Consider the following 46,253-nt stretch of genomic DNA (forward strand, 5'->3'; position numbering starts at 1 on the left):
CATGAATGATATCGCATCGTTCATCGAGCCCTGAAATCTGTCATTCATCAAGTTTTTCATAAACTTTTGACTCTACCTTATTTACATTAAACAACGTCAAGAATATAATAAGAATAGAAATACATAACGAATATATGGAAAAAACTAACTTAGGGGATCATATGAAAGAATATAAAGAACGTATTCACAGCAAAACCTATAAAGCCAATACGGATTTGTCTTTATACAGTGCTGGAATAGAACAATGTAAAAGTGAATATACCTATGGACCTATTGTAAGATCTTATTATGTGATGCATTTTGTCTTCTCTGGAAAAGGACAACTGACTATTAATGAACATTCCGTTGATGTCAAGGCAGGAGATATTTTCCTCATTCCTGCCAATAAGGTGGCTACCTATCAAGCGGATAAAAACCATCCATGGAAATATGGATGGGTTAATTTCTTAGGTATTAATGCGGAACAATATTTTTACTCCCTTACAAAAGATACACATGATCAATATATTATTCATAATGTTGATGTGAATCAATATTATAAACAGATTGAACGTCTATTAGATTTATCCTTTAATACAGATGCTGAATATTTTGAGTCAAATAGTATACTTCTTCATATTTTCGCAATGTTGTATGAAGAGTTAAATATCCATTTCAATAATAATGTGAAGTATTCACTTGCCGAAGAAATTCGTCTTTATTTGGATTTGAATTATCAATATAACCTTAAAATGAGTGAGATTGCGGATAAGTTTGGTATTCATGCAAATTATATGACACGATTATTTCATCAGAAATTTGATATTTCACCTAAACAATATCTGCTTTCAATTAAATTAAAAAAGGCTGCAGGCTTGTTACAGAGTACAAATCTCCCTGTATCTACAATTGCAGCCAGTGTGGGCTTTATTGATGCTCTGGCCTTTTCTAAAAAGTTTAGTAAGACTTATCATTGTTCACCCACACAATATCGTAAACAAACAAATGAAAAGAAGAATTGAGTTATTTCAATTCTTCTTTTTTATTATTTCATTTGAATAAGTTCGTATTCTCTTGTACCTAAACCAATTTTTTCCGCATGTTCTAATGTTTCTTTCCATCTGACATTAGGATTTGAATCTAGGAAGTTATCATGATGGTGATGCCAATGTGGATCAGCTAAATTATCAGATAACTGGCTATTAGGCATAGGTGTTGCATGTAAGCATGCATCTACACATGCCTGATCTAAAGCAACGGGATCAAATGACGCAAAGATACCAACATCTGGTAAGATAGGTGCATCGTTTTCACCATGACAGTCACAGTTAGGTGAAATATCTCTCACTAAACTAATATGGAATGTTGGTCTTCCATCACATACTGCCTGCGAATATTCAGCCATTTTTCTACCAAGTATTTCATTCGCATTCCAGTTTTGGTTTTCAATGGCATCAAATACACAAGCTCCAATACATCTGCCACATCCTTTACAGATATCCTGATTGATGACTGCTTTACCATTTTCATAAGTGATTGCATCACTACCACATTCTTTAGCACAGCGACGACATCCTCTACATAAGTCATCATGCACAATTGGTTTGCCTGAATTATGTTGCTGCATCTTACCAGCACGGCTTCCACAGCCCATACCAATATTCTTAATCGCACCACCAAAGCCTGTAGACTCATGGCCTTTAAAATGAGTTAAGCTGATAAAGATATCCGCATCCATGACTGCACGACCAATATAAGCTTCTTTACAATATTCACCATTTCTTACAGGTACTGTAATATCATCAGTTCCTCTTAAACCATCACCAATAATAATCTGACAACCTGTAGTGATTGTATTAAACCCATTAATATTAGCACAATCTAGATGTTCTAGGGCGTTCTTTCTAGAACCTGGATATAAAGTATTACAATCTGTTAAGAATGGTTTTCCTCCACATTCCTTAACGACATCTGCAACTGCTTTCGCATAATTAGGACGTAAATAAGATAGGTTACCTAATTCACCAAAATGCATCTTGATAGCTACAAACTTACCATCCATATCAATATCAGTGATTCCTGCTTTCTTAATTATACGCTGTAACTTTTCAGTTAAACTTACACCAACACGTGTACGAAAGTCTGTAAAATATACTTTTGATTTCTCCATGAACATATCCTCCATAATACTATTTTAAACCCAAAGCAAGGTTCATAGTCAACTAAAAAAGAGCAGCCACGCTACTCTTCTGTTAAACAATCTGAATCAATAATCTGGAAGTTTGCACGATGAATATAAAGTGCTTTACCATCAATCATGAGTTTAGTCATCTTAGGAAGGTTTTCAGGAATTTCCCAATATACATCATCACCCTGATATGCCTTAATAGGCTGACCTAATTGAGACTTAACGACTACAACTCTTCTTTTACCAAACAAGTTCTTATACTTATTTAAGTAATTTGCGATAGCTGTATTGGCTGTGATTCCGTCTGCAGTACTATTGATATGCTTCTTAGTAAAGTCTACTTCTGCATCTAATCCCTTCTGTTCAAAGATACATGTATCTCCACAGCTTTCTATTTCATTCCCATCAATTGTGATAGTAACAACTGAAGAAAGACTATATGTTTCTTTTACACTGCCATCAGAATTATATGATGATTCTTTTACTTTATTACCAGTGATTTTGATCTTCTGACCTTTTGTTTCAAATACTTTATTCCCATAATTATCATATGTATCAATTGTATAACCATTCCCAATCAAACTACCTTTAATGTCATTGAGCTTAGATTTGAAATAAGAACATCCACATAATGATAAACATACTAAAGTAACTGTAAAAATCTTCATTATTCTTTTCATTTTATTCACCTACACTCTTAATCACATTTACATCATTCATTTCAATATAACGAATATGAATTGTTTCACCTGCTTTTAAGAAAGCCAGTGTGTTTTCATTTTCTGATGTAATGACTGCTTTGTATTTCTTACCTTCTGTATCCACGATAAATAGCTTAGATTTGCCATCTACATTAAGAATTTGTACATTTGCGATTGTGATATCCTTCTTCTTAGTTTCTGCATCAGACTCTTCTGTAATTGTTTGAGAAGAAAGGAAACTCTTCTTAAGGAGTTCTAGATTCTTAACTGAATCTGCAGAATAAACAGAGACCTTCTGATAGTCTTTCGCATCTACCATCGCATACTGTTTAATAAGTCCTCCACTATCTTTAAGTGAAATCAAATAAACAGGGTGACCACCTACATTGACTAACAATGGGAATGTGGCATCATAACCATAGTTCTTGACTTCACCTTCTGCAGATTTCATTGCAGCTTTTTCATTCGCCCCAGAACAAGAGAAACGTAAAGTTTGATGAGTACGTAAGTTAGATAATACAAAGCCTAAGTTAGATGAATCTTTATTTGCAGAAGTAATACCACTATAGATCCAGATATCGCCATCTTTTTCTAAATAGTTATAACCTTTAGATGTGACAGTGACATTCTTCTGTCCTAAGACAGAGTTAAAGAATCCATCCTGTAAGCTTCCGTTTTCATCTATTTCAGTCATAATGAGTTCTTCTGGATATACACGATCCACCCATTTCGGTACTTTGTCTTTATCATATTTCTTAGATTTACCAGTAATTGGATCAAAGAGGACAGCACCAGTGACCTTCTTCTTATTGCTTACACCAAAGTAAGTATATGTTGTACATACATACCATGGATGTCCTTTTTCATCTACTTCAAATGAAGGAGAACCAAAGATGGATGTAGGGTAAGATAATTGTAGTTTACGATTTAAATTATGATTAAGAATGGCAGAAGGTACATATTTCATACCATTTAAACCTAAATCCTTTAACTTAACGATTTCTGCCTTACCATTAGTAGAATTCACTGTAATATAAGCAGGAATACCATTCTTACTATTAGTAAGATATTTAAAGAAACTTGCATATTCAAGTGGAGTGACACGATAAACACTATTCTTATAAGAAATCTGTGTATAATCATCACTTACTTCAAACTGCGACACATATTCTGGAATCTCACCCATGACCTTGTCTCCAAGCTTTACAGTACTCTTACGGTCAATAATAGGTGTCTTAGAGAAGTCTACTTCATGTAATGTCTTATTATTAAACTTTACATTTTCTACTTCTATACGACTTGCATAACGTGATGCGTGGAAAATCTTACTTGTGAATAAATCAGTCACTAAAACACCTGCCACAATCAATGCCACTGCAGCACCTAAATAACCTACCTTTTCAGGTTTAAATTTCTTACTAAGTAATGTGCTATAAGAAGTGGAAGCACCATAAATACATAATGCGACAATAATAAATATCCAGAATTCTATCGCATGAATATTTAATGCTGGTGTATAAAAATAATAAATTAGTAATACAAGAATAATAGACACCAACATAGACTTAAATTCTATTTTTTTCATATATATTTTTCCCCCTTGGAAATATCATTCGCTTAATGTTGTGATTCTACAAGTCATCTTTTTATTAAGTGAAAGCACTGGTGTGTCTTTAAAATAAACTCTATCTGTAAAGACAAGTTCTCCACCATTTATAAATACTTCTACACTACTAGAATCAATCAATAGCTTCATAGACTGATATTCTTTAATAGTCCCTACACGTTCTGTCTGATTCATTACAGTTACTTTATGATTATTTACTGTAAGTGTATAGAGATTACTTAGATTGAGAGATAAACCATCACAAATATCTAAATCTATTTCTACTTGTCTAGAAGGAAGTAGATAGTCTGTGACTTCTACTTTTTTAGATTCATATCTTAATAATGCAAGTTCTTCTACCGGCATCATATAGAGATGATTATCATGAATAGTAAGTTCTCTAGGGAAGGTCATAGCCCCAGACCACCCTTCTTCTTTTTCAGGGAATTCACTATGCCACATATCCATCCAAGCCATTAGTATACGTCTACCATCTGGTGCAAGCATTGTAGTCGCTGCATAGAAGTCATGACCATGATCTAATTCAATAAATGTATCTTTGATCTTATAGCCTGTTTGATGGTAGTTTCTGTATTTTTCACCATCTTCTTTAATACCTTGTGGTGACATAAGTAATACATTCACTCCATTAAGTCTAAATAAATCAGGACATTCCCACATCTTCCCTTCATGATCAATGGTAGAAGCATGACCATATTCACCTAAATAATCCCAATTGATTAAATCATCTGATTGATAAATGAGTACATGTCCTCTTCCATCTTCCTTCTGACCACCAATAATCATCTTAAAATGATCATCTTCTCGCCATACTTTAGGATCACGGAAATGATATGTATTATCTACAGGTGGTTCACTAATCACTGGATTATTTTCATATTTATAAAAATGAATACCATCTTCACTCCAGGCAATATTCACATTCTGATGGAATGTAATATGTTCAGGATCATCATATATATTACCTGTATAAATCAAATATAAACGATTGTTGTATTCTACTGCACTTCCTGAAAAACAACCATGAAGATCTTCTTTATCTCCTGGAATTAAGGCAATAGGTAAGTTCTCCCAGTGAACTAAATCCTTACTTCTTACATGGCCCCAATGCATAGGTCCCCATATAGGTTCATCTGGGTAGTATTGATAGAATAAGTGATAATATCCCTGAAAATAAGAAAAACCATTTGGATCATTGATCCAGCCATGTTCAGGACATACATGGTATTTTAAACGATATGTCATATTAATCTCCTTTGTGCTGATTAAGATGTAATGTGAACGTATTAATATCTCCTCTATAACGGGCAATAGAATATTCTATTGGATTCTTTTGTGTATCATAACCAATAGAGCGGAAATAGAATAGTGAGTCTCCCTCATCTATATCTAACATATCCGCAATAGTATCATCTGCGAGAGCTATTTCTAATGTACGATCAATTGTATTAATACTATGCCCCTGTTTCTCAAAAACATCATAGAGCCTAATATGCGTAAAGTCAGTATCGAGTAAACCCGGAAATAAAGAAACAGGAATATAGGTTGTAATAAAGACATTTGGATTATAATCTGTATAACGTAAACGAACAAGCTTATAGACTAAATCTTTTTCATGAATCTGTAAAGATTTCGCAATCTCTTTAGATGCTTCTTCCATTTTAAATGTAATCACCTGTGTTTTAGATACAACACCATGTCTTTTCATCTGTGTATCAAAGCTTGATATTGATTGAGTAAAATCTTGAATTACTTTAGGTGCACATACAATCGTACCACGTTTCTTTTTCTTTTCTAAATAACCTGCATCTACTAAGATTTGCACAGCTTTTCTAATCGTTGGACGACTCACATTGTATAAATCAGAAAGTTCATGTTCTGTAGGAATAATAGTTCCTTCTGAATATTCACCCGATGTAATTTTATCTAATAAGTCTTTCTTTACATCTAAATATAAAGCGCTCATAAGAGTCCCTCCTCCCTATATATACTATTTTATCACACAAAAAACACAAGTGATATATTTACATAATGTTGACATAATAAAGTTATAATGTTAGCATATATGTAAAGGAGAGATGATTATGAAAGAATATACTATTGATGATTTAGCACAGATGATTGATCATACTAATCTTCATACTGATGCTTCTAGTAAAGATATGGAAAAACTATGTAATGAGGCTAAGGATTATCATTTTAAAATGGTTGCCATCAATCAGGTACAGTCTCATTTATGTGCAGAACTACTAAAGGGTACTGATATTCATGTAGGAGCTGCCATCTCATTTCCTTTAGGACAAACTACTATTGCCTCAAAGGTATTTGATACAAATAATGCGATTGAAGAAGGCGCAACTGAGATTGATTATGTGATTAATCAAACAGAAGTTAAGAATAAGAACTGGGATTATATTAAAGATGAAATGACACAGATTGTAGCTGCATGTCATGCTCACAATATTCCTTGTAAAGTAATCTTTGAAAACTGTTATCTTACTGATGAAGAAAAAATTATGCTATGTGAAATTGCGAAAGAAGTTAAACCTAATTTTATTAAAACTTCTACTGGTTTTGGAACAGGTGGTGCAACATTTGAAGATGTCGCATTAATGAAGAAATATGTGGGTGATGAAGTAGAAGTAAAAGCTGCAGGTGGTATTAGAGATGCAAATACTTTTATTAAAATGATTCAAAATGGAGCAACACGTATTGGTACGAGTGCAGGAGTCTCTATTATTGAAGAATTAAAGAAAAAAGCTGTAGATGGTATTATTAAGATTTAAAAAGGTCATAAGACCTTTTTTCGTATATAATAGTGTCAAGGAGGTTTTTTTATGGGATTCCAAATTTTTAATTTTGAAGATAATAGTAATGTTTCTGTAGTAAGTCGTAAAGGGATTTTTAAAGTCATTCAATATGATAAGGATTTAAGCTGTACTGCAGAGGATGCGCAAACTAAGTTCTATATGAGTCAGATGAATGTAAAGAAAAGACAACTAATGATTACTTTAAATGATGAAAGTGTCAATATACAGCCAGGGGGAATGCAATGGTATGTGGGTAATGTACATCAGACAACAGGTTTAAAGGGTATTGGAGATACAATTAAAAAGTTCTTTAATGCACAGGTCACTGGTGAATCCACTATTAAGCCACAATATGTTGGTACAGGTGTAATAGTCACAGAACCAAGTTATAAACATTATATTATTGAAGATCTAGATGATTGGAATGGAGCGATGTGTGTAGAGGATGGTTTATATTGTGCATCTGAAACCAAAGTCAGCTTAAGTTCATCTATGATTAAAAGTGTATCAGGACAAACTATTGGTGAAGAAGGATTATTTAATCTATGTCTTAAGGGTTCTGGTAAAGTAGTCTTAAAATGTGATGTACCACAAGAAGAACTTATTACAATAGATTTACATAACGATACGTTAAAGATTGACGGTTCATTCGCCATTGCCTGGAGTGAAAACCTTGACTTTACAGTAGAAAGAAGCGGTAAAACACTCATTGGTTCAGCTATGAGTGGTGAAGGTTTAGTTAATGTTTATCGTGGTACAGGAAGAGTATTAATCAAACCACAGATTTAAAAACATCCACTACTCGTGGATGTTTTCATTATGTGCATAATCTTCTATAAGATATTCTGAAAGCAACATATAGATATCTCTCATACAGTTCTTTGGTACACGCGATATATTCATCACCTTCATCTCTTTACCATATAAAATATAATTCGCATCTGTACAATAGATTTCTACTAGTCTTGCAAGAGTAGTTGAAGATGGTACACATGCATCATTTTCATACTTTCCTATAGTTGTACGATCTAAATCAATACGTCTTGCCACTTCTTCCTGTGAATATCCTATTTTATTTCTTGCTTCTCTTAATCTTTCTCCCATTGACATATCTATTTACCTCTATGCCTTAAGCATAGAAATAAATATGAGCGTATGGCGCTCATGAGCGTAAAATTCTCATTTTACTATCTTTCATGACATTATTTTTCGTTTCATGATACATGTTATGTCATATAGTGAGTTATTCATGTATTGTGTTCACGGAAGCTATAACAGTGTGTTTACACGCTCAAGGACTATTAGTAGTCCTTTTTTTATTTAATAGGTGGTGGGATCTCATGATTATTTCTATAGTACATTCAAATTCTCATATAACAGAAACAATAACCAATATACTTGATTATCATCTACATCATCCTTATACAATATCTAACACTCTTATTCCTGCAGATTTGTGTTTTACTGATACACTTGAAGATATACCAAGAATAAGAAATATAAATAAAAAGGCTTTTATTGTGATAGTTACCAATCACCCATTAGGTCCTGAAACTGTCATCTATCAGCCTTTTTACTATATATTTGAAAATAGTCTAGAAAAAGATATTCCTTTCATATTATGCACATTCTTTCATTCTCGTGATTATTATCATTTCAAGTATAATTACCAGGATATTTCTATTCCTATTAATCATATTATCTACATACATACACATGAACATCTCACTACAATATATACAAAAGAAAAGAACTATCATCTCTATAAACCTTTAAAGGTGATATTAAAAGAGATTGGTTCTAAACAGATTGTACAAATTAATAAGAATACATGTGTAAATACACGTTATATTACTAAAATTAATCAATTAGATATCTATCTTAATCTAGAGATATTTAAGCTAAGCTATAAATATAAAAATAAATTTTATGAAGCATTAAAAAAGAAGTCCGAAGACTTCTAAATAATCTGGAAGATATAGAATTTTAAGTAAGATGTTTCTTCCATAGTCCAAAGAATTGGATGATCGGCATTCTGTTGAGTCACTGATACTTGTTTTAGAGTCACTCCACATTCTTTTGCGGATTCTATTAACATCTGTTCAAAGAGTGCAGTTTCCATAAAACGTGAACAGCTGCATGTAATTAAATATCCACCCTGTCTTAAAAGCTTCATAGCTTTCATATTAATATTTTTATAGCCATTATAAGCATGGTTGACAGTTCTTCTTGATTTAGTAAATGCAGGTGGATCTAAGACAATAATATCATACTGTCCCTGATGACATTTATCTAAGTAATCAAAGACATCATCCTGTACAAAAGACATTCTTTCTTCTAAGTGGTTCATCTTTGCATTCGCAAGACCTTGATCTAAAGCTGTCTGAGAAACATCTACAGCAGTGACATATTTAGCCCCTCCAAAAGCTGCATTTAATGCGAAACCACCTGTATGACTAAAACAGTCTAATACTGTCTTACCTGCAGACATGTTTCTAAGTAATACTCTATTAGATTTCTGATCTAAGAAGTAACCAGTCTTCTGACCATTTTCTACATCTACATTAAGTTTCAAACCATTTTCATTAATAACTGTTGTAGTAGGTAATGTGCTTGGTTTCCAGAATCCTTTATAGAGTTCTAAACCTTCCTTCGCACGTACTTTAACATCATTTCTTTCATAGATGGCAGATACATTCTGACCATCTTCTTTTAATACTTCTAATAATAATTCATAAATCATATCCTTGATTAAATCTAAACCATAAGATGTAATCTGAGTCACAATGATTTCATTATAACGGTCTGCAGTTAAGCCTGGTAAGCCATCAGCTTCACCAAATACAAGACGACAATTAGTTAAGTTATCTTTTTCTACTGTCTTTCTAAAATCATAGGCAAACTGAATTTTCTTTTTAAAGAATTCTCTATCAATCACTTCATTTTGATTTTTAGTTAAGATACGTACTGTAATATGACTTTCTTTAGAAAGAAAACCTGTACCTAAATAACGTCCTTGAGTCGTCATAATATCTACTAAAGAACCATTCTCAATAGAATCATCTAGACTACCTAGATTATTCTTATACATCCACATCTGCCCTTTATCGAGCCATTTTTCTCCTTCAGGAGTAATAATAATACTTGGATAATTTCTTTTCATTTTCTACACCTCGTAAATAAAATAAAGTATATATGAAATAAAATCAACAAAAAAATCAGAGTTCATTAAGAACCCTGATTGAGGAGATTATTTTAATTTCCAGATATCTTCATTATACTGTGCAATAGTTCTATCACTAGAGAAGAAACCAGCTTTAGAGATATTAACTAACATCTTCTTAGCCCATGCTTTTCTATCTTTATAATCGTTGATAGCACGTACTTTAGTCTCAATATAGTCTCTTGCATCAAGTAAGGCCATAAACCAATCCTTGTATGACATATCATTATGTAATCTTTCAAGTGATTCCACATCACCGACTGATTTCATTTCATCACTGACAATAAAATCAACAAGTGTTCTTAATTCAGAATCATTATTTAAGATATCCTGAGGATGATAATCACCTTTCGCATAATGGTCAATAACTGTATCAGCTTTTGCGCCAAAGATATAAATATTATCGTCACCTACAAATTCATGTATTTCGACATTGGCACCATCGTCAGTACCTAATGTGACTGCACCGTTCAACATGAATTTCATATTAGATGTACCAGATGCTTCTTTTGAAGCAAGGGAAATCTGTTCAGAGAAATCAGCTGCAGGAATAATAGATTCTGCATAAGTGACATTATAGTTTTCTACCATGACTACTTTTAAGTAAGGAGATACTTCTGGGTCATTGTCAATAAGCTGCTGCAGACAAAGGAGTGTATGGACGATATCTTTTGCGAGGATATAAGCAGGAGCTGCTTTTGCGCCAAAGATACATGTAATAGTATGTGCAGGCTTATGACCGGCTTTAATCTGTAAGTACTGGTAGATGATATATAACACATTCATCTGCTGACGTTTATATTCATGTAATCTCTTAACCTGAACATCGAAGATAGAGGAAGGATCTAACTCAATACCTTCTTTTTCTTTAATTACGTTCGCAAGCTGTGTTTTCTTTTCCTGTTTGATTGTAAGTAGTTTATTAAGAACTACTTCATCATCTAAATATTTCTGTAATTTCTCTAATTCACTTGCATCTTGTTTGTAGCCTTCACCAATTAAGCTATCAATCAAATCAGTTAATTCTTCATTACATGATAATAACCATCTTCTAAATGTAATACCGTTTGTTTTGTTGTTGAAATGTGTTGGGTAAAGTTCATAGAAGTCATGTAATTCAGTATTCTTTAAAATATCTGTATGAATAGAAGCCACACCATTGATAGAAAAACCAAAGTGGATATCCATATGTGCCATATGAACTAATTTATTATTATCAATGATTGCGACTTTTTCATTTGTAGATCTTTCTTTCGCAACAGCATCTAATGCTTCAATAATAGGTACTAATTGAGGCACGATTTCTTCTAGATAAGACAATGGCCATTTTTCAAGTGCTTCTGCAAGAATAGTATGGTTTGTATAAGCACATGTTTTAGATGTAATATCAATAGCCTGCTTCATTGTAAGTCCTTCTTTCATAAGAAGACGAATCAATTCAGGAATAACCATTGATGGATGTGTATCATTGATCTGGATACATACATGCTTATCTAAATCAGTTAAGCTGATTCCTTTACTCTTGATATCTTCAAGAATCATCTGTGCCCCATTAGATACCATGAAATACTGCTGGTAAATACGTAATTTACGACCTGCTTCATCACTATCATCTGGATAGAGGAATAAAGTTAAGTTACGCACAATATTTGATTTATCAAATGAAATACCATCATGTACCATTGATTCATCAACAGATGCAATATCAAATAAGTGTAATTTATTCTTATTTCCTTTATAGCCTAATACGTCTAAATCATATAATTGAGACTTTAAAGAAAAGTCCTTAAATTCTACAGTATAATGTTTGTTTGTAGGAATGAGCCAAGAGTGATCATTAATCCAAGGGTTTGGTGTTTCGCACTGTTTGTTATATTCAAATACCTGTTTGAATAAACCTAAATGATAATTAAGACCAACACCATCACCAGGTAGGTCTAAAGTTGCGATTGAATCTAAGAAACAAGCAGCTAATCGACCTAACCCACCATTACCGAGAGAAGGTTCAGCTTCTATTTCTTCAATTTCTTCTAAACTCTTTCCGTTTTCTTTGAATAATTCCTTTACTTCCTTACGAATACCTAGGTTGATTAAGTTATTACTCATGAGTTTACCAATTAAGAATTCAGCAGAGAAATAATAAACCTTACGATCACCTTCAATTGTCTTTTTATCATCAAGCAAGTCTTTTACAACACTTAATAATGCGATATAAGCTTGTTCATTAGAACAATCTTTTAATGATAAATTAAATAACTCCTGAACTCTTGTATTAATTAACGTCTTAACATCCATTCTTAAAATCTCCTTTAAATACGGTTTGTTTTTACTGTAATGTTACGCATTCGTTCCTTTAATGAATTATTAAAGGCATTCTTATCTAAACGCCACATCCAGTTATTACCTAAAGTATTAGGTTTATTCATACGTGCTGTATTATCAAGTTTTAAGTAATCCTGCATTGGTACAATGCACTTATCACTTACACTTGCCATAATACAATCAATACTCATATCCACTAATACAGTGTCATTATCACCATCATAGTGTAGATAGTCCTTCAACATCTGTCTTTCTTCAGGCAGAATATTCTTAAGCCATCCGAACATTGTTTCATTGTCATGAGTTCCAGTATAAACAACTGAATTTTCTGTATAGTTATGAGGGAGGTAGTTGCTTGTACCAGAAGAATCACGTGAATCAAATGCGAATTCAAAGACCTTCATACCTGGATAACCACAATCAGCGACCATCTGTTTAACTGTATCAGTCAAATAACCTAAGTCTTCTGCAATTACATTGAGTTTTCCTAAAGACTCTTCAACTGTCTTAAATAAGTCATAGCCTGGACCTTTTTCCCAATGTCCATTTCTTGCAGTTGTATCACCATAAGGAATTGAGAAATATTCATCAAAACCTCTAAAATGGTCAATACGTACAACATCGTAAGCTTTCTTACAATATGCAATTCTCTGAATCCACCATGCATAACCTGTTTCTTTATGTTTCTTCCAATCATAAAGTGGATTACCCCAAAGCTGTCCATCAGCAGAGAAACCATCAGGTGGTACACCTGCAACTGCAGTTGGTTTTACTTCAGGATCTAGCTGGAATAATTCTGGCTGTCCCCATACATCAGATGAATCATATGCGACATAGATAGGAATATCACCAATGATTTCTACCCCTTTACTATTCGCATAATCCTTTAATGCATACCATTGTTTCCATACATAGTACTGTAAGAACTTATGGTAATTAATGTCATCACTTAGTTCGTTACGTTTTTCAGTAAGAAACGCATCATTTCTTAAACGTAATTCTAAAGGCCAATTTTCCCAGCTTTGATTATCATAAGATGCTTTTATTGCCATAAATAATGCATAATCTTCTAGCCACCATGCATTGTCCTTACAGTAAGCTTTAAAATCTTCATTATCAGTAATATGTGAATTCTCATAAGCTTTCTTTAATAATGCATATCTATTTTCATAAAGATAAGAATAATCAACATAATCACTGTTTATATCTGCCTCTGGTAAATCTTCTTCCTTTAAATAACCACATTTCACAAACTCATCTAAAGAAATAAAATATGGGTTACCTGCAAAAGTAGAGAATGACTGATAAGGTGAATCACCATAACCAGTAATACCTAAAGGGAGAATCTGCCAATATGTTTGTTTAGCTTCTACGAGATCATCTACAAACTTATAAGCAGCTTCATCAAAACAACCAATACCATACTTACTAGGTAAAGATGATACGGATAATAACACACCACTTTTTCTCATAAACTATCCTCCATAAATAATCCAAAATGATCAGAAACTACATCTTCATGTGTACCATCAAATACAACATGATGGCTTTTTACATGTTCTTTTTTATTACACCAGATATAATCAATACGCATACCATCTACTGCTTCATCCCATCCGTCTATTTTACCCTGAGCAGTAAAACGACCTTGGACATCATCCGCCTCGTCACGTGTATCAAACCATCCATCTTCTTTAATAGTCTCATAACTTTGGTTTGGAATAAGATCAGGTGCATTGAAATCTCCTGCTAAGTAAACAGGTACTTCTTTATTTGCCACAACATTGAGCTTATGCCATTGGTTGATGAAAGGTTCCTCATCATCCTTCCACCATCCTAAATGGGCTGTATAAACCCAAAAATGTGTGTTTTCTTTTACTATTTCTACTCCAAGAGAATTACGTTTCTTCCAGAACGTATAATCATTGGTTTGCGTCAATAAAGTATTTTCACTATTCACAATTGGGTACTTAGAGAAGATAGCTACACCTTCATCAAACTTGCCATAACCTACTTTAACTGGTATATAGTTCCAATAGTATTGATCACCAAGTAATTGGCTTAATCCAAGTGCATAATTGTCTTCTTTAATAATATCTCTACCGACATAAGATCTGTCGGTAGAAACACTTTTTGCAGTCATACTTTGATTGACTTCTTGTAAACAAATGACATCAACATCATGATTCAGAATAAAATTCGCAATTGTCTGGAGCTTATTCTTTTCATCACATTCACTGAGTGAATGTGTGTTAAGTGTCATGAGCTTCATATTTATTTACCTAAGGCATCATTGATATCTGACTTAAGAACATCGGCTTTAGGTCCATAAACTGCCTGAACACCGTTATCCTTCTTAAGGAGACCCTTTGCGCCTTCCTTCTTCCAAGCATCAACATCAGCAACTTTATTGACATCATTAACTGTAACTCTTAAACGAGTCATACATGCATCAACTAACTGAATATTATCTCTACCACCAAGTAAGTTGATGATTGCTTCAACCTGAGCACTACCTTCATGTGCTGTAGAAGCTTCATCACTTTCCATATCATCATAGTTACCAAGTCTACCTGGTGTCGCAAAGTTAAACTTCTTGATCATGAAGTTTGCAACGAAATAACCAACTACTGCGAATACTACACATGCAATAACGAAATTAATAACATCACCAAGTAATCCTGCTTGAACTGCCATAGGAACACGAGTTAAGAATTCGATATTACCAAATGAATGAACTCTTAAATGAACAATATCAGCTGCTGCGAAAGCTAAACCTTGAAGTACTGCATAAACACCATATAGTGGAACTGCTGCGAACATAAACATGAATTCTAGAGGTTCAGTAACACCTGTTAAGAAAGTTGCAATGAATGTAGAAATAAACATTGATTTATATTTAAGCTGTTTATCTTTATCGACATTCTTATACATTGCATAAGCGAAACCAGCTAATAGACCAGTTGCACCAATCATCTGACCTACTTTGAAACGAGCAGGTGTAACTGTTGTTAATAAGTGAGTGTAAGCTGTCATGTTTCCAGCTTTCTTTAAGTTAATTAAATCTGTAACCCAAGCTAACCATAATGGATCCTGACCGAATACTTTTGTACCCTTCTGTAAACCAGTCATGATAGTATATGTACCACCAAATGAAGTGTAGTTAACTGGAATAGTTAACATATGATGTAAACCAAATGGTAATAATAGACGTTCTAACATACCATATAAGAATGGGGCAATGATTGGCGCTGTTTTACTAGAGTTTGCAAGCCAAACACCAAAGCTATTGATACCACCCTGAACAAATGGCCATACAATTGACATTACAACTGCGATAACAACTGAATGAACAATAACCATTAATGGAACGAAACGTTTACCATTGAAGAATGATAAGCAATCAGGTAATTTACGGAAGTTATAGTATTTGTTGTAAACAATACCACCAACGAAACCAGCAATAATACCTACAAAGACACCCATATTAAGTGCTGCAGATCCTAGAACTGTTGTGAAATAGTTGGCAACTGGAATCTTTGCACCAAATAATGTATGTGTATAAATGACTTTACTACTATTAACCATATCGGCTGTAACACCAAAGATTGTACCTGTGATGTTATTGATTAAGATAAATGCGATAACGGCAGCAAATGCACCTCCAGCACGATCTTTAGCCCAGTTACCACCAATGGCAGCTGCGAATAAGATATGTAGGTTGTTGATAACTGCCCAACCAATCTGTTCCATTACAGAACCAACAGTCATAACAAATGCAACATCTGCACCAAACATCTGGAATACTTTACCTAATGAAATCATTAAACCAGCAGCAGGCATTACTGCGATAACTGTCATTAAGGCTTTACCTAACTTTTGTAAGAAGTCGAAGTTAATTCCTTTTTTCTTCTTCTTTTCAGGTGCTGCTTTAGGAGCTGCTACATCTTCAAGAACAAGCATCTCATCCTTCACATTATGAGCACCTTTCTTTAAGACAATCTTCTTACCTTTAAGATCATCTTCTTTAGTAAATACGAATGGAGTCATTGTATTGACACCTTTAGATTTAAAGAAATCTAAATCTCCTTCAAACAATAAATCTCCTTTTTCAACTGTCTGTCCTTCTTTTACATGCCAAGTAAAACCTTCACCCTGATACTGAACTGTATCTAATCCAAAGTGAATTAAGATTTCAATACCATCATCTGTCACAAGACCAACTGCATGTTTAGTAGGTGCAACCATTTTTACTACACAGTTGTCTGGTGCATATACTTTTCCATCTTCTGGAATGATAGCACATCCGTCTCCCATCATCTTTTCTGAAAATACAGAATCTGGGACATCAGTAATTGGTACTACTTTACCCTTGAGGGGCATACATAAAACTTTTCCCTTACTCATATTCTTTCCTCCTTCTAATAAGGTTATGTCTTACTCCCTTTTTCTTACAAATTCTATTTTAATGATTGTAAACACTTACACAATAGGGATTATGCAACAAAGCAGGGTATTTACGCATATATTATGCAAATATTTGCGCAACTATAGCGCAACCAAACAATAATGAGTATAATAAAAGAGAGGTGATTTAAATGAGTATCACAATTAAAGATATTGCGAAAAAAGCAGGGGTATCTCCATCTACTGTATCTCGTACAATTAATAATCATTATTCAATTAGTGAAGAAACGAAAGAAAAAGTACGTAAAGTAATGGATGAACTCGGTTATGTATATGATAAATCACATATTAAGAAACATGATGTTGGTGTCGTCTTTCCACGTTCTATGGTAGATGTCTATGAGAATCCATTCTATCTAGAAATAGTAAGAGGTATTAGTTATATATGTAATAAAGGGCGTTATAGTCTTCATATTATTACTGGTGCCGATACGAGAGAGATGAAAACAAGTATGGAAATTGCGAATTGTGAAGGATATATCTTCCTAAATACGAAAATTGAATCTTCTGTGACAGATTATTTAAGAGAACGTATGATTCCTTATATTATGATTGGTAAACCACCAATGAATTCCATTACATCAGTCAGTGTAGATACAGATAATATCCAGGCAGGCTATGAGGCAGTGAAATACTTATTAAAAAAAGGACATCAAAAGATTGGTTATATTGGTGAGAAAAAAGATGTGCAGTATTCTATAGATCGACGTCTTGGCTATATACAAGCTTTATCAGAAGCAGGCTATGAAATAAAAGAAGACTATATTAAGAATCTTTCTTCAAGCTATTCCTATAACCCCAATGAAATACTTGAATTATTAAGAAGTGATGACTGTCCGAGTGCCTTTGTGGTATGTGATGATATTTATGCAGTCATTATGGTGAGACTAATTACTGAAGTAGGAAAGAAAGTACCTGATGATATTTCTATTGTGAGCTTTAATAATTCTATCTTTGCACGTTTCTCAGAACCACCACTGACTTCTATTGATGTAAGCCCAAATCAGTTAGGCATGGAAGCAGTAGTCCAACTTATTAAACATATAGAAACACCTACCATGTTTGCGACACGCTCAATTGTGCCATTCACAATACGTAAAAGACAAAGTGTAAAAGAAATGAATAAAGAGGCTGTAACGAATAGATAGTATTTACTACTACCTTGAGCGTTATAGCTCTTTTTCATATATCTCAACCCAAAAAGGTTATTCACTACTGCATGGTGAATAACCTTTTCATATTTCAGACGCACTTAAAAAGAACCTGCCCATTTCCTAAAAAATTTTATCAGCAGATAAACAATCTGAGCATCTCCTTGACCTGTTTCATCTGGTTTTCTTCTGTTTCCTTGATTCTCTTCTTCAGTTTCTGGTATTATGTCCCATTGAAACAAGGTAGATCTCCATCTGAACATTGTCATGTCCTCTTCTATAGAGTCTGTCATAACCCATATTCTCCTTAAGATCACCAAAAGTTCCTTCTGCTTCATTATCTCTCTTGAACATGAGTTTCTTGCCTTCTTCGCTTGTGACATTTTTTCTTACTTCCTTATGAAACTCATCAAGTTCCTTGCAGTAGTTTATGCTTCTTCCAATTCTGGATTTAGTGCATCTTGATCTGAATGGACAGCCCTCACAGTGATGATTTATTAGTTTTATATTATTACGTGCATATTCGCCCCTTGTATCAGTAGTTACCTTATCCACCTCAAACTCATGACCAGCAGGACTTCGATCCGCCTTTTACTGTTTCTGAAACTATAATTAGTTATTTACCCGTTACAGCCTCTCATAGGCTAGAAGGATTCACAAGAATAAAGTAAAACATTTATTTATTATCTTATATGCATTCAAATCATTTATATTTACAATTTTAACCATTCTTCAATATCAATTATTTTTACACCTTCATACTGATATTCATCATGATGTGTGTTAGCCAATAAGATTTTAGGATATGCATCTTGTATTTCTAATAGTGAAGTAACTTCTCTATCGAAAGTTTTCTGATTCGAAATATCATCACTTACTTGAAAATAAATCTTCTCATTTTGTTTTATAGCCACAAAATCAACTTCTTTTTTATAAAGTTTACCAACATAAACTTCATACCCTCTTCTAAGCAATTCAATCGCAACGATATTTTCATATACTCTGCCATAGTCCATGTTTTTTGTTCCTATAATAGCATATCTGAAAGAATGGTCAGACAAGTAATACTTATCATTTGTTGCCAAATATTTTTTCCCTTTTATATCATACCTTCTAACTTTGTAAAACAAGTATGAATCTTTCAAATATTGCATATACAATTTTATAGTCTTATCTGTTATTTTAATATTAGCATTTGCTAATGATTTAGATATATTATTAGCTGATGTCAAAGAACTAATGTTATCCATCATAAAGTACGCTAAATCATGAATAACTTCTTTGTTTCTCATCGAATATTTATTAGTTATGTACCTTATAATAAGCGTCTCAAAAACATCTCGTATGTATTTATACTTATCATCTTGTTCACGATAAAGCAAAGTTTCAGGCATTCCACCTTCTCTCACGTATCTATCAAGTGAATACTGCCCAGTATAATATTTTAGACATTCTTTATAAGAAAAAGGAAATATTTCTATTTCATACGTTCTACCGGTAAATAAAGTAGCCAAATCACTACTTAATAGAAATGCATTCGAACCAGTAATATAAATATCATATTTCATACTACTATGTAGACTATTTATGACTTCCTCAAAGCCACTGCACATTTGAACTTCATCTATACATACATAATTATTCTTGTTAGATTTATATTGACCTTCTATATAATTATTTAATGCATGGTACTCTAAATACGGCTCTGCACTTAAAGAATTGAAATCAACAAAAATAATATTCGCGTCTTTATCAGTTTGATTTATATATTCCATAAATTGTAGTAACAGACATGATTTTCCAGATCTTCTAATACCCGTAATCACTTTAATATCAGGAGTTCCAATTACATTAATAATTTTTGTTAAATAGTTTCTTTCTAAAAGTTTCATTTCATTCACCCACATATATTATACCTTCTTATTCCGAAAAAATGAATTATTTTCAATTTTTCGGAATAAGATTCAACCTTGATTTAACATATATATTCGTAAAGTCTATAACACGCAAAAAAGCCAGACCATTAAGTCTGACTTTACTCATCAAAGAATGCGAATTCTTGATATTTTCTTGCAAGAATAGTAAGAACAATTCCTACTGCATTCATAGAAATGATATGTTCATCCTCAAGAGGAAATTCTGTTGTATTATAGTAAAGATGATAATCTGAATTTTCTACAAGGAAATTCTTTCCTAGCTCAGTTATAGAAAGAATAGGTATATCCTTCATATTCAGTGCATTTACTGTTGTTCTGATACCTGGTGTATTACCTGACAATGAAATAATAATGACAAAATCATCACTAGTTAGGGAGTGTGAGATGACTTCAAAATTAGTTTCACCAGATACAATATAATTTGAACGCCCTGCCATGAATAGCTCACTGGAGAACTGTTTTGTGTAGTTGTTCTGAGTAAAACCCGTCGCATACAAAATGACTTGTCGTGCTTTATGGATTTCGGAAATCAATGTTGCAAAGTTTACCTGCGATGCATATTCAAATGTTTTATCAATCTCTTTTCTAAATTTTTCAACCAAATCTGTAGGAACAACTGCTTTCTTCACTATATCCTTCTTTAAAGAATACTTTAATTCTGAATAACCTGTATAGCCTAGCTTCTGTGCCAAACGTAATACAGAACTCTTTGACGAAAGCAGAACCTTCGCAAGTTCATTAATAGGCATGCCTACAACATCAGATTTATGATTTCTGATATATTGAATCATGTCTTTTTCATTATCACTTAGTGTTGAATAAATAAGTCCTGCTTGTGTGTCAAAGTCCATATCTCATTACCCCTTTGTTAGATAAACTACTGCTTGATATGGATTTAGAATAATATTTTTATCATCTGTTTTCAATACATTCTCATAATTTCCAATAAGAATTTCAGCATCCTTATAATCATCTGGCAATGTATATCTTACCTTCTCTTTTGCGAAAGAACATACTACAAGTAATTTCTTACCTTCATATTCTCTTTCATATGAGAAGATATCTGAATCATTTTCGTCTAATAGTTTATAAGATCCATGAACAATTATAGGATTTTCTTTTCTTAAACGAATTAATTTCTGATAATAATAGAATACTGAATTTGGATCTTTTAATTCATCTTCTGCATTGATGAACTTGTTATCAGGTGAATAATCAATCCAAGGCTTTGCATCAGAAAAACCAGAACCTTCTTCTCCATTCCAAGGGAATGGTGTTCTCGCATTGTCTCTTGAACTTAAATAAGCATATTTCTTGATTGTTTCTTCATTTTCACCTTCATCCTTCATTTTCTGACACATAAAGACCGTTTCAATATCTTTATATTGATCAAGTGATGTAAAAGGTACATCTTTCATACCTAATTCATCCCCCTGGAAAACATAAGGTGTTCCCTTCATCATATGCAATAGAGTAGCTAACATTTTAGCTGATTCCACACGATATACTCCATCATCACCAAAACGAGTCACATTTCTAGGCTGGTCATGGTTATCCCAATAAAGTGAATTCCATCCCTCACCTAAATCATTGATCCAAGTTGATAAGCTCTTCTTTAAATCACTGAGTTTAAACTTCACATCAGAGAATTTACCGTACTTACCATAATCTAAATGCATATGATCAAACTGGAATACCATGTTTAATTCGTGTCTAGAAGGATCTGTATAAAGTTTACCCTGCTGAACATTGGTATTGGCTGTTTCTCCTACTGTCATCACATCATAGCGTGATAAAACTTCTCTATTCATTTCCTGTAGGAATTCATGAATACGAGGTCCATTAGAAGCTCCTTTATAATATGATTTTGCATAATCATATTCTCCTGGTAAGGCGTCTGGAAAATTCTGTCTCTTACTTAATAAAGAGATAACATCCATTCTATAACCATCAATACCCTTATCTAACCAGAAGCGCATTTCATTATAAACTGCTTCTCTTACCTTAGGATTTTCCCAGTTTAAGTCAGGCTGTCCTGGCGCAAAACAATGAAGATAATACTGTTTTCTTTCAGGTACATAAGTCCATGCAGATCCACCAAAAGTAGCACCCCAGTTTGTTGGTTCACTGCCATCTTCTTTAGGATCCTTCCAGATATAGAAATCAGAATATTCATTATCCTTAGAAGATTTAGACTTTAAGAACCATTCATGCTGGTCACTTGTATGATTCACTACTAAGTCCATAATAATCTTAATATTCATACTATGTGCTGTTTCTAATAGTTCATCAAAGTCTTCCATTGTGCCATACATCGGATTGATCTTGCGATAGTTCGCAATATCATAACCATTATCTACTAATGGTGATTCATAGATTGGGTTTAACCAGATGACATCAATACCTAATTTAGATAAATAAGGAAGCTTTTCAGTAATACCTTTTAAATCACCAACCCCATCATTGTTGGTATCATTAAAACTTTGTGGATAAACCTGATAAACAACGCTGCTTTTCCACCAATCTTTATTCATCATCCTCATCGACCCCCATATTTTTCATAACATCGTTGACATAAACAATCTGTGATTTTGCATCATCAATCGCATTTCTAATGACATCTTCATTCACTTTTTCACAGCTTGCTAATGATAAACAGACACTTAATACAATAGGTAAATTCATTCCTGTAATCACATATACATTAGGATACTGTAAGTATTTGACTGCTTCCTGATTCACACTACCCCCAAGCATATCAGTGAAGATGATGTATTCATCACCTTCATTGATTTCTCCTAGTGCTTCTTTTAACTTCTTTTCAACAGGTATATTATCCATATAAGCACTCACTGACTGGATATCAGTTAAAGTTGGCATAAGATACTGGATTGTATCTTTTAAACCATCAGCGAGTAAATGATGGCTGGCTAGAACGATTTTTCTCATAGACTTTTTCCCCCCGAAAACTTTGATTAGAGAGCTAGAATTCCAAAGAATGAGCAAACTAATGCAAGAATGATAATTAAGAAGATGACCTGAATAACAGTAAGTTTCTTAGATGCAAGTAATTTATAAACGATAAATGTAAGTGCAACTGGTAATAAAGCAGGCATGATCTTATCTAAGACACCTGTCTGAATAGCAAGTTTTACTTTACCTGACTTAAAGACAAGACCTAATGACATCTTAACAACTGAAGGAATTAATGCCCCAATAACTGTTAGACCCATGATAGATGCTGCTTCAGTGAAGACTGATAACTTATCACCTAATGTAGTAATAAGCTTTAAACCTGAATCATATCCTAAATGGAATAACTTAATTCTAAAGAAGAAGAAAATCACGTTAAGTAACATCCAGATGAGTGCACCTGTAGGGTTACCTTCAAGTCCCATATAAGCTGCAATAGAACCCATGATTGTTGGATATAGTACCCAGATTAAAGTATCCCCGATACCTGCAAGAGGACCCATCATACCTGTCTTAAAGTTCTGTACTGTATCTAATGCTTCTATGCCATCTTTTTCTTCCATAGCAACACTTGCACCAAGTAAGATATTAGCCATCCAAGTTGTAGTATTGAAATATTTAAAGTGGTTATTTAATGATGCAACATAGTCATCATCATTATTCTTATGAATCTTTCTTAAAACCTTCTCTAATCCAAATACAACTGCTGGGCCCTGATGGTTTTCATAGTTATATGCATTACATGCCATAAACATGTAACGTACTGCGGCTTTTGTAAGATCTTTCTTTGTAACAACTTCTGTTGTCTGTGTTTCTTTATTCATCCCAATCATCTCCTTCTTCGATTACTGCACCTTCTGTTGCGACTGCTGGTGCTTTATTGACCTGTGTTGTAAAGAAATAGTAAGCAATAGCTAAACCAATAATAGATACACCTAACATTGGTACATTTAAGTAAGCTGAGAAGACAAAACCAATCATCAACATTGATAAGTACTTCTTAGCAGGCATAACCTGTAACAATAACGCGATACCTACAACTGGTAACATATTTCCTGCGATAGATAGACCATTTGTGAACCATACTGGAACTGATTTTAAGATAACATTAACGATTGCATCACCAAATAATACACATAAAGCTGTTGGTAAACCTGTAGATAAAGCAAAGATCATAGGACCAATCCAAAGAATTCTGTTCATCTTACTAAACTTCTTTTCATTACATGCTTTCTGTGCTGCATGTGTTACATAAGTGTTTAATAACTTTGCGAATACATCTAACTGAATACCAAGCATACCAACTGGTACACCTACTGCTAAGGCAACTGCTTTTGCCTGAGCCACATCATTTGTAGTTCTACATGCAACATAAATACCAACTACTGTTGCAAGACCCCAGTTAGGCACTGATGAACCACCAATGTTGGCAACACCTAAGTTCATTAACTGGAATGTACCACCAATAATCATGGCAGTCTTCATATCCCCCATAATCAATCCTGCAAAAAATGCAACCATGATTGGGAACCATGTTGTAATAACAATCCCCTGCTGGTCTAAGACCATCCACATTGATAATAATACGATTAATACTCCTTGAATAACCTGCATACTTCTTATCCCCCTTGATTATTTAATATATGTTTCTAGTGGTTCTTCTGCTTCGCTTGGTACGAAGTGGAATGTCACTGGAATACCCATAGACTGCAATTTCTTTAAATCATTCACTTCTTCTTCATTGACTGAAACCATCTTCTTCACTGTTGTCTTACCTTCTCCATCGAAGATAATACCAATATTTACTTTAGGAATCTTAATGCCACTTTCAGCTAACTTAACTAATGTAGATGGTTCTCTTACAATCATGAATACATTATGGCTATCATACTTTCCTGCGTTGAAGTTCTTAATAGCTGTTTCTGTATCAATGATTGACATACCAGTCCCCACTGGCTTACTCATTCTCATTGCTGATTTTTGAACTTCATCCTTACTTACTTCATCATCGACTACCATTAATCTTTTTGCCTGTGTTGCACCTGCCCATTGTGTGACAACAATACCATGAATTAATCTCTGGTCGATTCTTGCTAATACTAAACTCATTTTTCTTTCCCTCCTTGAAATTGCTTTCATTTGTTTTGACGAGTCCTAGTTTACCCAACAATGCAAACACTTTCAATGTTTCAGGCCCCTTCTGGGACGTGGCACAAACTCTTGGAATAGGTGTCAAAGATAAGGGAAACGTTCCATTATGATGTTTTAGAATAGTAATATTATGTTTATACAATTCAATTTATTATGATATATACAATGTTATTTCAATTAACTAACACTTCATACTTTATTCACTTTAATTATTAAAATGTACCATTATACGCAAAAAGAAGATGATCCTTGGACCACCTTCTTCCTATTGACACTCTTTACTTTTCATAATTGAGATGATTTCTTCATCTACTTTATTCATTCCATTTTTCCCAATACGGGCCATATTTTGAATACATTGTTCAGGTGTTGATGCACAAATTCCATCACTTTCTCTTAATCCTGCATTATTGACTGCAGTCATTGCACACATAAGTGCAGCCGTAGATCCTGTAGATACCTTTAATGCACATCCTACTTTTCCTCCATCACAAATCATACCAGTTACAGTTCCTGTCATATTACGTATACAATACCCTATCTGATCATCTGATGCATCTAAGAGATAAGCGATACCTACAGAAGCAGATGTAGAAGACGCCATGACACATGTACACATAGGCGATAATTTACCTATATGTGCATTAATATATCTATTTACTAGATGTGTAAGCGCAAGTGCTTTGAGTTTCTTTTCTAGTGATATGTGTAGTTCTTCTGCCACTTCATTCACTGGTATAGAAACAACGAGTCCTTTTGTACCTGCACCTGAACTGCTCATTGCGGGAAGTGGACAGCCATCTAGTCTATTTTCAGCAGCTGCAGTAACTTTCCTTATTATTCTAGTTAACAAGTCTTCAGAAAATAATGAACGGTTAAATGAATCACTCAAATGTGTTGTTCCTTTATATTGTGATAATCGGTTATTCATTTCTATACCATCTAATAAGAATTCAAGTTTATCCACTGTCATTGAGTCTACCAAAGAACATATGTCTGATATTTTCATTTCTTTGAGTTCATCAATCACAGTGGGTGTATTGTTTGTTTCTTGAGTTGTTTTCTCTTCTAATACAATTCCATTCTTTTCTAGATAAACTATATTTGTATGTGCCTCTTTGATCATACATGTCACTGTATCGTTAGATGTATAAAGAGTACATTTTACATGAATAGATGCTGAATCATTAATCGTGATAAAAACATGGGGCCCTAATAATTCAGCATAAGTGATTGTATCTGGTTCTATATCTTCAAATAGAGTCAGCTGTTTTTCTGGGTTCTTCAATAATGCCCCAATAGAAACGGCATACTCTAAACCTACATACTCACAATGTGGTATACCTGCAGACATTCCATTCTTATATATTCCTTTATTAACATCTAACTCTATTTTATTTATTGGATTATTTAACTGTTTAGATGCATAAGCTGCACATAATGCGACACAAACTGGTTCTGTACATCCTAATGCAGGAACTACATCCTTCTTCAATAAGTTTATTAGTTCTTCTTTTCTCATATGATTCTCCTTGTTTACAGTATACAAGGTTTATCACAAATTAAAAAGACTGCTGTGGGGTAGCAGTCATATACAAAATATTTAAGGTTATTCAATTTTATGTGTGTGTGAGTTTTATTTCTTGTTTTAATTATTTTGAATTTTCTTCTTCTAACTTTTGTTTATCTAATAATTTAACGAATGGATAATAAAGTGCCATATCTAGAATGATTAGCCCTACAACCATGATACCGGCTTTAATATCCATACATCCTAATGCAGCACCAAGTGGAGCTGGTGTTGTCCATGGTGTTTCAATAACACCCTTTCCAACGATGTGTAATGCCATACAAGTATAGGCAATAATTGAATTTACAACTGGCACAAAGATAAATGGAATCATCATAATTGGGTTTAATACCATTGGTAAACCGAAGATGATTGGTTCATTGATATTGAAGATAGCTGGACCAATTGAAAGCTTACCTAAAGTACGTAATTCAACTGATTTTGCTCTAAGTAATAGAATACATAATCCTAAAGTAGCACCTCCGCCACCTAATGCGATAATATATGACCAGAATGGCTGAGTGAAGAAGTGTACTAATGGTTTACCAGCACTATATGCTGCGATATTAGTAATTAAATACATCTGCATGAATGGTAATCTAATTGGCTGAGTAATACTTGCACCATGTAAACCAAAGAACCAGAATGTCTGAGCAATGATAGTAATTAAACAGATACCTACTAATGAGTCTAGACCAGATACCGCAGGTGCAAGTACTGTCATAATCATACTTGGTAATAACTGACCACTGATATTCTGTATAAATAATGATAATGCATAGAATATGATAACACAGATAAAGAGTGGTAAGATTGCATCGAATGATGAACTGATTGCAGGTGGAACACCTTCAGGCATCTTAATACGAACGTTCTTCTTAAATAAGAAGTTCATGACTTCTACACATCCGATAGAAACAATAATAGCTGTAAAGATACCCTTTGCATCCAGGTAAGTTGTTGGTATATAACTTCCTGCAAGTGCAAGTAGATCAGTGGCTGATTTACCATCAGTAATGAGATTAGCTGGGACAGCAGAAGTAGTTGGTGCAGATACGATTAAGAATACTGCAGTAGAAACAACAGCTGCATTTAAGCTTGGCATTTCGTATTTCTTAGCTAAATGATAAGAAATAGAGAAAGCGATAAATAGTCCCATTAAAGCCATTGTCATATTATATGGTAATAATAATGCGGCTTTATTAGCCTGAGCCCAGTTGTACCATCCTGTAAGCATGGTAGTGATGAAACCCCAGTTTGGTAGAGTTTCAGGTTTGAATGGTGGTGTTGATACGATTAAGCAAGCACCTCCAAGGATTGATAGTGGAATAGCAACAACCATTCCATCACGAATTGCAGCAAGATGTCTTTGGTTAGCTAACTTGTCTGCAATGGGAACTAGTGTGCGATTTGCTAGTTCATTGAATTTTTCCATGAAGTTCATGTCGAGCCCTCCCTTCTCGTTGGATACATTATATCTTGGAAAAGCCTAAAAAATCTCGTATTTTCCAATATATAAAACACCTTTCCATATGATAGAAGAACTTTCCAAATCGTGGAAATCACTTGCAAAAGCGGCTCTATATAAGTATAATGCGCGCCAAATTACACTGATATATACAATATAATTTTAATTTTTTATAGGTTGACAGAAAGAGTTTGATGCTTATAATGTGAAGTGTGTGAGTTTTATCTTCTTGTGAAATACAGGAGGAATTTGTTATGAAATTAATCGTTGAAGAAAACACTCAGAAAATGAGTGAAAGTGCATTGCACATCTTACTTGGTGCTATGATGCAGGATAAGAGAGTGAATATTTCTCTTACATCAGGCAGAAGTCCTATTGAACTTTACAAGATGTTAGCTCCAGAAGTAAGAGATCAGGAAAAGTTCAAGGATATCGAATATTATTTATTCGATGAAGCACCATACATGGATGGTAAGCCTTATGGTCCTAACTGGGAAGAAATGCAGAAATTATTCTTCGAAGAAGCAAATATTCCAGAAGAAAGAATTCATGATATGACTATGGAAAACTGGGAAACATATGATGAAGAAATCAGCCGTGCAGGTGGTATTGATGTCATGGTTATTGGTCTTGGCTATGATGGTCATTTCTGCAGCAACTGTCCTAGATGTACACCAATGGATTCATATTCTTATGCAATGGATCGTGCTACTAAGAATAAAGCAAACCCTGATTATCCAAAGAGAGAACATCTTCCAATCACTCTTACAATGGGGCCTAAGAGCTTAATGAAGGTTAAACACTTAGTGATGATTGTAAATGGTAAGGAAAAAGCAGGCATCTTAAAACAGGTTCTTGATTCACCTATTACAGATGAATTACCATCTACTGTTTTAAAGCTTCATCCTAATATGACATTGATTTGTGATAAAGATGCAGCTTCTGAATTAAACATGGACGATTACAAAAGACTATAAGTCTTTATAGAAAGTTCTTCGGAACTTTCTTTTTTTATATTACGGAAAGGTTTTCCAAGAATTGGAAACGAGATTACTGATCATTTGTGAATTGATATACTTGAATAAACAGGAGGTACTATTTATGAGTAAGATGGATATTGTAGAGTTAAGATTAAGAAGAACAGTCGCATTGATAATTGACTGGTATATTACTAATATGCTGGCTTCTATTCCTATCACATTCTTTTTAAGAAAAGATAGTCAGTTTAAACCAGAGATGTTTGAATTAACTGCTTATGGTTTCAATACAGCTCTTATTGTATGTTTAATTGCGATTACTATCGGGATACTTTATTATGTATTCATTCCTTTATATATCTGGAAAGGTCAGACTCCAGGTAAGAAGATTTGTAAGATCAAAGTTATTGATTATGATCATAAAGATGTCACTATGAAAAACATGATGTTAAGAGAATTACTCGGTGCAACTCTTCTTGAAGGTGGTATTACTATTATTCCTTCTTATTTAAGAAAGATTGCCTCTCTTTTACAGTTCACTTCTATTGTAAATCCCTTAACTTATGTTGCTTATGCATTGACATTTGTTTCTATTGGATATGCTTATTTCCAGAAAGATACACGTTGTTTTCATGATTTAGTTTCACATACTGAAGTTATTAAACTATAAATTACTGTCCTATGGTATAATAAGGTATATTATACCAAAGGCGGTGAGTACATGTTTAACTTAGTTATTATTTTATTATCTACATTAAATGGTGAACCTAAAGGTTCTAATAATTATAAAATTGCGAAATTCATGATAGAGAACATTCGTGATTTAGAAGACTATACTCTAACTGAACTTGCAAAAGCGTGTTATGTGTCTAATTCTAGTATTTCTAGATTCTGCAGGGATATAGGTTTAAGGGATTTTAATCAGTTAAAAAATCAGATTGCGAAGTTTTCGGTAGAAAAAACGAAACTTTCTAATAAGTTCAACTATGAAGGACGAAATGAAGATTCCATTTTCACTTCTTATGTAAGAAGTGTGATTGAGAATCTAGAGATGTTGGAAAAGAGTTCTATTGAAGATGATATCAAAAAATTAGTCAATGATATTTATGCGTATCAAAAAGTAGCGGCATTTGGTTATATGCATTCTGAAAACGTTGCATTGAACTTGCAATATGATTTACAGACAAGTGCTAAATCTGTATTTACTGCCATTAAAGTAGCTAACCAGGCTGAATATATTACAAACGCAGATGAGAAGACTTTAATTATCTTGTTCTCTGATTCTGGTACTTATTTTGATCGTATTTTCCCACGTGCAAAACCATTTAAACAGCAAAGCAAGAAACCTAAGATTTGTTTAATTACATCTAATAAAGAATTAGATTATCCTTTTATTGATCAATATATACGCTATGACAGTAGAGGTGATTATGCAACTCACCCTTATTCACTCACAGCGATTGCAGATACAATATGCATTGAATATGCAAAAATGTTGAAAGAACTCGAATAATATGAAAGCACAGAAAAAGGTAAGGATGATCAGATCCTTACCTTTTCGTTTTGATGCAATTGTTCTCAAATTTGCAAATAAAGTATAATACTTGTATATCTGATATTCAAGTATTCTATTTTGCTTTAATAGCCCATCTCATCTTAGTAGACTTTGCACGTGAATTACGATGACATTCTTCTTTAGAAGGTCTAATCACATTTCTACATACATCTTCATAAATGCCAAGATTCTTGAGTTCTTTAAAAGACTTCTTCACAATTCTATCTTCTCCAGAATGGAATGTAAGAATGGCAGCCTTTCCTCCTGGTTTTAAAATAAGAGGGAGTTTCTCTACAAAATCATATAATACTTCAAATTCCTGATTCACTTCTATTCTTAATGCCTGGAATACTCTTGCAGCTGTCTTGTTCACAATATCTTTTCTGTTCTTATCAGTAATAAAGTTGAGTGTTTTATCAATGATCTTATAAAGCTGCTGAGTTGTTTCTACTTCCATACCTGAACGTATGAATGAATAGATATTCTTAGCTAATATATCAGCATATGGTTCATCTGAGTTCTCTGTAAGAATATGTTCTAGTTCTTCTCTTGATAAATCTTTTAAGATTTCATAAGCAGGTCTACCTGCTTTAGGATTAAGTCTTAGGTCTAATGGACCATCTTTCTTATATGAAAATCCTCTTTCTGGATTATCAATCTGCATAGAAGATACTCCTAAATCAGCTAAGACAAAATCAACTGGTCCGTACTTCTCACTTACTTGATCAATGTTTCTAAAGTTAGTCAAAATAGGAGTAAAGATGTCTTCTCCATAACCTTTATTTCTTAGTCTCTCTGTTGTTTTTTCTATTTCAATAGTATCGATGTCTAATCCATAAAGGTGTCCCTGACCCTCTAGTTTTTCCATCATTTTAGAAGAATGTCCTCCATATCCTAGAGTACAATCTAAACCAATCTGTCCTGGCTGAATATCTAAGAATTCTAGTATTTCATCTACCATGATAGAAATATGCATACCTGCTGGTGTACTTCCTTTTGAAATAACCTTTTCTATTGTTTCAGGATATAATTCTGGATTAAGTTCTTTGTACTTCTCTGAGAAGTTTTTAGGGTGTGTCCCTTTATATCTTTTTCTTCTTTTATGTACTTGTTCAGTCATGTTTATACCTCATTTCATCATCTACTATATTAACGAAAATAGAGACAATAAACAAGTCAGATAAAACTCTGTATATACAGGATTGTTCCCGCTTCTCTTCATAGCATATAATAAAAGTAGTGTATTCGCTATTTGTGGGGTGTTGTTGTTTCATGCTTTATTTTATAGTTTTCATGAAAGGAGAAACGTTATGGATACAAAAAGAATAGGAAAGTTCATTTCTGAGAACAGAAAAAGAAAAGGTCTCACTCAAGAACAGTTAGGAGAACTATTAGGAGTAACTAATAAGACTATCTCTAGATGGGAAAATGGTAACTATATGCCTGATTTGTCTTTACTGGTTCCGTTAAGTGAAACTTTGGACATTTCTTTAAATGAACTGCTCAATGGGAAATATATAACAGAGGATAAAATCATGGAAACAACAGAAAAGAGCTTAAAGAATACAATTAATTATAGTAAGAATATGCTTGTACAAGAGAAAAGAAAGATTTCTATTGGTATTATGATTTTTGGCGCATTTCTATGTTTTGCTGCATTTGCGATATTAGATAAGGAAAGCAGCTGGTGCTGTATTTACTCTATTGTAGGTATTATAGTATTTGTTTATGGGTTATCAAAAGAGTTGAAGAGAAATAGATTATTAATAAGTAGTGGAGTATTTGTTGCAATATTATGTGGATTTATGTTGATGGATTATGTAGGTGTTATAACTTCTCATAGACCTCCTATCTATGTATATATGATTAAGACTTCTAATGTGACAACCTACTACAACCCATTCTATAATGTTTATAGAATCAATAAGAACACACCTAATGAGTATTATATTGTAGATAGCGCAAAGAAATATACAGAAGATACTGTTCCTACAACTGTATTTAACAAACCGTTGAGTGGCATACACAATATTAAAAAGTATAAGAATCCATATATTGGTAATAATTCCAATATAGGAAATTTATTAAATAGTCTTCCTTTGCATGAATACGGTTATGTTTTTCAAATTGATTCTAAAAATCAAGGACTCACTGTGAACTACAATGCGACAGACTGGTATCATAATGAGGATCTTTATATCAATAAGGGCCTAATCTATAATTCTGTGTCTATCTTCTCTTTAATTGATAATGTACAATCTATTCAGTATAACTTTAGTGGAAGTACCTACACTACTACTAGAAAGATGATTGAAGAGAATTATCCACATTTTGAACAAGTAAAAGAGAATGAGAAGAACTTTAATCAGTACTTAGAGAATAAGATAAATGATGATGAGTTTACAAGAAGTATATTCAATAAGATATTTGTGAAGAAGGGTTTATAAGAGGGGTTAAGCCCTCTTTTTAAATACCGTGTATTACACTAAAGTAAACAACACCATTTTCAAAAAAAGTTAGTCTTTATATTTTTTCATGTATGCTCTCATCCTCATTACAGTGAATTCCATCATATTTTACAATTTCATTCCTCCACATTTTCTGTTTTCATTCCATCACATTTTCAAAAAATATAAAATAAAAAGCACATCTCTTGCATGAGATATGCCTAATATTAATACATAGATTTATTTATTCTTCATATGAGGGAATAAGATAACTTCACGGATAGTTTCCTGACCAGTTAATAACATAACTAATCTATCAATACCCATACCCATACCACCAGTTGGTGGAAGACCGTATTCAAGGGCTTCTACATAGTCCATATCCATTTCGTTGGCTTCATCGTTACCTAATTCTTTTTCTTTTAACTGATTTGCGAATCTTTCATACTGATCATCTGGATCATTTAATTCTGTGAATGCATTTGCATATTCGTTACCACAGATGAATAATTCGAATCTCTGAGTAAAACGAGGATCCTGTAAGTTCTTCTTTGCGAGTGGAGAGATTTCAATTGGATGACCATATACGAATGTTGGTTCTACAATTGTTTCTTCTACATACTTTTCAAAGAATGCATTGACAATATGACCATATGCAAAGTGTGGTTCTACTTCAATACCATGTTCTTCAGCAAGTTTCTTAGCTTCTTCAATAGTCTTCTGTTCCCCAAAGTCAACACCAGTCTTTTCCTTGATTGCATTAACCATAGAGATTCTCTTGAATCCAGGTGCTAATGAAATAGAATGACCTTTGTATTCTACATCATAAGTACCATTGACAGTCATTGCGGCATTCGCAATGATACCTTCTGTTAAGTCCATCATACCTTCAAGGTCAGAGAATGCTTTATATACTTCGATAGTAGTGAATTCTGGGTTATGAGTTCTGTCCATACCTTCATTTCTGAATAAACGACCGATTTCATAAACGGCATCCATACCACCTACGATTAATCTCTTAAGGTTTAATTCTGTTGCGATTCTTAAGTAGAAATCTTTATCTAATGCATTGAAATGAGTGATGAAAGGCTTTGCTGCAGCACCACCAAGAATAGAGTTCATGATTGGTGTTTCTACTTCTGTGTATCCTTTATCATCTAAATAATGCTGGATTGAACGAACAATCTTAGGTCTCATGAAGGCTACTTTACGGGCTTCATCATTCATGATTAAGTCAACATATCTTCTTCTGAAACGTTCTTCAGTATCTGTTAAACCATGGAACTTTTCTGGTAAAGGTCTTAAAGCCTTAGTAAGGTGTGTATACTTTTCTACTCTTACAGTTAATTCACCAGTATGAGTCATGAATACTTCACCATCAATACCGATAATATCACCTAAATCGCTCTTCTTAACTAATTCATAAACATCTTCACCAACAGTATCTTTCTTGATATATAACTGGATTTTTCCATCTCTATCAAGAAGGTTCATGAAGCATACTTTACCTTTTCTTCTCTTTGCAACAATACGACCCGCAATACTTACAGCTGGTTTGCTTTCTTCTAATTCTTCTGCAGTCTTATCGCTATAGTTCTTTCTAATGTCTGAAGTATAAGCAGTCACATCAAATCTCTGTCCAAATGGGTCAATTCCAAGATCTTTAAGTTCCTGTAACTTCTGTCTTCTTACTAATTCCTGATCAGTAAACTTTCTTTCTTCCATGTGTGTTCTCCTTCTTTAGAATATAAAAACTCTCATCCGCTAGGGACGAGAGTTAACCGTGGTACCACCCTTATTCATCTACATAAGTAGACCTCATTAAGCCTTAACGCGGCAACACGTTATTTTATCACGTTAGATCCAAAATACAGCTCCCAGTCTTTATTCATATCAACTTCCCCATTCCTTTACACCAGCCAGGAATTCTCTCTGCGTTCCATCGATATTACTCTTCTGTTCATAGCTTTTACTCAAGTATTATAGACAATAAATAAATATGTTGTCAAGGTCATTTTATCAGCCTTATTCAATCTAATTTGTCTATAGACGTTTTTCAAATCCACCAAGGATTTCTGAATCCTCACTAATAGTCACAAATGCCTGTGGATCAATATCATATACAATCTTCTTAAATGTTTTCACTTCATATTTATTGATTGCACAATAAAGAATATATTGATCATTTTCTGTATAAGCACCCTTACCCATCCAGTAAGTCACACCTCTACCAGTCTTTTCCATAATCACATTCTTCATATCTTTTTCTTTAGTGAAGATTAATGCTATCACATTGATGTTCTGATAATGGATATGGTCGCTAATGAAATACAATACAAATACAAAGATAATAGAATACAGTGTAGTCTGTAAATCAAAGATAAATGCACAGCAAGTTAAAATAACAGCATTCAAACTCATTGATAACTTCCCTACCGAGAATCCTGGTTTAGTCTTAGATAAGCACACACCCGCAATATCAATACCACCTGCACTACCACTACCCTTGAGGGCAAGTCCTACACCAACGCCACACATAATAGCCCCAAAGATACAGTTAGATAACATATCGGGCATGATTGGATGTGTTAAGTTAGGTAAGAAAGATAATGTGATGGTCTGTACAACAACACTCATACCTGTTTTAACACAGAATTCTCTGTTCAAGATTCTATACCCCATAATAAATAATGGAATATTAATCATGAAGTTGATGATCCCTACAATGTTCATTGATTTAGGGATTGGTAGAAGTTTTCTTACAAAAACTTCGATAATCTGTGATGTACCAATTACACCTCCAAAGTTCAAGCCATTAGGTGTTACAAACAACCAGATTCCTAAAGATAATAAAATACTTCCAGCAATGACTTCGCCATACTTTTCTAGATTTTCCCTCATAGCGTCCCTCTTTCTTCTCATATCATAGAGTATTAAAACAAATAAAAGAATGCCTTTCAAGCATTCTTTAGTAAATTCCATATTCTATAAATAGATTCGCAATAGACTCAATGATATAGAGAACAGGTACCTGTGTTGCTGAACTATAAAAGTCACCATTTTTAGTACTTGGCATATAATACGTAAGAGCTAAATCAGACATCTTTGCAGCTATTGAAGAGGCACTATTGGTAATCACAATAATCTTAATATCATATTTTTTAAGTCTTTGATACGATCGATGATTTCTCTTGTTTCTCCTGAAACTGTGAAGAAAAGAGCACAGTCATTTTGATCATACATCCCCCTAAAACGGCTACTGAAGTCTCCACTATACATGGTACGTTTTCCCTTACGATTAAATAAAGAAGCCGCAAACTTCGCAATCGCATCACTTAGGCCAATGCCAGAACAGATCACCTCATGACTGTTCACAATTATTTCAGCAGCTTGATGAATAAGATCATCAAACTCTTTATTATCTACACGATTAAAATAATCGAGAATATAATTTAAAGCACGTTTGTTTTGAATAGGTTTATCTTCCTGATCCAGTTTCATTTCTGCTTTCCATTCTAAGAATCCTTCATAACCAAGTTTTTTAGCTACTCTTGTAATCATAGAAGAAGATACATGAAGATCTGTAGACAAATCTTTAAGTTTCATATGAATCACTTCATGACGATGAGAAATGATGTAGTTGTAAATATCTAATTCCAAATCACTTAATTGATTCATTTGATCTACCGTAACCATAAAATACCTCCAAAAGGTATTTTATCATACTTTATGCAAATCTCTTTTTCATTTTCTTATTCTGTTTCTTATTTTTCTTTTCAATACTCAACAACATATTCTTGTAGTCTTCTGACTTAATGTCTACAACAAGTGTATGTGAGACAATATCATGTAATGATTTCTTAGACTTTAAGACAATTACTAGTATTCCAGATAATATAGTAATAACGAGTCCTACTTTATTCCAGATAGAGGCAATATTGTATCCAGTTAATACATTGACTAACTGATGAAACATATTACTACATGTATAAATACTTCCTTCTACTAAGAATATCATAATAACCTGTCTGATGATCAGTTGTTTCACATTCACTTCTTGATAGTTGTCATTCACAATCTTCAATCCTAATAGTTTTTTACCTACAGTCTGTCCTTTCCAGATTATAGGTAATACTACATAGTACACAAATGCAACTGAAAGTGAAAGAACACCCGCAATCACTTGATAATATCCCTTAAATATAGATAACTGCTGAGGAATATAGACAGCATCCTTATGAAGAGACATATATAACAGAATAAGAGGAAGTGATGATAAGACACTTCCTAAATACCAATCAATACCATAAGCGATTATACGTTTGATATAACCTGTTTTATTCACAGGTTCATTTCTTAATTTATTCCACATCTTATCATCTTCCTTTATTAATTTAAGTGCTGATATAAAGCACCGATTAAGTTCGCATCATTACGATATTCACAAACTACGATTTCTGGTGGTAATGTGCTTGCATAACATGAATTATAGATTTCATCAAAGTTCTTTTTGATAAGTTCTAATAGTAATGGCTGTGCACTAATACCTCCACCAATCGCCACTTTTTCACAATCAAAGATCTGATTGATGTTGTAAATCTGTACTGCAGTTTCTAAACAGAACTGATTTAATCCTTTTAAAACAGCTTCATTTCCATTATTTGCCATTTCAAAGATTTCTTCACCTGTAAAATGTTCTTCTGTTTCTAATGCTTCCTGGATATGTAATAATAATCCATTGATTCCATTACTTGCATACCAAGATGTATCACCATCATATGGCTTATGGTAATCAGTGATGATATTAGAAAATTCACCTGCACCAAATCTACATCCGCTTAATACCTTATGATCCTTAATTAAAGCACCACCAATAGCTGTGCCAAGAATCACTACAGCGCCGTCCTGAATATCCTGAAGACTACCAAAACCTAGTTCTGCATTAGCGGCACATTTTGCATCATTACCAATTGTGACTCTTACACCACAACGCTCAGATAGTAATTCTGCCATATTTATATCATGATTATAAGCTAAAGCACCACCAGTGTAACAATAACCCTTATCAGGATCAATTCTTCCTGGCATACTCATCGCAATACCAGATACATCAGAATATGTATTATAAAGAGATTGAACGCTATTTACAAATGAATCAAGGCAATCTAAGGGAGTAGGCACCTTACCTCTTTCATATATATTCTTTTCTGCATCCATTACTGCATATTTAATAGCACTGCCGCCAACATCTAGAACTAAGTATTTTTTCATAATTTTTCTCCGTTACTTTCTATTACTTTCTTATACCAGTCAAAGGAATCCTTCTTACTTCTTGCAAGTGTTCCCTGACCTGCATTATCTTTATCTACATAAATGAAACCATAACGTTTCTTCATTTCACCCGTACCAAAGCTAACACAGTCAATACATCCCCAAACAGTATAACCTAATAAGTCTACACCATCAATATCTACTGCATTTTTCATTTCTTCGATATGCGCTTTAAGGTAATCAATACGGTACTGGTCATGTACTTTTCCATCTACCATCTGGTCCACTGCACCGAAGCCATTTTCTACAATAAATAGAGGAAGGTTGTAACGATCGTACATCCAGTTTAAGCTATATCTTAAACCTTTCGCATCAATTGGCCATCCCCACTCAGTCTTTGAAATATATGGGTTATCACATAAATCTGTTTCTTCATTATAGTCAAGGTTGACATCTCCATCACCCTTAACCGCAAATGACATATAATAACTAAATCCAATATAATCTACTGTACCCTGAGGAAGAACAGCTAAGTCTTCTTCAGTAATATCTAGATTGAAGTTCTTTCTTTCAAAGAAAGACTTCATATAACCTGGATAACGTCCTCTTGCATGAACATCCATATACCAGAAACGCTTATGGTTAGCACCTACTGCCTTCAACATATCATCTGGATTACATGAGTAAGGATAAATAGGTGTCATCGCAATCATGCAGCCAATCATCATAGAAGGATCAATAGCATGTCCTTCTTTAATAGCCATCGCACTTGCAACAAGCTCATAATGTGCTGCCTGATAAACAGTACGTTCTTTGTCTTCACCTTCTTCAAATATAATACCTGAGTTAGTAAATACAGCTACGTCTGCTTCATAGTTCGCCTGGTTGTTGATTTCATTGAATGTCATCCAGTATTTAACTTTATTGTGGTATCTTTCGAAACATACTTTTGCGAATCTTACAAAGAATGTAATCATCTTTCTGTTTCTCCATCCACCATATTTTTCTACTAAATGATAAGGCATTTCAAAGTGTGATAATGTGATAACTGGCTGAATACCATTCTTTAATAGTTCATCAAACATATCATCATAGAACTTTAAACCTTCTTCATTTGGTGTTTCTTCATCTCCCATTGGGAAGATTCTTGCCCAGGAAATAGATGTTCTAAAACATTTAAATCCCATTTCTTTAAATAAAGCGATATCTTCCTTATAGTGGTGATAGAAATCAATCGCTGTATGATTTGGGTAGAACTGATCAGGTTCAATTGTTTTAGTGATCTTTCTACGAGTAGTGGCAGAACCAACTGTCATCATATCTGAGACATTTGGTCCTTTACCACCTTCATTAAATCCACCTTCTACCTGATGTGCAGCAACTGCTCCACCCCATAAGAAGTCTTTACGCATTGTTTTCTCCTGCTTCTTCTGCTTCTTTCTTGATAGCGGCTCTTGTGCTTGCTGCAACAAATGGTAAGTAAATTAAAGTACTTACGACAAAGCAAAGAATACCTATAACTAGTGCCATAATGTTGTTAGCACCTGATCCTAAGAATGGTGTTAAGAATCCTGGAGTTGTCCAAGCAACTTGATAAGCAACTGGTGGGATGATCTTAATCACACATACACAGAAATAACCAATGAGGTTACATACGATTGGTGCTAAGATGAATGGAATAACATACATTGGGTTCATAACGATTGGTAAACCGAACATGATTGGTTCGTTGATGTTGAATAGTCCTGGAACTAATGACATCTTACAAATAGAGAATTCACCCTTATTCTTTCTACCTACGATAAACATAGCGGCAATTAAACCAAGTGTAGCACCTGATCCTCCACCATTACCAAATGCATCGTTGATTGAACCCCAGTTAACTGGATAAGGTGCACCCCATGCTGAACCATGAGCTGCAACATAAGCTAAGTTTGCGTTTCCCTGTTCTGTGAAGATAACTGAACGTAATGCATTTAAAGTGTTAGGACCATGGATACCTACAATCCATAACATCTGCTGTACTAATACGAATACGATGATTGTACCCATAGAGCTTCCAAGAGATGTTAATGGAGCCTGGATAGCGTTATAAACAACAACCTGAATACCTTCAGGAGTAATCATTGAGAATAAGTAGTTTAATACACCCATGATGGCAAGTACTAACATCATTGGGATTAATAAGTTAAATGACTGTGCTACTGCAGGTGGTACCATTTCTGGCATCTTGATTCTTAACTTTTCATTTCTACCAAAACGAGTTAGTAATTCTGTAGTTAATAGACCTACTAATAATGCAACGAATAATCCCTGTGCACCAAAGTAAGTAGTTGTTAAACCAGTTCCTGCATTCTTACCTGCAAATGCCTGCGCAGCAGGATAAAGAATAAAGAAAGATGAAAGAGATGTAATACCACATAATACTTTATCTCCACCCATTTCCTGAGCTAACTGATAAGCCACTAAGAATGCGATGATGATTGATAAGATATTAGTTGTACCATTGATAACAGAACTTAAAACAGCCTGATACTGAGCTAGGTTTGGAATTAAATCACCTAAGTGAAGTAATTTTGCGATGAATCCTGTAGGATCTAATAATACATAGTTAATAAGTAAAACCATTGAACCACCCATTGTGAGTGGGAATGATAAAGTGAACGCATCACGCACGGCTGCCACATGGCGCTGACCATTGATTTTTGCAGCTAATGGTACGAAGTAGCGTTCCATAAAGCTTTGAATTGCTTCCATTTTGTTTCTCCTCTTCTTATTTCATTCGGCCGATGTTGAAAACGTTTTCGTTTTCCGCAATTGATTCTATCAGAGGATTACAAATAAAAAAAGGGCTTGAAGCCCTTCTTGAATAGTATGCATTATCTGCAAAATGTTTCACTATTGTAACGTATTGTGACACGTATGCAATGTCATATTAGAAAGTATTTCAATAATACTTAATGCAGGTACCTGAGTTGTATGGGAAGAAAGTTCATTTCTTACATCATTAATATAATAGCTGATATGATAATCACTCATTTTTGCGAGTGTATTATCGTCTGATGCAGTAATTGTGATTAAAGTACTGCCTGCTGCTTTATAAGCATTGGCTTTTCTAATAAGTTCTACAGTATCTCCTGAGATAGACAACATAACGACAACTATATCAGTACCATCCATGGATACCTTCTGGTATGGATCTGTTAAGGCAGCACTAAAGAAACCATTACCAGAAAAGCGTCTTGCTGCATATTCTGCAATCTTAGCTGAATCTCCCATACCATCAAAAATAATCATATTCGCATCACCTAGTATATAAGCAACTTCTTTGAATAAATCTTGATAATAAGGAGTATTGAACTTCTTTAAACAGTCGATAGTTTCATCTAGGTCATTCACCATATAAAGAGAAACTTCTTTTTCTTCTTTCTTATAAGCATATTTTAATTCAGGAAAGCTGTCATATCCCATCTTTTTCACAAAACGCATAATAGAAGCTGTAGATGTAGGAATCTCATCTGCCAGTTCTCTTATACTCATATAAGGGAATTGAATGCTATGCTTCAATATATAGTTATATATACGCATATCTGTTGTACTAAAGCTTTTAATTTCTTTTTCATTAAACATCTAACAATTACCTCTATATACATTCTTCAAATATTTCTTAGCGACTTCTATCATTTGATTTATAAGTTCTATGGATGTAGGAGATTCATGATAATGATACTCGGGAAAATAGCGTGTGATATGTAACACAATATTCGGGTCAATAGACGCTAACCACTTTGCTTCTTTTTCCATATCTTCTAAATAATCATTAATACCAGGTACAATCAAAGAAGTGACTTCTAGATGACTTGATGAAGCTATTTGAATACTCTTCTTTACTGTTTCTAAATCACCAGAGAGTTTCTTATAGATATCTTCTCTAAATCCCTTTAAATCAATATTCCATGCATCTACTAAAGGAGATAACTCCTTTATATATTTCTCTTCTATCATTCCATTAGAGACTATAACAGTCTTTAAATCATGCTTCTTACATAATACAAAAGTATCATAAATAAACTCATAGCTGATCAGTGGTTCATTATAAGTAAACGCAATACCAATATTCCCTTCTTTTTTTAAATCTAAGGCGACTTCTACAAGTTTTTTAGGTGTTGTATGCACCTGTATAGAAGAACCTCTATCCTGCGATATGGTGTAATTCTGACAGAAAGGACATTTCATATTACAGCCATAAGAACCGACAGATAACATCTGTGTTTCAGGATAGAAATGATAGAGAGGTTTCTTTTCAATAGGATCTAAAGACAGTGATGTAATAGCACCATAGTCTTTAAGTACTATACTTCCTTCTTTATTCATTCTTTGATGACAGAATCCTGTCTGTCCTTCTTTTAATACACAATGATGAGGACATAAATCACATCTAGCCATGTCTGATCACCCTGAATCTTTCTATCTTGATCTTCTCTCCTTCATGAATACCTGCTTTATGACAAGCTATCTGAATCTGATCAGTCACTGTATCCACACCCTCTAGAGAAGGAAGGAGTAAACCTCTTTTAGAACCATGGGATACTATAATACCATAAATATGAGGATCTAGTGTACTGATATCTTCTACTGGCTCTATTTCTCCTAATACATCGACTGAAATAATGAGATTATCTAGTTCTTCTTCTGTAATAGAATCAAAACGTGGATCTTCACTACATGCACTGATCGCATTATGTACTATTTCTAAGGCAATATTATCCTGTACAGGCATAAAGGTACCAATACAGCCTCTTAAACGCCCTTCTTCATGAATAGATACAAAGACACCAGCACGTCTTTTCATCTCTTTTGTGACTTCTGGAATGATTTCTACTTTTTCTTTTACATAATGTTCTATTGTGGTTCTAGCCAGTCTGACATAGTCATCTTCATGTTCTTTGATCTTCTTAACTTCTTCCTGCATTTTCTTTTTATATTGTTTTCCTATATCACGGGTTTGATCTTCACCACATATTTCAAAACCACAAATACCATAACCTACTCCAAATGGTCCTTCATAAGAATAATAGTGTGGTTTAATCTTTTTTTGATCTAAAGCACCTGCCATGATTTGAAATGATCTGAGTCCACATTCAGCAGCTGCTTCAGTAAAAATGGGATCAAATGTTAGAAAACGCATAAAGTCACTATTCTTCCATGCTGTAATAATATCATGATCGAAGAGCGGTCCTTCTTCTTTATAACCATAAGGACCATCCTCTTTTAAACGATGAGACAAATCACCACTCGCAATTAATAAAACATTCTTATCTCCCACTGCTTCTTTAATACATTGTCCAAAGCGATAATGAGTAAGAGGAGATAAACCAGATATTCCTATTCTTACAACTTTATAGTCCTTTAGATACTTATTTAAGAAGTAAAGAGGAGTCATTGTGCCATGATCTAAATCATCATCTTTTCCTAATGTTCCTGCAAAAATATGATACTTCTTGGCAGATTAAGTGATCTTCTTTACAAGTTCTGTATCATAATCCACTTCTATTCTTACATTTCCTGCATGAAACTGACTAAAGTCTCCTGATGCATGTTTACCAGGAGATATATGAATATAATCACTATAGGCGATCGCATGAGGACTGATCACAATGACTGTTTCTATTGGAAGAGTAGATACATATTTCATAATGGATTCATAAGATTGTATTGTGTTACTAATGGTTTTCTCTTCTCCTTGACCTATTTCAGGAATAATTAGTGGAGGATGAGGGACACACATTGCATAAAGTACAGACATATAATCATCTCCTTTACTCTATTATAAAACAAAAAGAAGATGATTACTCACCTTCTAGTTCTTTCTCAAAGTCTTTTAAAATTGTTTCTAATTCTTCTAATGTATTCATCTGTGTTAAATGATTCTTGATTTTTGCTGAACCTCTTAACCCTTTGACATACCAAGGTGCCTGCCCACGCATTTGTCTAATCGCATTCTTTTCACCTTCTGTTTTTACTAAACGATGGGCATGATCAATACATAACTGGATACGTGCATGAAAGTCTGGTTCTTCTTCTAGAATACCCTCTTCTAGATATTTCACCATTCTACGAATCACAAAGGGATTACCTAAAGCACCTCTACCAACCATAACAGCATCACAGCCTGTTTCTTCCATCATTCTTTTCGCATCTTCAGGTGTTCTGACATCACCATTCCCAATAACTGGAATACTGACTGCTTCTTTTACTTTTTTAATCCATGACCAATCTGCATGACCTTCATACATCTGTGAACGTGTTCGCCCATGAATAGCCACTGCACTTGCACCTGCTTTTTCCATTAATTGTGCCATTTCTACACAGTTAATATGCTTCATGTCATAACCAATACGCATCTTAACAGTCACTGGTACATTCACTGCTTCTACGACAGCCTTCACAATATCATATGCAAGTTCTGGATACTGCATTAAATAACTGCCTGCATGAGCCTTTAATACCTTATTTACAGGACATCCCATATTAATATCAATAATATCACAATCAGAATGTTCCTCTACAAACTTGGCAGCTTTGACCATAGTCTCTACTTCACCACCAAAAATCTGCATACTCATAGGGTGTTCATCTTCACCTACTGCAAGCATATCAATTGTCTTTTGATTTCCATAACATAACGCTTTATCACTGACCATTTCAGATACTACAAGTCCTGCACCAAACTCTTTTACAAGTCTACGGTAAGCGACATTTGTGATACCTGCCATAGGAGCCATGATAATAGGATGTTTTATTTCTACGTTTCCAATTTTCAACATTTTTTAATCACCATCACAAAATATACCATATTCCTGACACAATACAAAGATAAATTATGTTTATACTATGAGTTGTGAAAGGAAGTTCCCGATCCTTTCAATAATATATATATCGTTTTCATTTCCCTTCCCTATTTTACTAATAGGACATAAGGAGCAGGCGTTCCCTTCCTGCTCCTTATTGTATGTTTTAAATGTTTACAGTTATGTCCAATGAATGTAGAAGTCAACAATGAATCACGTGGACGTAAAAACGGCACTGATTGTATTCTTTGTTATGAATGTACAAAAGAATGTCCAGTCAAAGCACTTCATTAATGCGACACATATTTCTCCATAATATATAGATATTTCCTCTAAATTTATCTTCTATACTAGTTATTGAAAGGAGGAAACTGTCATACAATTCTAAAAAGATCAATTATTCAATTCTATTCCCTTCCATGATATATGTTAACTGATCTTTGTATAATACCAGACAGTGTAAAAAAAAACGCCATTTTATGATGCGCCCCTGTCAAGTAGACAGGTGAAATAATTAAAAACATGTACCCATGCCAGCCACGTAGTGGCTGGCATTTTTTTATGCATAATGTGCCGCCTTATATT

At 33.8% G+C, this 46,253-nt stretch carries 43 protein-coding genes, 2 pseudogenes and 1 other annotated feature; of the genes and pseudogenes, 10 read left to right on the forward strand and 35 right to left on the reverse strand.

The annotated features are described in order from the left end of the window. Nucleotides 1-161 precede the first annotated feature (161 nt). Complete coding sequence (locus ABUA27_RS02540; protein ID WP_287845154.1) at nucleotides 162-1,001, forward strand: AraC family transcriptional regulator; 840 nt, start codon at nucleotides 162-164, stop codon at nucleotides 999-1,001. A 23-nt stretch (nucleotides 1,002-1,024) separates the two neighbouring features. On the opposite strand, the gene ABUA27_RS02545 is transcribed toward ABUA27_RS02540, so the two are convergent. From ABUA27_RS02545 to ABUA27_RS02565, 5 genes are all read right to left on the reverse strand, one after another. Further along, nucleotides 1,025-2,149: a DUF362 domain-containing protein gene (locus ABUA27_RS02545; protein WP_288834644.1), complete on the reverse strand. Its 1,125-nt coding sequence runs from the start codon at nucleotides 2,147-2,149 to the stop codon at nucleotides 1,025-1,027. A gap of 71 nt (nucleotides 2,150-2,220) precedes the next feature. After that, nucleotides 2,221-2,847: a DUF5052 family protein gene (locus ABUA27_RS02550; protein ID WP_281073111.1), complete on the reverse strand. Its 627-nt coding sequence runs from the start codon at nucleotides 2,845-2,847 to the stop codon at nucleotides 2,221-2,223. Between the two features lies 1 nt (nucleotide 2,848). Continuing rightward, nucleotides 2,849-4,453 carry a hypothetical protein gene (locus tag ABUA27_RS02555; RefSeq protein WP_349820178.1) on the reverse strand — a complete coding sequence of 535 codons (1,605 nt, stop codon included), beginning with the start codon at nucleotides 4,451-4,453 and terminating at the stop codon, nucleotides 2,849-2,851. A 24-nt stretch (nucleotides 4,454-4,477) separates the two neighbouring features. After that, nucleotides 4,478-5,740 carry a glycoside hydrolase family 32 protein gene (locus ABUA27_RS02560; protein WP_129981282.1) on the reverse strand — a complete coding sequence of 421 codons (1,263 nt, stop codon included), beginning with the start codon at nucleotides 5,738-5,740 and terminating at the stop codon, nucleotides 4,478-4,480. Nucleotide 5,741: 1 nt separating this feature from the next. Then, nucleotides 5,742-6,461: a GntR family transcriptional regulator gene (locus ABUA27_RS02565; protein WP_129981283.1), complete on the reverse strand. Its 720-nt coding sequence runs from the start codon at nucleotides 6,459-6,461 to the stop codon at nucleotides 5,742-5,744. A 118-nt stretch (nucleotides 6,462-6,579) separates the two neighbouring features. Between ABUA27_RS02565 and deoC the strand changes: the two genes are divergently transcribed. Together deoC and ABUA27_RS02575 are read left to right on the forward strand one after the other, a co-directional pair. Beyond that, nucleotides 6,580-7,281 (forward strand): deoxyribose-phosphate aldolase, encoded by a 702-nt coding sequence (deoC, locus tag ABUA27_RS02570; protein ID WP_288835320.1) that lies wholly within the window; start codon nucleotides 6,580-6,582, stop codon nucleotides 7,279-7,281. 51 nt (nucleotides 7,282-7,332) lie between these two features. After that, nucleotides 7,333-8,094 (forward strand): AIM24 family protein, encoded by a 762-nt coding sequence (locus ABUA27_RS02575; protein ID WP_288835319.1) that lies wholly within the window; start codon nucleotides 7,333-7,335, stop codon nucleotides 8,092-8,094. 9 nt (nucleotides 8,095-8,103) lie between these two features. On the opposite strand, the gene ABUA27_RS02580 is transcribed toward ABUA27_RS02575, so the two are convergent. Beyond that, nucleotides 8,104-8,415: a helix-turn-helix domain-containing protein gene (locus ABUA27_RS02580; protein WP_117459570.1), complete on the reverse strand. Its 312-nt coding sequence runs from the start codon at nucleotides 8,413-8,415 to the stop codon at nucleotides 8,104-8,106. Nucleotides 8,416-8,645: 230 nt separating this feature from the next. Between ABUA27_RS02580 and ABUA27_RS02585 the strand changes: the two genes are divergently transcribed. After that, on the forward strand, nucleotides 8,646-9,269 hold the full coding sequence (locus ABUA27_RS02585; protein ID WP_161220291.1) for a LytTR family DNA-binding domain-containing protein: 624 nt from the start codon (nucleotides 8,646-8,648) through the stop codon (nucleotides 9,267-9,269). On the opposite strand, the gene ABUA27_RS02590 is transcribed toward ABUA27_RS02585, so the two are convergent. The 5 genes from ABUA27_RS02590 to ABUA27_RS02610 all read right to left on the reverse strand — a co-directional run bounded on the left by ABUA27_RS02590 (nucleotide 9,266) and on the right by ABUA27_RS02610 (nucleotide 17,257). Then, on the reverse strand, nucleotides 9,266-10,468 hold the full coding sequence (locus ABUA27_RS02590) for a class I SAM-dependent rRNA methyltransferase (RefSeq protein ID WP_349820179.1): 1,203 nt from the start codon (nucleotides 10,466-10,468) through the stop codon (nucleotides 9,266-9,268). The genes ABUA27_RS02585 and ABUA27_RS02590 overlap by 4 nt on opposite strands. Nucleotides 10,469-10,555: 87 nt before the next feature. Further along, nucleotides 10,556-12,823 carry a glycogen/starch/alpha-glucan phosphorylase gene (locus ABUA27_RS02595; RefSeq protein WP_288835288.1) on the reverse strand — a complete coding sequence of 756 codons (2,268 nt, stop codon included), beginning with the start codon at nucleotides 12,821-12,823 and terminating at the stop codon, nucleotides 10,556-10,558. A gap of 14 nt (nucleotides 12,824-12,837) precedes the next feature. Beyond that, nucleotides 12,838-14,322, reverse strand: coding sequence for a 4-alpha-glucanotransferase (gene malQ, locus ABUA27_RS02600; protein ID WP_349820180.1), 1,485 nt, complete (start codon nucleotides 14,320-14,322; stop codon nucleotides 12,838-12,840). Beyond that, nucleotides 14,319-15,122: an endonuclease/exonuclease/phosphatase family protein gene (locus ABUA27_RS02605; RefSeq protein ID WP_349820181.1), complete on the reverse strand. Its 804-nt coding sequence runs from the start codon at nucleotides 15,120-15,122 to the stop codon at nucleotides 14,319-14,321. The genes malQ and ABUA27_RS02605 overlap by 4 nt, the downstream gene beginning before the upstream one ends. A gap of 2 nt (nucleotides 15,123-15,124) precedes the next feature. Next, entirely contained in the window at nucleotides 15,125-17,257 is a 2,133-nt protein-coding gene (locus tag ABUA27_RS02610; protein ID WP_129981291.1) for a PTS transporter subunit IIBC, read from the reverse strand. A gap of 191 nt (nucleotides 17,258-17,448) precedes the next feature. On the opposite strand from ABUA27_RS02610, the gene ABUA27_RS02615 reads away from it, so the two are divergent. After that, nucleotides 17,449-18,465, forward strand: coding sequence for a LacI family DNA-binding transcriptional regulator (locus tag ABUA27_RS02615; protein ID WP_129981292.1), 1,017 nt, complete (start codon nucleotides 17,449-17,451; stop codon nucleotides 18,463-18,465). Nucleotides 18,466-18,678: 213 nt separating this feature from the next. On the opposite strand, the pseudogene ABUA27_RS02620 reads toward ABUA27_RS02615, so the two are convergent. The 10 genes and pseudogenes from ABUA27_RS02620 to ABUA27_RS02665 form a co-directional block, all read right to left on the reverse strand. Continuing rightward, a pseudogene (locus ABUA27_RS02620) lies at nucleotides 18,679-19,032 on the reverse strand (transposase); the annotation flags it as partial. Between the two features lie 149 nt (nucleotides 19,033-19,181). Further along, entirely contained in the window at nucleotides 19,182-20,375 is a 1,194-nt protein-coding gene (locus ABUA27_RS02625) for an ATP-binding protein (protein ID WP_330040499.1), read from the reverse strand. Between the two features lie 128 nt (nucleotides 20,376-20,503). Further along, nucleotides 20,504-21,256 (reverse strand): MurR/RpiR family transcriptional regulator, encoded by a 753-nt coding sequence (locus tag ABUA27_RS02630; RefSeq protein WP_287846480.1) that lies wholly within the window; start codon nucleotides 21,254-21,256, stop codon nucleotides 20,504-20,506. Nucleotides 21,257-21,262: 6 nt separating this feature from the next. Next, nucleotides 21,263-22,942, reverse strand: a complete 1,680-nt coding sequence (locus ABUA27_RS02635; RefSeq protein ID WP_349820182.1) for a glycoside hydrolase family 13 protein — start codon at nucleotides 22,940-22,942, stop codon at nucleotides 21,263-21,265. Then, nucleotides 22,932-23,354, reverse strand: a complete 423-nt coding sequence (locus tag ABUA27_RS02640; protein WP_129981295.1) for a PTS sugar transporter subunit IIA — start codon at nucleotides 23,352-23,354, stop codon at nucleotides 22,932-22,934. Before ABUA27_RS02640 ends, ABUA27_RS02635 begins: the two co-directional genes overlap by 11 nt. A 26-nt stretch (nucleotides 23,355-23,380) precedes the next feature. Beyond that, nucleotides 23,381-24,202 carry a PTS system mannose/fructose/sorbose family transporter subunit IID gene (locus ABUA27_RS02645; protein WP_287846478.1) on the reverse strand — a complete coding sequence of 274 codons (822 nt, stop codon included), beginning with the start codon at nucleotides 24,200-24,202 and terminating at the stop codon, nucleotides 23,381-23,383. Further along, nucleotides 24,195-24,992 carry a PTS mannose/fructose/sorbose/N-acetylgalactosamine transporter subunit IIC gene (locus ABUA27_RS02650; protein WP_129981297.1) on the reverse strand — a complete coding sequence of 266 codons (798 nt, stop codon included), beginning with the start codon at nucleotides 24,990-24,992 and terminating at the stop codon, nucleotides 24,195-24,197. The genes ABUA27_RS02645 and ABUA27_RS02650 overlap by 8 nt, the downstream gene beginning before the upstream one ends. Nucleotides 24,993-25,010: 18 nt before the next feature. Further along, nucleotides 25,011-25,487, reverse strand: coding sequence for a PTS sugar transporter subunit IIB (locus tag ABUA27_RS02655; protein ID WP_349820183.1), 477 nt, complete (start codon nucleotides 25,485-25,487; stop codon nucleotides 25,011-25,013). A gap of 307 nt (nucleotides 25,488-25,794) precedes the next feature. After that, nucleotides 25,795-27,051, reverse strand: coding sequence for an L-cysteine desulfidase family protein (locus ABUA27_RS02660; protein WP_349820184.1), 1,257 nt, complete (start codon nucleotides 27,049-27,051; stop codon nucleotides 25,795-25,797). A 130-nt stretch (nucleotides 27,052-27,181) separates the two neighbouring features. Continuing rightward, complete coding sequence (locus ABUA27_RS02665; protein WP_287969009.1) at nucleotides 27,182-28,543, reverse strand: PTS sugar transporter subunit IIC; 1,362 nt, start codon at nucleotides 28,541-28,543, stop codon at nucleotides 27,182-27,184. Between the two features lie 278 nt (nucleotides 28,544-28,821). On the opposite strand from ABUA27_RS02665, the gene ABUA27_RS02670 reads away from it, so the two are divergent. The 3 genes from ABUA27_RS02670 (at nucleotide 28,822) to ABUA27_RS02680 (ending at nucleotide 31,057) form a co-directional block, all read left to right on the forward strand. After that, a complete protein-coding gene (locus ABUA27_RS02670) occupies nucleotides 28,822-29,544 on the forward strand; it encodes a 6-phosphogluconolactonase (protein ID WP_129981301.1) in 723 nt (240 codons plus the stop codon). A 124-nt stretch (nucleotides 29,545-29,668) separates the two neighbouring features. Then, nucleotides 29,669-30,214, forward strand: coding sequence for an RDD family protein (locus ABUA27_RS02675; RefSeq protein WP_337935923.1), 546 nt, complete (start codon nucleotides 29,669-29,671; stop codon nucleotides 30,212-30,214). Between the two features lie 51 nt (nucleotides 30,215-30,265). After that, complete coding sequence (locus ABUA27_RS02680) at nucleotides 30,266-31,057, forward strand: MurR/RpiR family transcriptional regulator (protein ID WP_349820185.1); 792 nt, start codon at nucleotides 30,266-30,268, stop codon at nucleotides 31,055-31,057. A gap of 115 nt (nucleotides 31,058-31,172) precedes the next feature. Here the strand turns inward: ABUA27_RS02680 and rsmH are convergent, their stop codons facing one another. Next, the gene (gene rsmH / locus ABUA27_RS02685) at nucleotides 31,173-32,219 is read right to left on the reverse strand and encodes a 16S rRNA (cytosine(1402)-N(4))-methyltransferase RsmH (RefSeq protein WP_349820186.1); all 1,047 of its coding nucleotides are present in this window, start codon (nucleotides 32,217-32,219) and stop codon (nucleotides 31,173-31,175) included. Nucleotides 32,220-32,409: 190 nt separating this feature from the next. Between rsmH and ABUA27_RS02690 the strand changes: the two genes are divergently transcribed. Next, entirely contained in the window at nucleotides 32,410-33,546 is a 1,137-nt protein-coding gene (locus ABUA27_RS02690; RefSeq protein ID WP_349820187.1) for a DUF4825 domain-containing protein, read from the forward strand. Between the two features lie 240 nt (nucleotides 33,547-33,786). Here ABUA27_RS02690 and lysS read toward each other — a convergent pair whose 3' ends face one another. From lysS to dusB, 13 genes and pseudogenes are all read right to left on the reverse strand, one after another. Continuing rightward, entirely contained in the window at nucleotides 33,787-35,271 is a 1,485-nt protein-coding gene (gene lysS, locus ABUA27_RS02695) for a lysine--tRNA ligase (protein WP_129981509.1), read from the reverse strand. A gap of 38 nt (nucleotides 35,272-35,309) precedes the next feature. After that, nucleotides 35,310-35,519: a binding site (T-box leader), on the reverse strand. 70 nt (nucleotides 35,520-35,589) lie between these two features. Continuing rightward, complete coding sequence (locus ABUA27_RS02700; RefSeq protein WP_129981510.1) at nucleotides 35,590-36,447, reverse strand: YitT family protein; 858 nt, start codon at nucleotides 36,445-36,447, stop codon at nucleotides 35,590-35,592. Between the two features lie 67 nt (nucleotides 36,448-36,514). Then, complete coding sequence (locus ABUA27_RS02705; protein WP_349820188.1) at nucleotides 36,515-36,685, reverse strand: hypothetical protein; 171 nt, start codon at nucleotides 36,683-36,685, stop codon at nucleotides 36,515-36,517. Further along, the gene (locus ABUA27_RS02710; protein ID WP_349820189.1) at nucleotides 36,682-37,242 is read right to left on the reverse strand and encodes a MurR/RpiR family transcriptional regulator; all 561 of its coding nucleotides are present in this window, start codon (nucleotides 37,240-37,242) and stop codon (nucleotides 36,682-36,684) included. The genes ABUA27_RS02705 and ABUA27_RS02710 overlap by 4 nt, the downstream gene beginning before the upstream one ends. Nucleotides 37,243-37,273: 31 nt before the next feature. Beyond that, nucleotides 37,274-37,918 (reverse strand): RDD family protein, encoded by a 645-nt coding sequence (locus ABUA27_RS02715; RefSeq protein WP_129981512.1) that lies wholly within the window; start codon nucleotides 37,916-37,918, stop codon nucleotides 37,274-37,276. A gap of 17 nt (nucleotides 37,919-37,935) precedes the next feature. Then, nucleotides 37,936-38,817 carry an ROK family protein gene (locus tag ABUA27_RS02720; protein ID WP_287845720.1) on the reverse strand — a complete coding sequence of 294 codons (882 nt, stop codon included), beginning with the start codon at nucleotides 38,815-38,817 and terminating at the stop codon, nucleotides 37,936-37,938. Next, the gene (locus ABUA27_RS02725) at nucleotides 38,814-40,229 is read right to left on the reverse strand and encodes a 6-phospho-beta-glucosidase (RefSeq protein ID WP_129981514.1); all 1,416 of its coding nucleotides are present in this window, start codon (nucleotides 40,227-40,229) and stop codon (nucleotides 38,814-38,816) included. The genes ABUA27_RS02720 and ABUA27_RS02725 overlap by 4 nt, the downstream gene beginning before the upstream one ends. Further along, the gene (locus ABUA27_RS02730) at nucleotides 40,222-41,574 is read right to left on the reverse strand and encodes a PTS sugar transporter subunit IIC (protein ID WP_129981515.1); all 1,353 of its coding nucleotides are present in this window, start codon (nucleotides 41,572-41,574) and stop codon (nucleotides 40,222-40,224) included. Before ABUA27_RS02730 ends, ABUA27_RS02725 begins: the two co-directional genes overlap by 8 nt. Nucleotides 41,575-41,715: 141 nt before the next feature. After that, on the reverse strand, nucleotides 41,716-42,447 hold the full coding sequence (locus tag ABUA27_RS02735; protein ID WP_349820190.1) for a MurR/RpiR family transcriptional regulator: 732 nt from the start codon (nucleotides 42,445-42,447) through the stop codon (nucleotides 41,716-41,718). Next, complete coding sequence (gene amrS / locus ABUA27_RS02740) at nucleotides 42,448-43,263, reverse strand: AmmeMemoRadiSam system radical SAM enzyme (protein ID WP_287845724.1); 816 nt, start codon at nucleotides 43,261-43,263, stop codon at nucleotides 42,448-42,450. Beyond that, nucleotides 43,256-43,789: an AmmeMemoRadiSam system protein A gene (gene amrA / locus ABUA27_RS02745; RefSeq protein ID WP_349820191.1), complete on the reverse strand. Its 534-nt coding sequence runs from the start codon at nucleotides 43,787-43,789 to the stop codon at nucleotides 43,256-43,258. The genes amrS and amrA overlap by 8 nt, the downstream gene beginning before the upstream one ends. Nucleotides 43,790-43,864: 75 nt before the next feature. Next, nucleotides 43,865-44,623: pseudogene (locus ABUA27_RS02750) on the reverse strand (class III extradiol dioxygenase subunit B-like domain-containing protein); the annotation flags it as partial. A 43-nt stretch (nucleotides 44,624-44,666) separates the two neighbouring features. Then, the gene (gene dusB / locus ABUA27_RS02755) at nucleotides 44,667-45,644 is read right to left on the reverse strand and encodes a tRNA dihydrouridine synthase DusB (RefSeq protein WP_129981518.1); all 978 of its coding nucleotides are present in this window, start codon (nucleotides 45,642-45,644) and stop codon (nucleotides 44,667-44,669) included. Nucleotides 45,645-45,824: 180 nt separating this feature from the next. Here dusB and ABUA27_RS02760 point away from each other — a divergent pair, with 180 nt between their 5' ends. Beyond that, nucleotides 45,825-45,962, forward strand: coding sequence for a 4Fe-4S dicluster domain-containing protein (locus ABUA27_RS02760; RefSeq protein WP_349820192.1), 138 nt, complete (start codon nucleotides 45,825-45,827; stop codon nucleotides 45,960-45,962). The last annotated feature ends 291 nt before the right edge of the window (nucleotides 45,963-46,253 follow it).

This window comes from Catenibacterium sp. RTP21428st1_D7_RTP21428_210409 (assembly GCF_040227455.1).
GTDB lineage: Bacteria > Bacillota_I > Bacilli_A > Erysipelotrichales > Coprobacillaceae > Catenibacterium > Catenibacterium mitsuoka_A.

Excerpts from the sequence above, each read along its gene's own strand:
- ABUA27_RS02540 (WP_287845154.1), top strand. The coding sequence starts at position 162 with ATGAAAGAATATAAAGAACGTATTCACAGCAAAACCTATAAAGCCAAT.
- ABUA27_RS02545 (WP_288834644.1), bottom strand. The coding sequence starts at position 2,149 with ATGGAGAAATCAAAAGTATATTTTACAGACTTTCGTACACGTGTTGGT.
- ABUA27_RS02550 (WP_281073111.1), bottom strand. The coding sequence starts at position 2,847 with ATGAAAAGAATAATGAAGATTTTTACAGTTACTTTAGTATGTTTATCA.
- ABUA27_RS02555 (WP_349820178.1), bottom strand. The coding sequence starts at position 4,453 with ATGAAAAAAATAGAATTTAAGTCTATGTTGGTGTCTATTATTCTTGTA.
- ABUA27_RS02560 (WP_129981282.1), bottom strand. The coding sequence starts at position 5,740 with ATGACATATCGTTTAAAATACCATGTATGTCCTGAACATGGCTGGATC.
- ABUA27_RS02565 (WP_129981283.1), bottom strand. The coding sequence starts at position 6,461 with ATGAGCGCTTTATATTTAGATGTAAAGAAAGACTTATTAGATAAAATT.
- deoC (WP_288835320.1), top strand. The coding sequence starts at position 6,580 with ATGAAAGAATATACTATTGATGATTTAGCACAGATGATTGATCATACT.
- ABUA27_RS02575 (WP_288835319.1), top strand. The coding sequence starts at position 7,333 with ATGGGATTCCAAATTTTTAATTTTGAAGATAATAGTAATGTTTCTGTA.
- ABUA27_RS02580 (WP_117459570.1), bottom strand. The coding sequence starts at position 8,415 with ATGTCAATGGGAGAAAGATTAAGAGAAGCAAGAAATAAAATAGGATAT.
- ABUA27_RS02585 (WP_161220291.1), top strand. The coding sequence starts at position 8,646 with ATGATTATTTCTATAGTACATTCAAATTCTCATATAACAGAAACAATA.
- ABUA27_RS02590 (WP_349820179.1), bottom strand. The coding sequence starts at position 10,468 with ATGAAAAGAAATTATCCAAGTATTATTATTACTCCTGAAGGAGAAAAA.
- ABUA27_RS02595 (WP_288835288.1), bottom strand. The coding sequence starts at position 12,823 with ATGGATGTTAAGACGTTAATTAATACAAGAGTTCAGGAGTTATTTAAT.
- malQ (WP_349820180.1), bottom strand. The coding sequence starts at position 14,322 with ATGAGAAAAAGTGGTGTGTTATTATCCGTATCATCTTTACCTAGTAAG.
- ABUA27_RS02605 (WP_349820181.1), bottom strand. The coding sequence starts at position 15,122 with ATGAAGCTCATGACACTTAACACACATTCACTCAGTGAATGTGATGAA.
- ABUA27_RS02610 (WP_129981291.1), bottom strand. The coding sequence starts at position 17,257 with ATGAGTAAGGGAAAAGTTTTATGTATGCCCCTCAAGGGTAAAGTAGTA.
- ABUA27_RS02615 (WP_129981292.1), top strand. The coding sequence starts at position 17,449 with ATGAGTATCACAATTAAAGATATTGCGAAAAAAGCAGGGGTATCTCCA.
- ABUA27_RS02625 (WP_330040499.1), bottom strand. The coding sequence starts at position 20,375 with ATGTGGGTGAATGAAATGAAACTTTTAGAAAGAAACTATTTAACAAAA.
- ABUA27_RS02630 (WP_287846480.1), bottom strand. The coding sequence starts at position 21,256 with ATGGACTTTGACACACAAGCAGGACTTATTTATTCAACACTAAGTGAT.
- ABUA27_RS02635 (WP_349820182.1), bottom strand. The coding sequence starts at position 22,942 with ATGATGAATAAAGATTGGTGGAAAAGCAGCGTTGTTTATCAGGTTTAT.
- ABUA27_RS02640 (WP_129981295.1), bottom strand. The coding sequence starts at position 23,354 with ATGAGAAAAATCGTTCTAGCCAGCCATCATTTACTCGCTGATGGTTTA.
- ABUA27_RS02645 (WP_287846478.1), bottom strand. The coding sequence starts at position 24,202 with ATGAATAAAGAAACACAGACAACAGAAGTTGTTACAAAGAAAGATCTT.
- ABUA27_RS02650 (WP_129981297.1), bottom strand. The coding sequence starts at position 24,992 with ATGCAGGTTATTCAAGGAGTATTAATCGTATTATTATCAATGTGGATG.
- ABUA27_RS02655 (WP_349820183.1), bottom strand. The coding sequence starts at position 25,487 with ATGAGTTTAGTATTAGCAAGAATCGACCAGAGATTAATTCATGGTATT.
- ABUA27_RS02660 (WP_349820184.1), bottom strand. The coding sequence starts at position 27,051 with ATGAGAAAAGAAGAACTAATAAACTTATTGAAGAAGGATGTAGTTCCT.
- ABUA27_RS02665 (WP_287969009.1), bottom strand. The coding sequence starts at position 28,543 with ATGAACTTCATGGAAAAATTCAATGAACTAGCAAATCGCACACTAGTT.
- ABUA27_RS02670 (WP_129981301.1), top strand. The coding sequence starts at position 28,822 with ATGAAATTAATCGTTGAAGAAAACACTCAGAAAATGAGTGAAAGTGCA.
- ABUA27_RS02675 (WP_337935923.1), top strand. The coding sequence starts at position 29,669 with ATGAGTAAGATGGATATTGTAGAGTTAAGATTAAGAAGAACAGTCGCA.
- ABUA27_RS02680 (WP_349820185.1), top strand. The coding sequence starts at position 30,266 with ATGTTTAACTTAGTTATTATTTTATTATCTACATTAAATGGTGAACCT.
- rsmH (WP_349820186.1), bottom strand. The coding sequence starts at position 32,219 with ATGACTGAACAAGTACATAAAAGAAGAAAAAGATATAAAGGGACACAC.
- ABUA27_RS02690 (WP_349820187.1), top strand. The coding sequence starts at position 32,410 with ATGGATACAAAAAGAATAGGAAAGTTCATTTCTGAGAACAGAAAAAGA.
- lysS (WP_129981509.1), bottom strand. The coding sequence starts at position 35,271 with ATGGAAGAAAGAAAGTTTACTGATCAGGAATTAGTAAGAAGACAGAAG.
- ABUA27_RS02700 (WP_129981510.1), bottom strand. The coding sequence starts at position 36,447 with ATGAGGGAAAATCTAGAAAAGTATGGCGAAGTCATTGCTGGAAGTATT.
- ABUA27_RS02710 (WP_349820189.1), bottom strand. The coding sequence starts at position 37,242 with ATGGTTACGGTAGATCAAATGAATCAATTAAGTGATTTGGAATTAGAT.
- ABUA27_RS02715 (WP_129981512.1), bottom strand. The coding sequence starts at position 37,918 with ATGTGGAATAAATTAAGAAATGAACCTGTGAATAAAACAGGTTATATC.
- ABUA27_RS02720 (WP_287845720.1), bottom strand. The coding sequence starts at position 38,817 with ATGAAAAAATACTTAGTTCTAGATGTTGGCGGCAGTGCTATTAAATAT.
- ABUA27_RS02725 (WP_129981514.1), bottom strand. The coding sequence starts at position 40,229 with ATGCGTAAAGACTTCTTATGGGGTGGAGCAGTTGCTGCACATCAGGTA.
- ABUA27_RS02730 (WP_129981515.1), bottom strand. The coding sequence starts at position 41,574 with ATGGAAGCAATTCAAAGCTTTATGGAACGCTACTTCGTACCATTAGCT.
- ABUA27_RS02735 (WP_349820190.1), bottom strand. The coding sequence starts at position 42,447 with ATGTTTAATGAAAAAGAAATTAAAAGCTTTAGTACAACAGATATGCGT.
- amrS (WP_287845724.1), bottom strand. The coding sequence starts at position 43,263 with ATGGCTAGATGTGATTTATGTCCTCATCATTGTGTATTAAAAGAAGGA.
- amrA (WP_349820191.1), bottom strand. The coding sequence starts at position 43,789 with ATGCAGGAAGAAGTTAAGAAGATCAAAGAACATGAAGATGACTATGTC.
- dusB (WP_129981518.1), bottom strand. The coding sequence starts at position 45,644 with ATGTTGAAAATTGGAAACGTAGAAATAAAACATCCTATTATCATGGCT.